Source organism: Bradyrhizobium aeschynomenes (genome assembly GCF_013178945.1).
GTDB lineage: Bacteria > Pseudomonadota > Alphaproteobacteria > Rhizobiales > Xanthobacteraceae > Bradyrhizobium > Bradyrhizobium aeschynomenes.
In genome coordinates, this window is sequence record NZ_JABFDM010000002.1 from 402,165 (window position 1) to 457,262 (window position 55,098).

61 protein-coding genes (2 of these 61 running past the window's edge) are annotated in these 55,098 nt (G+C 65.8%); 30 read left to right on the plus strand and 31 right to left on the minus strand.

The window, feature by feature from the left end; translation table 11 throughout:
• The 3 genes in view from purB to HL666_RS06510 are tightly spaced (at most 31 nt apart) and all read left to right on the plus strand, a layout consistent with a single transcriptional unit that may run on beyond the window.
• Window positions 1-1,052: the 3' portion of an adenylosuccinate lyase gene (gene purB / locus HL666_RS06500; protein WP_172180485.1), read on the plus strand. 256 nt of this gene lie to the left of the window's left edge; only the last 1,052 of its 1,308 coding nucleotides appear in the window; its start codon lies off the left edge, out of view; its stop codon occupies window positions 1,050-1,052.
• Between the two features lie 31 nt (window positions 1,053-1,083).
• Window positions 1,084-1,353 carry a hypothetical protein gene (locus HL666_RS06505; RefSeq protein ID WP_172180487.1) on the plus strand — a complete coding sequence of 90 codons (270 nt, stop codon included), beginning with the start codon at window positions 1,084-1,086 and terminating at the stop codon, window positions 1,351-1,353.
• Between the two features lie 6 nt (window positions 1,354-1,359).
• Window positions 1,360-1,614 carry a YcxB family protein gene (locus HL666_RS06510; RefSeq protein ID WP_172180489.1) on the plus strand — a complete coding sequence of 85 codons (255 nt, stop codon included), beginning with the start codon at window positions 1,360-1,362 and terminating at the stop codon, window positions 1,612-1,614.
• Between the two features lie 60 nt (window positions 1,615-1,674).
• On the opposite strand, the gene HL666_RS06515 is transcribed toward HL666_RS06510, so the two are convergent.
• A complete protein-coding gene (locus HL666_RS06515; RefSeq protein WP_172180491.1) occupies window positions 1,675-2,439 on the minus strand; it encodes a hypothetical protein in 765 nt (254 codons plus the stop codon).
• 295 nt (window positions 2,440-2,734) lie between these two features.
• On the opposite strand from HL666_RS06515, the gene HL666_RS06520 reads away from it, so the two are divergent.
• Window positions 2,735-3,277 (plus strand): cytochrome b, encoded by a 543-nt coding sequence (locus HL666_RS06520; protein WP_172180955.1) that lies wholly within the window; start codon window positions 2,735-2,737, stop codon window positions 3,275-3,277.
• 241 nt (window positions 3,278-3,518) lie between these two features.
• Here HL666_RS06520 and ftsH read toward each other — a convergent pair whose 3' ends face one another.
• Window positions 3,519-5,366: an ATP-dependent zinc metalloprotease FtsH gene (gene ftsH / locus HL666_RS06525; RefSeq protein ID WP_172180492.1), complete on the minus strand. Its 1,848-nt coding sequence runs from the start codon at window positions 5,364-5,366 to the stop codon at window positions 3,519-3,521.
• Between the two features lie 55 nt (window positions 5,367-5,421).
• Window positions 5,422-6,375, minus strand: a complete 954-nt coding sequence (locus HL666_RS06530) for a lipid kinase (protein WP_172180494.1) — start codon at window positions 6,373-6,375, stop codon at window positions 5,422-5,424.
• A 588-nt stretch (window positions 6,376-6,963) separates the two neighbouring features.
• Here HL666_RS06530 and HL666_RS06535 point away from each other — a divergent pair.
• From HL666_RS06535 to HL666_RS06560, 6 genes are all read left to right on the plus strand, one after another.
• Entirely contained in the window at window positions 6,964-7,941 is a 978-nt protein-coding gene (locus HL666_RS06535; protein WP_172180496.1) for a TerC family protein, read from the plus strand.
• 17 nt (window positions 7,942-7,958) lie between these two features.
• Entirely contained in the window at window positions 7,959-8,912 is a 954-nt protein-coding gene (locus tag HL666_RS06540; RefSeq protein ID WP_172130994.1) for an exopolysaccharide biosynthesis protein, read from the plus strand.
• Window positions 8,913-9,141: 229 nt separating this feature from the next.
• Entirely contained in the window at window positions 9,142-10,872 is a 1,731-nt protein-coding gene (locus HL666_RS06545; RefSeq protein ID WP_172180497.1) for a CYTH and CHAD domain-containing protein, read from the plus strand.
• A gap of 74 nt (window positions 10,873-10,946) precedes the next feature.
• Window positions 10,947-11,159 (plus strand): zinc ribbon domain-containing protein, encoded by a 213-nt coding sequence (locus tag HL666_RS06550; RefSeq protein ID WP_172113772.1) that lies wholly within the window; start codon window positions 10,947-10,949, stop codon window positions 11,157-11,159.
• A 195-nt stretch (window positions 11,160-11,354) separates the two neighbouring features.
• Entirely contained in the window at window positions 11,355-12,527 is a 1,173-nt protein-coding gene (locus tag HL666_RS06555; RefSeq protein ID WP_172113771.1) for a M20 aminoacylase family protein, read from the plus strand.
• A 264-nt stretch (window positions 12,528-12,791) separates the two neighbouring features.
• Entirely contained in the window at window positions 12,792-13,697 is a 906-nt protein-coding gene (locus tag HL666_RS06560; RefSeq protein ID WP_172180499.1) for a DMT family transporter, read from the plus strand.
• 273 nt (window positions 13,698-13,970) lie between these two features.
• Here the strand turns inward: HL666_RS06560 and HL666_RS06565 are convergent, their stop codons facing one another.
• The 3 genes from HL666_RS06565 to HL666_RS06570 form a co-directional block, all read right to left on the minus strand.
• On the minus strand, window positions 13,971-14,981 hold the full coding sequence (locus HL666_RS06565; RefSeq protein WP_172180501.1) for a zinc-dependent alcohol dehydrogenase family protein: 1,011 nt from the start codon (window positions 14,979-14,981) through the stop codon (window positions 13,971-13,973).
• A 136-nt stretch (window positions 14,982-15,117) separates the two neighbouring features.
• Window positions 15,118-15,252: a hypothetical protein gene (locus tag HL666_RS34395; protein ID WP_283812636.1), complete on the minus strand. Its 135-nt coding sequence runs from the start codon at window positions 15,250-15,252 to the stop codon at window positions 15,118-15,120.
• Window positions 15,253-15,461: 209 nt separating this feature from the next.
• Window positions 15,462-16,409, minus strand: a complete 948-nt coding sequence (locus HL666_RS06570) for a sensor histidine kinase (RefSeq protein WP_172180503.1) — start codon at window positions 16,407-16,409, stop codon at window positions 15,462-15,464.
• Window positions 16,410-16,838: 429 nt separating this feature from the next.
• Between HL666_RS06570 and HL666_RS06575 the strand changes: the two genes are divergently transcribed.
• The 6 genes from HL666_RS06575 (at window position 16,839) to HL666_RS06600 (ending at window position 20,541) form a co-directional block, all read left to right on the plus strand.
• Window positions 16,839-17,252, plus strand: coding sequence for a hypothetical protein (locus HL666_RS06575; protein ID WP_172113873.1), 414 nt, complete (start codon window positions 16,839-16,841; stop codon window positions 17,250-17,252).
• 144 nt (window positions 17,253-17,396) lie between these two features.
• Entirely contained in the window at window positions 17,397-17,570 is a 174-nt protein-coding gene (locus HL666_RS06580; RefSeq protein ID WP_172113767.1) for a hypothetical protein, read from the plus strand.
• A gap of 175 nt (window positions 17,571-17,745) precedes the next feature.
• Window positions 17,746-18,282 (plus strand): thermonuclease family protein, encoded by a 537-nt coding sequence (locus HL666_RS06585; protein WP_172131110.1) that lies wholly within the window; start codon window positions 17,746-17,748, stop codon window positions 18,280-18,282.
• Window positions 18,283-18,369: 87 nt separating this feature from the next.
• Entirely contained in the window at window positions 18,370-19,473 is a 1,104-nt protein-coding gene (locus HL666_RS06590) for a D-alanine--D-alanine ligase family protein (RefSeq protein ID WP_172113765.1), read from the plus strand.
• A gap of 23 nt (window positions 19,474-19,496) precedes the next feature.
• Entirely contained in the window at window positions 19,497-20,132 is a 636-nt protein-coding gene (locus HL666_RS06595; protein WP_172180957.1) for a hypothetical protein, read from the plus strand.
• A gap of 202 nt (window positions 20,133-20,334) precedes the next feature.
• Entirely contained in the window at window positions 20,335-20,541 is a 207-nt protein-coding gene (locus HL666_RS06600) for a hypothetical protein (RefSeq protein ID WP_172180507.1), read from the plus strand.
• Window positions 20,542-20,723: 182 nt separating this feature from the next.
• Here HL666_RS06600 and HL666_RS06605 read toward each other — a convergent pair whose 3' ends face one another.
• The 7 genes from HL666_RS06605 to HL666_RS06635 all read right to left on the minus strand — a co-directional run bounded on the left by HL666_RS06605 (window position 20,724) and on the right by HL666_RS06635 (window position 24,838).
• Window positions 20,724-22,007, minus strand: coding sequence for an extracellular catalytic domain type 1 short-chain-length polyhydroxyalkanoate depolymerase (locus tag HL666_RS06605; RefSeq protein ID WP_172180509.1), 1,284 nt, complete (start codon window positions 22,005-22,007; stop codon window positions 20,724-20,726).
• A 4-nt stretch (window positions 22,008-22,011) separates the two neighbouring features.
• Window positions 22,012-22,431, minus strand: coding sequence for a ribbon-helix-helix domain-containing protein (locus HL666_RS06610; protein ID WP_172180511.1), 420 nt, complete (start codon window positions 22,429-22,431; stop codon window positions 22,012-22,014).
• A gap of 98 nt (window positions 22,432-22,529) precedes the next feature.
• Window positions 22,530-22,802 (minus strand): hypothetical protein, encoded by a 273-nt coding sequence (locus HL666_RS06615; RefSeq protein WP_172180513.1) that lies wholly within the window; start codon window positions 22,800-22,802, stop codon window positions 22,530-22,532.
• Between the two features lie 55 nt (window positions 22,803-22,857).
• Window positions 22,858-23,271 carry a thiol-disulfide oxidoreductase DCC family protein gene (locus tag HL666_RS06620; RefSeq protein ID WP_172180515.1) on the minus strand — a complete coding sequence of 138 codons (414 nt, stop codon included), beginning with the start codon at window positions 23,269-23,271 and terminating at the stop codon, window positions 22,858-22,860.
• A gap of 330 nt (window positions 23,272-23,601) precedes the next feature.
• Window positions 23,602-24,015, minus strand: a complete 414-nt coding sequence (locus tag HL666_RS06625; protein WP_172180517.1) for a GFA family protein — start codon at window positions 24,013-24,015, stop codon at window positions 23,602-23,604.
• A gap of 17 nt (window positions 24,016-24,032) precedes the next feature.
• Entirely contained in the window at window positions 24,033-24,512 is a 480-nt protein-coding gene (locus HL666_RS06630) for an SRPBCC family protein (protein WP_172180519.1), read from the minus strand.
• Window positions 24,509-24,838 carry an ArsR/SmtB family transcription factor gene (locus HL666_RS06635; protein WP_172113756.1) on the minus strand — a complete coding sequence of 110 codons (330 nt, stop codon included), beginning with the start codon at window positions 24,836-24,838 and terminating at the stop codon, window positions 24,509-24,511. The genes HL666_RS06630 and HL666_RS06635 overlap by 4 nt, the downstream gene beginning before the upstream one ends.
• A 1,109-nt stretch (window positions 24,839-25,947) precedes the next feature.
• Here HL666_RS06635 and murI point away from each other — a divergent pair.
• From murI to HL666_RS06670, 7 genes are all read left to right on the plus strand, one after another.
• Window positions 25,948-26,745 carry a glutamate racemase gene (murI, locus tag HL666_RS06640; RefSeq protein ID WP_172180521.1) on the plus strand — a complete coding sequence of 266 codons (798 nt, stop codon included), beginning with the start codon at window positions 25,948-25,950 and terminating at the stop codon, window positions 26,743-26,745.
• A 13-nt stretch (window positions 26,746-26,758) separates the two neighbouring features.
• Window positions 26,759-27,532, plus strand: coding sequence for an HpcH/HpaI aldolase family protein (locus HL666_RS06645; protein ID WP_172180523.1), 774 nt, complete (start codon window positions 26,759-26,761; stop codon window positions 27,530-27,532).
• 61 nt (window positions 27,533-27,593) lie between these two features.
• Window positions 27,594-27,980: a cupin domain-containing protein gene (locus HL666_RS06650; RefSeq protein WP_172113753.1), complete on the plus strand. Its 387-nt coding sequence runs from the start codon at window positions 27,594-27,596 to the stop codon at window positions 27,978-27,980.
• 197 nt (window positions 27,981-28,177) lie between these two features.
• Window positions 28,178-29,002, plus strand: a complete 825-nt coding sequence (locus tag HL666_RS06655) for an acyltransferase (RefSeq protein WP_172180525.1) — start codon at window positions 28,178-28,180, stop codon at window positions 29,000-29,002.
• Between the two features lie 216 nt (window positions 29,003-29,218).
• A complete protein-coding gene (gene rpsD / locus HL666_RS06660) occupies window positions 29,219-29,836 on the plus strand; it encodes a 30S ribosomal protein S4 (RefSeq protein WP_172113751.1) in 618 nt (205 codons plus the stop codon).
• Between the two features lie 213 nt (window positions 29,837-30,049).
• Entirely contained in the window at window positions 30,050-30,604 is a 555-nt protein-coding gene (locus HL666_RS06665; protein ID WP_172113750.1) for a hypothetical protein, read from the plus strand.
• 73 nt (window positions 30,605-30,677) lie between these two features.
• The gene (locus tag HL666_RS06670) at window positions 30,678-31,745 is read left to right on the plus strand and encodes a threonine aldolase family protein (RefSeq protein WP_172180526.1); all 1,068 of its coding nucleotides are present in this window, start codon (window positions 30,678-30,680) and stop codon (window positions 31,743-31,745) included.
• Between the two features lie 146 nt (window positions 31,746-31,891).
• On the opposite strand, the gene grxD is transcribed toward HL666_RS06670, so the two are convergent.
• Window positions 31,892-32,230, minus strand: a complete 339-nt coding sequence (grxD, locus tag HL666_RS06675; RefSeq protein WP_006609190.1) for a Grx4 family monothiol glutaredoxin — start codon at window positions 32,228-32,230, stop codon at window positions 31,892-31,894.
• Between the two features lie 304 nt (window positions 32,231-32,534).
• Between grxD and egtB the strand changes: the two genes are divergently transcribed.
• On the plus strand, window positions 32,535-33,788 hold the full coding sequence (gene egtB, locus HL666_RS06680) for an ergothioneine biosynthesis protein EgtB (RefSeq protein WP_172180528.1): 1,254 nt from the start codon (window positions 32,535-32,537) through the stop codon (window positions 33,786-33,788).
• Between the two features lie 53 nt (window positions 33,789-33,841).
• Window positions 33,842-34,813: an L-histidine N(alpha)-methyltransferase gene (gene egtD, locus HL666_RS06685; protein WP_172131008.1), complete on the plus strand. Its 972-nt coding sequence runs from the start codon at window positions 33,842-33,844 to the stop codon at window positions 34,811-34,813.
• Here egtD and HL666_RS06690 read toward each other — a convergent pair.
• Both HL666_RS06690 and HL666_RS06695 read right to left on the minus strand, forming a co-directional pair.
• Entirely contained in the window at window positions 34,789-35,991 is a 1,203-nt protein-coding gene (locus HL666_RS06690) for a low temperature requirement protein A (protein ID WP_172113746.1), read from the minus strand. The two genes, egtD and HL666_RS06690, sit on opposite strands and share 25 nt — an antisense overlap.
• A gap of 35 nt (window positions 35,992-36,026) precedes the next feature.
• Window positions 36,027-36,266, minus strand: a complete 240-nt coding sequence (locus HL666_RS06695) for a BolA/IbaG family iron-sulfur metabolism protein (RefSeq protein ID WP_006609193.1) — start codon at window positions 36,264-36,266, stop codon at window positions 36,027-36,029.
• Window positions 36,267-36,499: 233 nt separating this feature from the next.
• Between HL666_RS06695 and HL666_RS06700 the strand changes: the two genes are divergently transcribed.
• Window positions 36,500-36,862, plus strand: a complete 363-nt coding sequence (locus tag HL666_RS06700) for a DUF427 domain-containing protein (RefSeq protein WP_172131009.1) — start codon at window positions 36,500-36,502, stop codon at window positions 36,860-36,862.
• 66 nt (window positions 36,863-36,928) lie between these two features.
• Here HL666_RS06700 and HL666_RS06705 read toward each other — a convergent pair whose 3' ends face one another.
• A complete protein-coding gene (locus HL666_RS06705) occupies window positions 36,929-37,102 on the minus strand; it encodes a DUF1328 domain-containing protein (protein ID WP_172113744.1) in 174 nt (57 codons plus the stop codon).
• A 432-nt stretch (window positions 37,103-37,534) separates the two neighbouring features.
• Here HL666_RS06705 and HL666_RS06710 point away from each other — a divergent pair, with 432 nt between their 5' ends.
• A complete protein-coding gene (locus tag HL666_RS06710) occupies window positions 37,535-38,731 on the plus strand; it encodes an acyltransferase family protein (protein ID WP_172113743.1) in 1,197 nt (398 codons plus the stop codon).
• Window positions 38,732-38,937: 206 nt separating this feature from the next.
• On the opposite strand, the gene purL is transcribed toward HL666_RS06710, so the two are convergent.
• Window positions 38,938-41,148 carry a phosphoribosylformylglycinamidine synthase subunit PurL gene (purL, locus tag HL666_RS06715; protein WP_172131010.1) on the minus strand — a complete coding sequence of 737 codons (2,211 nt, stop codon included), beginning with the start codon at window positions 41,146-41,148 and terminating at the stop codon, window positions 38,938-38,940.
• Between the two features lie 197 nt (window positions 41,149-41,345).
• Between purL and HL666_RS06720 the strand changes: the two genes are divergently transcribed.
• Complete coding sequence (locus tag HL666_RS06720; RefSeq protein WP_172180529.1) at window positions 41,346-41,828, plus strand: PaaI family thioesterase; 483 nt, start codon at window positions 41,346-41,348, stop codon at window positions 41,826-41,828.
• A 232-nt stretch (window positions 41,829-42,060) separates the two neighbouring features.
• Here HL666_RS06720 and HL666_RS06725 read toward each other — a convergent pair whose 3' ends face one another.
• From HL666_RS06725 to purC, 6 genes are all read right to left on the minus strand, one after another.
• Window positions 42,061-42,798, minus strand: coding sequence for a tetratricopeptide repeat protein (locus HL666_RS06725; RefSeq protein WP_172180531.1), 738 nt, complete (start codon window positions 42,796-42,798; stop codon window positions 42,061-42,063).
• Window positions 42,799-43,045: 247 nt separating this feature from the next.
• Complete coding sequence (locus tag HL666_RS06730; RefSeq protein WP_246741499.1) at window positions 43,046-44,326, minus strand: DUF1236 domain-containing protein; 1,281 nt, start codon at window positions 44,324-44,326, stop codon at window positions 43,046-43,048.
• Window positions 44,327-44,593: 267 nt separating this feature from the next.
• Window positions 44,594-45,166 (minus strand): hypothetical protein, encoded by a 573-nt coding sequence (locus tag HL666_RS06735; RefSeq protein WP_246741478.1) that lies wholly within the window; start codon window positions 45,164-45,166, stop codon window positions 44,594-44,596.
• A gap of 145 nt (window positions 45,167-45,311) precedes the next feature.
• Window positions 45,312-46,013 carry a phosphoribosylformylglycinamidine synthase subunit PurQ gene (gene purQ / locus HL666_RS06740; protein WP_172180534.1) on the minus strand — a complete coding sequence of 234 codons (702 nt, stop codon included), beginning with the start codon at window positions 46,011-46,013 and terminating at the stop codon, window positions 45,312-45,314.
• 189 nt (window positions 46,014-46,202) lie between these two features.
• Window positions 46,203-46,445, minus strand: a complete 243-nt coding sequence (gene purS / locus HL666_RS06745; RefSeq protein WP_172113737.1) for a phosphoribosylformylglycinamidine synthase subunit PurS — start codon at window positions 46,443-46,445, stop codon at window positions 46,203-46,205.
• 13 nt (window positions 46,446-46,458) lie between these two features.
• On the minus strand, window positions 46,459-47,226 hold the full coding sequence (gene purC, locus HL666_RS06750; protein ID WP_016843454.1) for a phosphoribosylaminoimidazolesuccinocarboxamide synthase: 768 nt from the start codon (window positions 47,224-47,226) through the stop codon (window positions 46,459-46,461).
• Window positions 47,227-47,538: 312 nt separating this feature from the next.
• Between purC and HL666_RS06755 the strand changes: the two genes are divergently transcribed.
• Window positions 47,539-47,859 carry a DUF1476 domain-containing protein gene (locus HL666_RS06755; protein WP_172113736.1) on the plus strand — a complete coding sequence of 107 codons (321 nt, stop codon included), beginning with the start codon at window positions 47,539-47,541 and terminating at the stop codon, window positions 47,857-47,859.
• 70 nt (window positions 47,860-47,929) lie between these two features.
• On the opposite strand, the gene cynS is transcribed toward HL666_RS06755, so the two are convergent.
• The 7 genes from cynS to HL666_RS06790 all read right to left on the minus strand — a co-directional run bounded on the left by cynS (window position 47,930) and on the right by HL666_RS06790 (window position 54,502).
• Complete coding sequence (gene cynS / locus HL666_RS06760; RefSeq protein WP_009030685.1) at window positions 47,930-48,418, minus strand: cyanase; 489 nt, start codon at window positions 48,416-48,418, stop codon at window positions 47,930-47,932.
• Between the two features lie 47 nt (window positions 48,419-48,465).
• The gene (locus HL666_RS06765) at window positions 48,466-49,368 is read right to left on the minus strand and encodes an ABC transporter ATP-binding protein (protein WP_172180536.1); all 903 of its coding nucleotides are present in this window, start codon (window positions 49,366-49,368) and stop codon (window positions 48,466-48,468) included.
• Window positions 49,369-49,376: 8 nt separating this feature from the next.
• Window positions 49,377-50,216 (minus strand): nitrate ABC transporter permease, encoded by an 840-nt coding sequence (gene ntrB, locus HL666_RS06770; protein WP_172113734.1) that lies wholly within the window; start codon window positions 50,214-50,216, stop codon window positions 49,377-49,379.
• A gap of 181 nt (window positions 50,217-50,397) precedes the next feature.
• Window positions 50,398-51,783 (minus strand): ABC transporter substrate-binding protein, encoded by a 1,386-nt coding sequence (locus HL666_RS06775; RefSeq protein ID WP_172113733.1) that lies wholly within the window; start codon window positions 51,781-51,783, stop codon window positions 50,398-50,400.
• Between the two features lie 96 nt (window positions 51,784-51,879).
• Window positions 51,880-52,755: a sulfurtransferase gene (locus HL666_RS06780; RefSeq protein WP_172131019.1), complete on the minus strand. Its 876-nt coding sequence runs from the start codon at window positions 52,753-52,755 to the stop codon at window positions 51,880-51,882.
• A 49-nt stretch (window positions 52,756-52,804) separates the two neighbouring features.
• Window positions 52,805-53,926 carry an acyl-CoA dehydrogenase family protein gene (locus HL666_RS06785; protein ID WP_172113731.1) on the minus strand — a complete coding sequence of 374 codons (1,122 nt, stop codon included), beginning with the start codon at window positions 53,924-53,926 and terminating at the stop codon, window positions 52,805-52,807.
• Between the two features lie 33 nt (window positions 53,927-53,959).
• Window positions 53,960-54,502, minus strand: a complete 543-nt coding sequence (locus HL666_RS06790) for an OsmC family protein (protein WP_172113730.1) — start codon at window positions 54,500-54,502, stop codon at window positions 53,960-53,962.
• Between the two features lie 248 nt (window positions 54,503-54,750).
• On the opposite strand from HL666_RS06790, the gene HL666_RS06795 reads away from it, so the two are divergent.
• On the plus strand, window positions 54,751-55,098 hold the 5' portion of the coding sequence (locus HL666_RS06795) for a TetR/AcrR family transcriptional regulator (protein WP_172113729.1). Its footprint extends 333 nt past the window's final position; the window shows 348 of its 681 coding nt (coding positions 1-348); its start codon is at window positions 54,751-54,753; its stop codon lies beyond the right edge, outside the window.

Here is a 55,098-nt window from a genome sequence, read left to right on the forward strand (position 1 = left end):
CCGAGGCGCGTTTCGTGCACCAGGGCATGACCTCCTCCGACGTGCTCGACACCTGCCTCAACGTCCAGCTGACCCGCGCGGCCGACCTGCTGCTCGCCGATCTCGACAAGGTGCTCGCCGCGCTGAAGAAGCGCGCCTTCGAGCACAAGATGACGCCGACCATCGGCCGCTCGCACGGCATCCATGCCGAGCCGGTCACCTTCGGCCTCAAGCTCGCTTATGCCTATGCGGAATTCACGCGCGCCCGCGAGCGGCTGGTCGCAGCGCGCAAGGAGGTCGCGACCTGCGCCATTTCCGGCGCCGTCGGCACCTTCGCCCAGATCGATCCGCGGGTGGAGGAGCATGTCGCCAAGGCGATGGGCCTGACGCCGGAGCCGGTCTCGACCCAGGTCATTCCGCGCGACCGCCACGCGATGTTCTTTGCAACCCTCGGCGTGATCGCCTCCTCGGTCGAGCGCTTCGCCACCGAGGTCCGCCATCTGCAGCGCACGGAAGTGCTGGAGGCCGAGGAGTTCTTCTCGGAGGGCCAGAAGGGCTCGTCGGCGATGCCGCACAAGCGCAACCCGGTGCTGTCGGAGAATCTCACCGGCCTCGCCCGCATGGTGCGCGCCTATGTGACGCCGGCGATGGAAAACGTCGTGCTCTGGCACGAGCGCGACATCTCGCACTCCTCGGTCGAGCGCATGATCGGCCCCGATGCGACCGTCACGCTCGACTTCGCGCTGGTGCGTCTCGCCGGCCTGATCGAGAAGCTCCTGGTCTACCCGGCCAACATGGAGAAGAACCTCGACAAGCTCGGCGGCCTCGTCCACTCGCAGCGCCTGCTGATTGCGCTCACCCAGAAGGGCGCGAGCCGCGAGGATTCCTACAAGCTCGTGCAGCGCAACGCGATGCCGGTGTGGCGCGGCGAAGGCGACTTCCGCACCTTGCTGAAGGCTGATGCCGACGTGAAGAAGTACCTGAGCGATGCCGAGATCGACGAGCAGTTCGACCTCGGCTACCACCTCAAGCACGTCGACACGATCTTCAAGCGCGTGTTCGGGGCCGCTTGAGAAACATTCCTGCCGGCCGAGTCCGCTAAAGATGCAATTTCGCTACGAACTGAGCAAGGCCGCGCTCGTCCAGGGCGCGCGCCTGCAGAATGGTGACGGCCAGGCGATCGTGTTCGGCGGCGGGCTGTTCACGGTGTTCACCGTCACGAGCCTGCCCGACTTCTTCAACAAGTATGAAGGCCGGACGCTGGCGACGGTCGTGCTGCTGTGGCTGCTGTTCTGCGCCATCGCCGGGCTGACGGTCGCCGCGCTGACGACCTTCGTCCTGATCCCCATGCGCGCTGGATCGCTGTATCGCTAGAACCCCATGCTGTACGGCGCAATGGCGATCGAGGCGGACGACGAGGGGATCACGATCACGGGACCGCGGATGACGTCGCGCCTGGCGTGGTCGGATTTGCGCGGCTTCAAGGAGAACGGCAAGATCTTCCTGCTGTGCCTCAGCAAGTCGGTCGGCCACACGATCCCGAAGCAGGACCTGTCCGACCAGACGATCCGGGAGTTGAGGGCGCTGCTGGAGCAGAAGCTGCGCCGCCTGCCTCGCCTGTCCGGATTGATCTGACGAACACGGCAGCATCGCGCGGCAAGCGTGAGCGCCGCCTTCCAGCAGGCGGACGGCGCGTCAGTCCGCCTCCTCGCACTTGTCCTGCTTGACCTTGAACATCTTCCGGAACTGGGTCTCGAGCACGCTCCGCATCGCCTCCATCTTCTTCTCGCCGGTGTTGCGGAGGTTGTAGTTGATGGCGCAATTGCTCCAGCCGAAATTGACCAGATAGATCCGCATCCGCTCCTGGCCGTCCGCCATCTGCGCTTCGGCCGCGTAGCGGGCGACGCAGGCCTTGGGACTGGCGTTGTTGGCGCAGCCCTTGTCGACGGTCTGGCGAAACATCTGCTGCAGGTCGGTCTTGCCCTCGATCGCGTCGACGAAGCGCGCGCAGGCGGCGGCCGGCTGATAGTCGCGCAGCGCTGCGGGCGTCTTGAAGCCGCGGGTGTGCGCCAGGTCGAAATCGCAGCTGTCCTTCAGCTCCGCCATCTTGGCGCGGCGGTAGTCGTCGACGCCGGGCAGCGCGATGAACTCCAGCCGCGCGGCGGCGTCCAGAGCAGCCTTGCAGGTGCGGTCGATCTTGTCGGCGTCGAGCGCTGCGACCGCCTTCGGATCGAACGCCGGCAACGTGCCCGGCGAGTCGAAATCGGACGGACCGAACAGCAGACGCACGGTGTTGCGCAGCCGTGTCTCGTCGTGCTTGGCAGGATCGTACCGGACCGTAAACCGGCAGCCATTGTCCCAGGACATCGTGCGCTCGGCGGCGTCGGCGCCTGCGGCCCCCAGCGTCACGGCGACAAGCGCCAGGCGTGACGCCCATCCGGTCCAGCTTCGTCGTATCATGGCACTCCTCGCAAGAGATCTGAGCCTGCATCCTAGCGTCTCCCTGCGCCAACGCCAGCCCGTGCCGCGCACCAGCCGCAGCGTGACGTCGTCACGCTTGTTGGATGTCGTCTTTCCAAGCATGACGACGTCCTGCTTGTCCTTGCGAAGGCCTCGCTTGCGCCAACCACGACAAGAATCAGAGCACGACGTTGCCCCGCGCGTCCGCCCGCTCACGTCAGCGAATTGTGAGCCGACAGCGGCGACGAGGTGCCTTATGCAACAGGCGTTTCAACTGTCCTTGGAGAACCTGCACGTGCCGTCGACCGAGACCGCTTATGATCCCCTGCTGCGACGGATCCATTGGGCGACCGCATTGCTGTTCATAGCGGCCATGCTGATCGGACTCTATTGCGGCCTGCAGCCGGCGGGCACCTCACCGCGGCGCGAGCTGCTGGAGATTCACAAATCGCTCGGCATCACGCTGTTCATGTTGGCGATCCTGCGCGTCATGATTCGTGCAACGACGACAGCACCGGCGCCGCCTGCCGCGTTCGGTCCCATCGTCCGCGCGCTGTCCCAGCTCAATCATTGGGCGCTTTATGCCCTGCTGCTGGTCATGCCGGTCACCGGCTACATGTTCTCGTCGGCCGGCGGCTACTCGCTGCGTTATTTCTGGACCTTCAGCTGGCCGCGCCTGTTCGCCGGCGACAAGGCGATCGCCCATGCCGGCGAGATCACGCACGATACCCTGGCCTATGTGGTTTACCTCGTGGTCGGCCTGCACATCGCGGCCACGCTCTGGCACGAGTTCATCAAAAAGGACGAGACGCTGGCCCGGATGTGGCCAAGGCGGTAGCTCTCGTAACCCTGTCTGATACAGCGCCCTCTCCCCTTGTGGGAGAGGGCATGTAGGACAGTCCGACGAACTCGGTCCGGTGAGGGGTCTCTCTCAACGGGCTCAGTACGCAGAGAAAGACCCCTCACCCGACCGCATGCGTAGATGCGCCGGCGATGCCCTCTCCCACAAGGGGAGAGGGCACTGTATCGCACACCGCAAACGTGAGCCCGTCGATCGTGCGCTAATAGGATTAGACCAACTACATCGGCTGCGCCGCTGCGACGAGATCACCGGCGCGCTGGTCCTGCTTCAGGATGGCCGCGAGCTCGCTCTCATCCAGCGTCTCTTTCACCAGCAGCCGGCGCGCGGCGCGCTCCAGGACGTCGCGCTTGTCCTGCAGCAGCTTGCGGGTGCGGTCCAGCGCCGACGTCACGATGGCACGGACCTCGGCGTCGATCGCATCGCCGGCGGCCTCGCCATAGTCGGCGCTGCGTGAGGCGCCCGGCGCCAGGAACGACTGGTTGTCGCGTTCATAGGCGACCGAGCCGAGGCTCTCCGACATGCCGTAGCGCGTCACCATCGAGCGGGCGATGTCGGTGACGCGGCGCAGGTCGTCGGCGGCGCCGGTCGACAGATGGCCATAGACCACGAGCTCCGCGGCGCGGCCGCCGAGCAGCACGGCCATTTTGTTCTCCAGCTCCTCGCGCGTCATCAGGAAGCGGTCCTCGGTCGGGCGCTGGATGGTGTAGCCGAGCGCGCCGACGCCGCGCGGGATGATCGAGACCTTGTGCACGGGATCGGTGCCGGGCAGGCTCATCGCGACGATGGCATGGCCCATCTCGTGATAGGCCACGATCTCGCGCTCCTTCGGATTGAGCAGCCGGTTGCGCTTCTCCAGGCCCGCCACGATGCGCTCGATCGCGTTGTTGAAATCGTCGAGCGTGACCTCGTCGGCGCCGCGCCGCGTCGCCAGCAAGGTCGCCTCGTTGACGAGGTTGGCGAGATCGGCGCCGGTGAAGCCCGGCGTCAGCGCCGCGACCTTTTCGGGATCGACGTCGGCGGCGAGCTTGGCCTTCTTCAGATGCACATTGAGGATCTGGATGCGGCCCGGCTTGTCCGGACGGTCGACCAGCACCTGGCGGTCGAAGCGGCCGGCGCGCAACAGCGCGGGGTCGAGAATCTCCGGACGGTTGGTCGCCGCGAGCAGCACGAGGCCAACCGAGGAATCGAAGCCGTCCAGCTCGACCAGCAGCTGGTTGAGCGTCTGCTCCTTCTCGTCATGGCCGCCGGCGAACGGGCCCATTCCGCGGGCGCGTCCGAGCGCGTCGAGTTCGTCGATGAAGATGATCGCGGGTGCCTTGGCACGCGCCTGCTCGAACAGGTCGCGCACGCGCGCCGCGCCGACGCCGACGAACATCTCGACGAACTCCGAGCCCGAGATCGAGAAGAACGGCACGCCCGCCTCGCCCGCCACGGCCTTGGCGAGTAGGGTCTTGCCGGTGCCGGGCGGGCCGACCAGCAGCACGCCCTTGGGCATGCGGCCGCCGAGGCGGCCATAGGATTTCGGATCCTTCAGGAAGGCGACGATCTCGCGCAATTCGTCCTTGGCCTCGTCGACGCCGGCGACGTCCTCGAAGCGGACGCCGGTGTTGGCCTCGACATAGACCTTGGCCTTGCTCTTGCCGATCTGCATCAGGCCGCCGCCGAGCCCGCCGGCGCCGCCCATCATCCGCCGCGACAGCCAATACCAGACGCCGAAGAACAGCGCGATCGGCATCACCAGCGAGAGGATGTCGCCGAGAATGTTGCTCTCGACCCGGCCGGTGAAGGTCACGTTGGCCTTGGACAGCTCTTTGGCGAACTCCTGATCGACGCGTGTGGTCGCAAACCGCGTCTGGCCGCCGGGCAGCGGCTCCTTCAGCGTGCCTTCGAGATAGTTCTCGGACACGCCGACCTCCTTCACCTTGCCGGCCGAGAGCAGGTCTTGGAATTGGCTGTAGGGAATGACGGCGACCTGGCGATAGCTCGTCCACGCATTGTGGATCATCATCGCGACGAAGATCGCGACAACAGCGTACCAGAGATTGAAGCGGGTCTGCTTGGTCATGGGTCTCTCGAGATGTGATCGATGAAAACGATGTGCCGTGCCTGGCGGCACCGCGTCAGGTCCGGCCCTGCCCCGTGCCGTCGGGGACGAACACCGTGACGGCGCGCGGCAGCACGTTGAAGCGCGCCGGCGTGAAGGTAACGAGCTCGCCATCGGCATTGATCGGGCGCGGACGGCGCGTGCGGATCTCGAACGATGTGTCGCGCGAGGCGCGCACCTCCTCCCACAGGCCGTGCCGGCCCTTGCGGAAATCGTAGGCCATCGCCAGCAGCTTCCAGACGCGGCCGATCTCCAGCGAGTAGAGATCGAGATGGGAATCGTCGATCTCCGCGCGGTGATCGACGGCCATTCCGCCGCCATAGTAGCGACCGTTACCGACCGCGATCTGCAGCGTCTTCACGCGCACCGCCCCATCCGACGACACGATCATGGCGCGGAACGGCCGCGCATTGGCAAGCACCTTGAGTGCCGTGATCGCATAGCCGAGCCGGCCGAACCGCCGCTTGGTCTCCTTCGTCAACTGGCGGGCGAGATCGGCGCTGAGCCCCAGGCTTGCGACGTTGAAGAAGGGATGCCCATTGACCTCGCCGAGATCGATCTTGCGACGACAGCCAGCCGCGATCACGTCGACGGCCGCCTCCATGTCGTCCGGCAGCCCCAGCGTACGGGCGAGATCGTTGGCGGTGCCGGCTGGAATGATGCCGAGCGGAAGGCCCGTCTTGACCAGCGCAGGCGCGGCGGCGTTCAGGCTGCCGTCGCCGCCGGCGACGACGACGGCTTCCGCGTCGTCGGCATGGGCTTCGATCCACGGCGAGACCTCGCGCGGACTATGCGGGGCCGAGATCACGAGGTCGTAGCCGGCCGCGCTCAGCCGCGACACGGCGACGCCAGCGGCCTCTCCGCCGGAGCGGCTGCCGCGATTGATGATCATCAGGAGCCGGCGCGTTGCGACTCCCGGTCGCGATGGCGCCGCCTTCGCGATCAATACTTGGTCACCCCCCGTGGTCACGACATGCTCCCGTACACAATATACCAGCGCGCACTGGCCATCAGACGCGGGTTCCATACAAAGGTCCGAGCAGGCGTCCGAGTTCCATCACGATCGCCGTTGCCGCCTCGTTGATCCGCCGGCAGCTGCGAGGCGTTCCGCGCGATGTCTCGATGAAAGGGTCGAGCGCATGGGCCGCAAGGACTGATCGCCGCAAGCGACGCGTGTGGCTGCATCTCATCAAACTCCCAAGACAGGCTGCCAGCTTCGCTCGGCAGAGCGAAATACCGCCAGCGCCGTCTGTCACGAAAGAGAGTCCGACATCATAGTCCTGCACGCGAGCCTTGCAGACTATCAGAGGGGCCCGGATCTCCGGCCCTCTGGAATTAGTTCGCGGCCGCACGGCTGCAAGACAGCAGACACTCTGTCGCACCGGATCGTTCATCTTGCTGAACGCTGCTCGACGACGACAGGCTCTTGAAACCCGATCCGACGCCACCTATCTGCGCATGAGACCCCTGGTCCGGGCCCCTCTGGTGAAGCTGCCGGTGCTTTCACGATGTCGGACCTGACGACATCAGTCACACCGGCGAGATAAGAGGACCCGTCGTGGACTTCCTGTTCATCGCGTTTGCCGGCAAGCCTGTCTGGATGTGGCTTGCCTTTCTCGCAATCGTGCTAGCCCTTCTCGTTTTCGATCTCGGCATCCTCCATCGCAAGACGCGCGAAATCTCGGTGCGCGAGAGCCTCGCGATGAGCGCGATCTACATCATGCTCGCGCTGGCCTTTGGCGCCTGGGTGTGGTGGCAGCTCGGCTCCGAGGCCGGCACGGCCTATCTCACAGCCTTCACCATCGAGAAGGCGCTGGCGATGGACAACGTCTTCGTCATCGCGATGATCTTCAGCTATTTCGCGATCCCGCGCGCCTATCAGCATCGCGTGCTGTTCTGGGGCATCGTCGGCGTCATCGTGCTGCGCGCGATCATGATCGGCCTCGGCGCCGCCATCGTCGCCCAGGCGAGCTGGATCCTCTATGTGTTCGCGCTGTTCCTGGTCGCGACCGGCATCAAGATGCTGGTGTTCAAGGACAAGCCGCACGACATCGGCTCCAACCCCGCTCTGGCCTGGGTGCGCCGTCGCTTCGACGTTACCGAGCAGCTGCAGGAGGAACGCTTCTTCGTGCGTCAGAAGAATGCAGAGGGCAAGCTGACCTGGTTCATGACGCCGCTGTTCCTGGCGTTGATCCTGATCGAGTTCGCCGACGTCATCTTCGCCGTCGACTCGGTGCCCGCGATCTTCGCGATCTCGACCGACCCGTTCGTGGTCTACACCTCGAACATCTTCGCGATCCTGGGCCTGCGTGCACTGTACTTCGCGCTTGCCGCGATGGTCGACCGCTTCCAGTATCTGAAGCTGGCGCTGGCGGCGGTGCTGATCTTCATTGGCTCGAAGATCTTCCTGGCGGACCTGCTCGGGCTGGAGAAGTTTCCGCCGGCGATCTCGCTCGGCATCACCTTCGGCCTGCTCGGCGCGGGCATTGCCTACTCGCTGTGGAAGACCCGTCCTGCGGTCGAGCAGGCGAAATGAGGATGAGAGGTGACGGCGTGTCCATGAACGATGTCGCATCCAACGATGAGGCTGCGTCGGGGCCGCGCCGTCACAACGGGCCGATCAGCCGGCGGCTGCTCGCCATCGCCCGCACGGTGCGATCGGAGGAGCCGTCGGTCGGCGAATTGTTCGACCGGCTGGAGTCGGAGGGGCTCGGGCTGACACTGCTGCTCCTGACCTTGCCGGCGCTGATCCCGCTGCCCGGCCCGTTCGGCATGGTGTTCGGCACCTTCGTCGCGCTGGTCGCGCTGCAGATCCTGTTCGGCGCCGAGCGGCTGTGGCTGCCGCAGACCATACGACAGCGGCCGGTGCCGCAGCGGCTGCTGCGCAAGGTGATCCGAGCCGGGCTCGACTGGGCCGGCTACGCGGAGCGCGGCCTGCGCGAGGATCGGCTGGCCTGGCTGACCGGCCGCACCGCGCGGATGCTGCTGGCGCTGCCGCTGCTGCTGATGGCCGTCACCATCATCCTTCCCATTCCCATGGGCAATGTGATGCCCGCGCTGGCGCTGATCGCCGCTTCGATCGGCTTCATGGCTGCCGACGGCCTCGCCGTGCTGGTGTCGATGCTGATTGCGATGGCCGCCGTCGTCTGGACCGCGGTGCTGCTCTACACCGGCGCGGCGGCGGCGGATTATGCCGCCATGCTGCTGGCACGCCTTGCCGTGCATCTGCGCGCGATGCTGGAGAGCGTCGGCGTCGATCTCGGCTTTGCCGCCGGCGTGTCGACCGTGTTCGCCGTCGCCGCCGGCCTCGCGGCACTGGCCTTCTGGATCCAGGCGGTTCGCCATCGGCGGAGCCGGCGCACCTCGCTCGATGCGGTGCCGGATGCGCGCGAGCGCTCGCGTGCCGTGGCGCGGCGCAATCGAGGGCTTCTGACGGCGGCGAGCCTAGCCACGGCAGCCGCAGCGATCTTCCTCGCCACGCGCTTCATGCTCACCGGCTGGATCTGAAGTTCCAGCTGTGACCCGCTCGCATGTGACATGACGCACGGGACCGATCTTCACGCGCGCGATCGGTCGCAGCCGCCGCACTTGTCATTGAAGCGGCAACAAAAAATGCGACCGATGGGTCGGGGGATGCCGGGCGGCATCAGTGTCCTGCGAGAAATGCCACTGTCGCTTGTGGTCGGCTGCGGATATACGAGAGATGACTGTCATCAAACGGTTACAGAATCGACAAATGCCCGATTCGAACGCAACCGCGTCGTTGCACGCAAGCGACCGGGCGCTTGGCGCGCCGGCTCCAGGTGAGTCCGCGAGCGGCGACCAAGGCCATGACGACGCGGCGGCGCAGCCAAGCCAGCAGAGCACCGCGCCTATCGACGAACGAGGCGCCGATGCCGCCGCACCCGCCCTTCCTGATCCGGAGGCCGGCGCCGGCCACGAGATCGAGCTGAAGCTGCTCGTCGCGCCCGAGCAGCTCGCCGGGTTCAACGATGCCCCGATCGTCACCGCGCATGCGCGCAACAAGGGCTCACGCAGGCATCTGACCTCGGTCTACTACGACACGCCGCGGCACACGCTCTGGAAGAACGGTTTCACCCTGCGGGTCCGCCAGAGCGGATCGCGCTTCGTGCAGACCGTGAAGGCGCAGCACAGCGACGATCCGCTCAAGCGCGGCGAATGGGAAGCGAGCGTCGCTTCGCTGGAGCCGGATCTGGCGCTGGCTGCGGCGCTGCTGCCCGAGGACCTGCGCGACGCTCTGACCGATGCGAAGCTGCAGGCGGTGTTCACCGCGGACGTGCATCGCCACGCGCGCCTGCTCGACGTGCCGGGCGCGACGATCGAGATCGCGTTCGACAGCGGCGTCATCAAGGCCGGCGATCACAACGAAATCGTGAGCGAGATCGAGCTGGAGCTCAAGAGCGGCAACGCGGCGGCGATCTACGACACCGCGCTACGGCTCGCCGAGCATGGCGATATCAGGCCGTCGATCCGCAGCAAATCGGCGCGCGGCTTCGACCTGGCCACTGGCCGTCCGCCCGGCGCCGACAAGCCGCAACGGCCGAACCTCGATCCCGCCCTCTCGCTCGATGAAGCCTTCGCCATCGTCCTGCGCGGCAGCCTGCATCATCTGTTGCAGGCCATGCCGGCGGCCGAGGACGGCCGCGATGCGGAAGGCGTGCACCAGCTGCGCGTGGCGCTGCGCCGGCTGCGCGCCGCGCTTCACATCATGCGGCCGCTCGGCAGCTCGGCGACACTCGATGGCCTCGAGGCGGATGCGCGCTGGCTGGCGCAGAGCCTCTCCGCCGCCCGCGACCTCGACGTCTTCCTGACCCAGACGCTGCCCGAGATCGCGGATTCCTGCGCGACGGTCGCCGGCTTCGGCACGCTGCGGGAGCTGGCGGAGCGGCAGCGCGACCTCGCTTATCGCAAGCTGCGCATCGCGCTCGCCGACCGCCGCTGCGCCGTATTCGTGCTCGGGCTCGGCGCCTGGATTGCCACCCGCGGCTGGCGCAACGACGTGTCTCCGGATGAGCTCGCGCGGCTCGCCGGACCCGCGGTCGATTTCGCCGGCCACATCCTATCGGAGCGGCATCAGAAGGTGCTCAAGCGCGGCCGCCGTTTCAAGAAGCTGCCGGCCGAGCGCCGCCACCGGCTACGGCTCGCGCTGAAGAAGCTGCGCTACAGCATCGACTTCCTGCTGCCGCTCTACGGCCGGAGCAAGCCGGCGCGGAAATATGCGAGGTCGCTTGCCGGCCTCCAAGAGCAGCTCGGCCACTACAACGACATGGCGGTCACCGCCGGCGTGATCGATACGCTCGGCACGACCTCCACGGACGCGGCCATGGCTGCCGCCGCGATCACCGGTTGGCATGCGCATGCGATGGCCGGCCTCGAGGAGCCGCTGCGTAGAACGTGGCGCGAATTCACGAAGACGCCGACCCCCTGGCAGCCCGATGAAGCGTAACGGGTGAGGCCGATCATGCACCGCATTGATCTGGTTCAAAGCATCTCCCCAGCGATCTTTGGCAGAGTAAACTCATGAAAATATCCAGCTTGACCTGCCCCCATTGCCAGGCTGCGTACGAGGTTGCGGAGTCGACCTCCCTGGTCGGCGCTCCCGGCCGGACGGATTGCGGCATCTGCGGCACGCCGTTGGCCGTCTGGAACGAGCCGAAGCTGCTGGCCTTCCGTCTGGTGGTGCCGCACGAGCACAAATACCCACGCGTGCCGGTGCCCGCTCCACTCGCCTGACGTGACGTTCCGAAATCGGGAACGTGTCGTGACGATGCGCCGGCGATGATCGCGCATCACTGCATGGCGCCATGGCGGCGCGTGCCTTGCCTCGCTTTTTGGACCGGGCCATAGTTGCCCGATCGCGCCGTCGCGGCGCGGCCTCGCCGCGCCTGCAGCAGCGTCACCCATCCAACAGCGAGCAGTTCCTTTCTCATGCCCATCCTCAACAGCATCGCCGCACTGTCAGACGAAATGGCCGCCTGGCGCCACGACTTCCACGAGCATCCCGAGCTGCTCTACGAAGTGCATCGCACCGCCGGCATCGTCGCCGACAAACTCCGCGAGTTCGGCTGCGACGAGGTGGTGACGGGGATCGGCCGCACCGGCGTGGTCGGCGTGATCCGCGGCCGCAAGTCGGCCTCCGGCAAGACCATCGGCCTGCGCGCCGACATGGACGCGCTGCCGATCGAGGAGACCTCGGGCGTGCCCTACGCCTCCAAGACGCCCGGCCTGATGCATGCCTGCGGCCATGACGGCCACACCGCGATGCTGCTGGGCGCGGCGAAATATCTCGCCGAGACGCGCAATTTCGACGGCACCGTGATCGTCATCTTCCAACCCGCCGAAGAAGGCGGCGCCGGCGGCAAGGCGATGGTCGACGACGGCCTGATGACGCGCTGGGGCATCCAGGAGGTCTATGGCATGCACAACATGCCGGGCGTCCCCGAGGGCCATTTCGAGGTCTCGCCCGGCGCAATGCTGGCCTCGGCCGATGCGATCCACATCAAGGTCACCGGCAAGGGCGGCCATGGCGGCGCCGGCCCGCACCGCGCGATCGACAGCATCCTGATCGCCTCGCAGATCGTCAACGCGCTGCAATCGATCGTCGCGCGCAACGTCGATCCATTGAAGTCGGCGGTGATCTCGATCTGCTCGATCCATGGCGGCACCACCTTCAACGTGATCCCCGAGACGGTGGAAATGCTCGGCACCGTGCGCACGCTCGATCCCGAGATCCGCGATCTCGTCGAGAAGCGCATCGTTGAAGTCGCTGAAGCCACCGCCCGCGCCTATGGCGGCTCGGCGGAGGCGATCTACGAGCGCAAATATCCTGTCACGATGAACCACCCGGCGCAGGCCGCTTTCGCCGCCGACGTCGCCCGCGAGGTCGCCGGCAACGAACGCGTCAACGATCGTGCGATTCCGCTGATGGGCGGCGAAGATTTCGCCTTCATGCTCGAAGCCCGCCCCGGCGCCTTCGTGTTCCTCGGCATGGGCCCTGGCAACGAGTGCCATCATCCGGCCTACCGCTTCAACGACAACATCCTCAGCGCCGGCGCCTCCTACTGGGTGAAGCTGGTAGAGAAGAGCATGCCGGCGAACTGATCGAGCAGAACAACGCTTCTCGCGATGAGGTCGTCGCGAGGAGCGCCGCAGCACCGCAATCCAGGATCGTTGTCGAGCCGCGATTCTGGATTGCTCCGCTCGCAATGGCGGCCGTGGCGGGCACCGAACGCTCCAAAAGCTCCGGCTCCGCGCGTCGGCCGCAACGGTTCGCGCTTCACGCACCAACGGAACAGTTCGTTTCGCATCGAAGCGTCGAGCGCGCCGTCCCGGCTAGGAGAAACCATCTCCTGCCCGCGAGGCCACATGCAGCGCCGCTCCGACCTCACCCGAGAACTCGCCCTCCTGCTTCTGCTTTCCACTCTGTGGGGCGCCTCCTACACGTTCATCAAGATTGGCGTCGAGACCATCCCGCCGTTGACCCTGATCGCGGCGCGCACCCTGGTCGCGGGGCTGCTGCTCGCGACGATCATCCGCAGCCGCCGCCTCGCATGGCCGCGCGCCCCCGCGATCTGGCGCCGCTTCATGATCCAGGCCGGCTTCAACAGCGTCGTTCCGTTTACGCTGATCGCCTGGGCCGAACGCACCGTCGAAGCTGGTCTTGCCACGATCCTGAACGCGACCTCGCCGATCTTCACCTTCCTGCTGACCGCGCTGGTCACCCGCCACGAACCGGTCACCTCGCGCAAGCTCGCCGGCGTCGCGGCCGGTCTGGTCGGCACCTGCCTCATCGTCGGCGTCGAGGCGCTGCACGGTCTCGGCCGCGAGCTGTGGACTCAACTCGCGATTGTCGCAGCCACCCTCTGCTATGCCGGCGCCGCGATCATGGGAAAGAGCTTCAAGGGACTCGACCCGATGCTGCCGGCTGCCGGATCGCTGCTGTCGGGCGCCGTGGTCCTGATCCCCCTCGCCCTCGTCGTCGACCGTCCCTGGACGTTGGCGCCCTCGCCGCGCTCGCTGCTGGCGCTGGCCGCGCTCGCGACGGTCTCGACCGCAGCCGCCATGGTGATCTATTTCCGTCTCCTGCAGACGCTCGGCTCGGTCGGCGCAACCGCGCAATCCTATCTGCGGGTGCCGATCGGTGTTGCGATCGCCGTGGCCGGCCTCGGTGAGACCCTGTCGCCGACGGCCTGGGTGGGCCTCGCCTGCATCGTCCTCGGCGTGGTCGCCATGACGCTGCCGGCGCGTGAGCCGCAGCAGCCGCGCCGCTAGTCGGATGACGGCGGCCCCACCCTCTCCGCCGTCATTCCGGGGCGGCGCGCAGCGACGAGCCCGGAATCCATAACCACGAGCCGTTGTGTGGCGAAGACAAGCGCCGCGGCGATCTCGCGTCACATGGCCTTCCGTGGCTATGGATTCCGGGCTCGCGCTGACGCGCGCCCCGGAATGACGGTGGACACAGTTCCAGCCCGCATAGCGCGGCGACATGCGGAGGCGGTCTCCCGGGGCTCGCAGATCGACTGCGCAAGTCGACCGGGGCGCGCCTCACCCGATCGCGATCGCCACCTTGCCGAGATGTGCGCCGCTGGCCATGTAGTGGAACGCATCACGCGCCTCCGCAAACGGGAACACGCGATCGACCACCGGTTTCACTTGATGCAGCGCGAGCGCGTTCGCCAGCGCCTGGAGATCGTCGACCGAGCCGACCGTGACGCCCTGCAGCCGCTGCTGCTGCATCACCATCAGCGGCAGCCGTAGCTCCGAAGCCGGTGCGCCGGCGAGCACACCGATGAAGGCGATGGTGCCGCCGATCTTCGTCGCGCGGATCGACTCGTTGAGCGTGCCGACGCCGCCGACCTCGACGACGAGATCGACGCCCTGCCCGGTGATCTCGCGCGCCTTCTTGCCCCAGTCCGGCGTCGTCTTGTAGTTCAGTGTGACGTCGGCACCGAGCGAGATCAGCCGCGCGATCTTGGTCTCGCTCGACGACGTCGCGATCACGCACGCGCCGGCCATCCTGGCGATCTGCAGCGCAAAGATCGAGACGCCGCCGGTGCCCTGCGTCAGCACGGTCTGACCGGGCCTGATGCCGCCGAGCTTGATCACCGCGCTCCAGGCGGTGACGCCGGCGCAAGGCAGGGTCGCGGCCTCGATGTCGGTGAGATGCGCCGGCGTTCTCACCAACGCCTGCGCGGGAAAGATCCGATACTCGCTCAAGGTGCCGTCGACGGCGCCGCCGAGCGCCGCGCGCATCTTCGCCTCGCTCGGCTCGCCGCCGGTCCAGCTCTCGAAGAAGCTGCCGATGACGCGATCGCCAGGCACAAACGCCACGCCCTCGCCCACCGCCTCGACCACTCCGGCGCCGTCCGACGAGGGCACCAGCGGAAATTTCTGCCGCGAGCCGTAGCCGCCCCTGACGGTTAGGAGGTCACGATAGTTGAGACTCGCCGCCGTCAACCGCACCAGCACCTCGCCCGCCCCGGGTCTCGGCACGGGCTTGTCGACCAGCGCCAGCGCATCGATGCCGCCCGGGCCCTGCAGCTCATAGCACTTCATCCGATGTCTCCTGCCCGACACGCGCCGCGTTTTTCGTTGGCCGATCGTGGAGCGTTTCGCGCCCACGATCAAGCGGCGCAGCGTTCCGCCGCGCGGGTAACCAACGCAGGGCGTCGCGCGCATCGCTCGCACCTGGTCAGGGCGTCGGCAGCTCGGGGCGGCCCAGACGGTCATCGTCGATCAGGGGGATCACGACGTGGTTCAGCACATACTCCGTGCCGACCCAGGTGACGACCATCGAGATCAGCAGTAGTCCGCCCAGCAGCATCATGTCGCGTCGATCCATTGACGACATACGCAGCGGCGGTCCGACCGTTTCGCATGTGAGCCATGTCCGGCGTGACGCTGCCTCGCAGCGTCGATGCGGACCTGCGAGCGCGCTGGGCCGCCTTGTCATTGCCTGCTCGCGCTCGGGTTCCGCGAGATCAGGTCGAGCTGATCGCGCGATCGACAGGCACGCTCCGTGGCGGCGGGCAATCCTCACATGCCGGGCTCGAACCTGATCCGGCAGAGCAGCCCCTCATCACGAAAATCCTGCTCGATGCTGCCGCCGATCGCGGCGAGACTCGCGCGGATCATGCGCGTGCCGAAGCCTTCGCTCTGCGGCGGCGCGACCGGACGCGGATTGAGCTCGCGCCAGCTCACGAGGTTGCGGCCGCCGTCCTGTGCGAGCTGAACCTCGAGCCGTCCGCCATCGCCGCGTAGCGCGCCATATTTGACGGCGTTGGTCGCAAGCTCATGAAACACCAGCGCGAGATTGCGCCCGGCCTCCGGCCCCAATGGCACGTCCGTCCCTTCCAAGCTCACCGCACCGGAGGCGCGGTAGGGCTGCAACTCGGCCTCGAGCAGCATGCGCAAGGTCATGACGCGCTGGCTCGACCAGGCCAGCGTGTTGGCCCGCGCAACCGCGTCGAGCCGCAGCGCGATCGCCTCGCCCTTGTCACGGTCCTCGCCGGACAGGCTCGACCGGACGATCGATTGAAACAGCGCGAGCTGATTGTTGACGCGATGCCTGAGCTCCGCCATCAGCAATTCGCGCGCATGCTCGTTGCGCTTCAGCTCCAGCAGCGCGTTGCGGCACAGATTGGCCGGCCAGATGACGAGGGCCGACGCTCCCAGGAACGCGACGAGATTGACCGCCTCCGCGTGGTCGGGTCGGTCGGTGAAGCCGATGAGCACGACGGTGGCCGACAGCCAGGCAGCGAAGACGGCGGCCGGCAGCCCGCCGAGCAGCGTCGCAAACAAGACCGATGGAAAGAACGGCGCGTAGGACAGGGTCGCGCCGGCTGAATCGAGCGCCACGCGACTGCCGGCACAGATCGCGACGGCCACAGCCGTGAGCAGGAACGTGGTCAGCGACCACGTTCTGCGTCGAACGATCCAACTCGAAAAACTCTGACCCGCGCGCACGATTGACCCCGAGAGCAACGTCTATCGCCGAGGGACTGCTGGAACAAGCTGAAGGAACTGCCGAGCGGCAGCATTATTTTTGGAACCTTTCCAGCGTCGTTGCGTTTAGCTCCGCTCTTTTTGCGCCTGGTGGAACTCATCGTGCGGCCGCGTGGACGGCGCGGGCCGCCGTCTCCATCGGAGCGCCGCAGCTCAAGGCAAACATCTCGCAATCCATCTGCACACGCCGCATGAGTTGTGTGCGCAAGGACAGGCCACGTCGAGACTGTGAACGCGACGCTGCCACGGACGTCTCGTGCGACGTGCGCGGCACAGCGTCGATTCCCGAACGCGCCCGACGACGGTGGTATCGTGACGCCGCTCGGAAAACACCTTGTATCCGCTGGCGTCGCGCGCGCTAATCCTAGCGGCTTGCCGCTGAGCGCGGCAGCGTCGATCATGGCGATCATGACGACGAAATCGCGCGAGAGACTCTATGGCGCCGGCATCCGCATCGCGCAGGAGCAGGCTGCGCGCGCCCGCAAGCAGGCCGATCGTCTCGCATGCGACGCATGGAATAAGCGCATGCTCGGCTACAAGGGACCGGCGCAGCCTTCACCGCTGCTCGGCGATGCGCTCAACGCCGGCTACTACTATCTCGAAGTGCGCTGCCTCGGCTGCGACACCAATCAGACGGTCGCGCTGGACATCATCAGGCGGCCCAAGACGACGCCGATCCACGAGCTCGAACGCTACATGCGCTGTCAGGATTGCTCGCGGCTGCGCGGCCATCCCTACAAGCGCAGCGCGCTGGTGGCGTTGCGCGAGACCAAGATCTCGGCCACGCATCCGGCGTCGATGTGGTGGCCTGGTGAGCGCTAGACGAACGATCCGGACGCGCAGCGACCGATCGTGGACGCCGAAAGGTATTCGAATCTGACGATGAGCAAATTTTTCAGCAGACGCGGAACAATGCGGAGTCATCGTTGTTTCGAAATCTTGCCGGCACGGCAGGGAAGCGAAACCATGTCAGAGTTGATCACCCAGCCGGACAAGCTGCGGGCGGATGCTGCGGAATGCGCGCTGATCCGGGATCTCGCCACCGATCGTGACAAGCGCGAGCTGTTCGCGCGTCTTGCCGAACATCTGAGCACGCTGGCGGCCGAGGTCGAGCGCGCCGCCGATCTGAGCGAGCGCTGACGTCGCAACTGGGCGCCTTCCGGCAGCACAGATATGACCGCGCATGCGTGGGCCCGCACGTCGTCGCGCTCGCTTCACGCAGCCACACAATCGCACGAATGGGCTCTGCTATGTGAGATCGCGCGCAGCATCCGATTCGCTGCGGCGACACGTCAATCTCTTTTCCGCGGATGCCATCTTGCAATCTTGTCTCCCCCGCCTCGCCTGCGTCGCGCTGTTGCTCGCGACGGCGCCTCCCGCCACCGCGCGCGACCTGATCGGCCGCGTCAGCATCGTCGATGGCGATACGCTGGACATCCGCGGCGAGCGCATCCGGCTGTGGGGCGTCGATGCGCCCGAAAGCGCGCAGCTGTGTCGCGGGCGCGACCGCAAATTCTATCGCTGTGGCGCGCTGGCCGCCAACACGCTGGATGCGTTCACGCGCGGCAAGACCGCGCGCTGCGCACCTGTCGACGCCGATCGCTACGGCCGCATCGTCGCGCGCTGCGCGGCCGGGGGCGCCGATCTCGGCCAGTTCCTGGTGTCGCGCGGGCTCGCGATCGAAGAGCCGCAATATTCCCATGGCGCCTATGCGCCCGACCAGCTCGCCGCGCGCCGCGGCAGCCGCGGCATCTGGTCCGGCCGCTTCATCGCGCCGCCGCTCTATCGCAGCTGCATGCATGCCGGCGGGACCACTTCGACGTGCTCGGACGATCCAGCGCCCCGGCGCTGACGGCTTTCGCGTGAGGCGCGGTTGGAATTGCCACGCGCGGGCCCGGCGCGCTACGGTCGCGTACCGCAAGGCCAGGACCTGATGACGATGACAGAGACGAAAACGCGCGTGGCGATCCTGTTCGGAGGGCGCTCGGCCGAGCATGACGTCTCCCGGGCATCGGCCGCCAACATCTTCCGCTCGCTCGATGCGGGCCGCTACGCTGTCACCCTGATCGGCATCACGCCCGGCGGCCGCTGGGTGCTCGCCGACGCGGCCAATGACGCCACCTCGGCCGCATTGGCCGTGCCGGCGGACGGCCCTGACATCGTGCTGCTGCCTGCCGGCCAGGGCCGCGCGCTGGTCATCGACACCGGCGGCGCCGCGCCGCGCGAACTCGCCTTCGACGTGATCTTTCCGGTGCTGCATGGCCCGAATGGCGAGGACGGCACCGTTCAGGGCGCGCTCGAACTCGCCGATGTCGCCTATGTCGGCGGGCGCGTGCTCGGCTCGGCTGTTGCGATGGACAAGGACGCCGCCAAGCGGCTGCTGCGCGATGCCGGGCTGCCGATCGTGCCGTTCGTCACCATGACGGCGGCCGTGCCGGTGAGCTACGACGACGCCGCCCGCGCGGTGGGCGCGTCCGAGCTGTTCGTCAAGCCGGCCAATCTCGGCTCCTCCGTCGGCATCTCCAAGGCGCGCAACGCCGACGAATTCGATGCCGCCTGCAAGCTCGCGCTGCGCTTCGACCGCAAGATCCTGATCGAGCGCTGCATCGCACCGGTGCGCGAGATCGAATGCGCCGTGCTGGAACGGCCCGATGGCGAGGTCAAGGCCTCCGAGCTCGGCGAGATCGTGCCCGCGGGCAGCCACGGCTTCTACTCCTACGAGGCGAAATACACCGACGCCAACGGCGCCTCGCTGCACGTCCCGGCGCAGGTCGAGCCGGCGCTCGCCGCGCGCATCCGCAAGATGGCGATCGAGACGTTCGGCGTGCTCTGCTGCGAGAGCCTCGCGCGTGTGGATTTCTTCGTCCGCGGCGATGAGGTCTACGTCAACGAGGTGAACACCCTGCCCGGCTTCACCAACATCAGCATGTACCCGAAGATGTGGGAGGCAACCGGCCTGCCGCAGCCCGCGCTGATGGACGAGCTGATCACCCACGCGCTGGCGCGGCATGCGCGGCTGCGGGAGTTGGCGTCGCAACGGTGATGAGCTCGACCGGCATTGCGATCATGCGCCGCTTACTCGTCGCGCGGTTTATGATCACCGCGCTCTGCCTGATCACCGCGGCGGCGGTTGCGCCTGCCCACGGCGATGACGAGGCCTCGCACATCGTGAAGCTCGAGAACCGCGATTTCGACGGCATCAATTTCAAGGGGCAAACCGAGTTCGAAATTCACGACCCGGACCTCTTGCCGAAGCAGCTCGTGAGAGCCATCGAGCAGACCGGCTGCCGCTACAAGAGCGAACTCAAATCGCGGCCGGTCCGCTTCCTTGCCATCCAACGGCGAAGGTTCGCGATTGTCCCATGCTTCGCCATGGTCGGGCGCACACAGATGTTCGATCTCGCGGATCTCAGGCGGCCGCAGCTTCAGCTGTTCGCGATTGCTGCGCTGGATCGCGGCTTTATTACAGCCCCGGAGCCGGGCGTGATCGGCTGGAACAGCGAGAAGAACGTGTTCGAAGTTGAAATCCGTTCGGATTTGTGCGGCGATCCGGCCAGCCGCTACATTTATCGTCTCAGCCAATATGATTCAGGCCCGTCGCTGGTTCGCATCGACGTCCGGAAGGATGGCTGCCGGCAAGACGATGGCTGGGCCACGATCTGGGAGGCTCCCGCATGGCCGAAGCGGGAGGATCTGCGTTAGCCTGCAGGGTCGGCCAAGGCGCAGCCGTGCCATCTCGTCGCGATTGGCTCGTCATGGCGCCGGGCCCGCCATCTCGCGGCGCAGGCCGCCCTGCCCCATAGCGCGAAACACGACAGCCGTCATGCCGCGGCACACCCATCCGACATATGCCTGCCATACGGCACGGATAGCAGTCGCACGAACAGCCTTGACGGGGAGCACCATGGCCGACAACGACCTCGACGTTTACCTGACCGCGCGCAACGTGCTGGTCGAACTGCGCCTGAATTTGGCCAAGGCCGTTGCGGCCGGCTACAAGCAGGGCGAAACGGAAACTGCGGTGAAGAGTCTCATCGAGGTTCAGCAGGCGATCGACGTGATCGACCACGCGAGCGAGGAACTCGACGAGGCCGAGCACGACGAGGACTGAAGCGCGGCGGCGCGGCGCGGCCGTGCCTCGCTTCCTCGTCCTTCCTCAGGGCGGACACGATCCATGAAATCTCATGCGTGGAGATCTAGCCCGTCGGGTGGGCAAACGCGCAGCCGTGTCCTCGCATCCCGCGAGGCTCGCCATGGCGCCGTGCCCACCATCTCGCCGCCGGACGCGCCGCCCTAGACCGCGCGCATCTGCGCGAGGAAGAACCGCAACATCTCGCGCGTCGCATCCGGGCCCTTCGGATCGGTGTAGGACCCGGCCGGACTGCCGCCCGACCAGGCGTGAGCAGCGCCGTGAATGGTCCAGTGCTCCGCCGTCACCCGCCCATCGGCCCCGGTCAGAATCGTCCGCGTATAGCCATGGCCGCCGGGCACCTGCCCGCGCGCCACCGATTGCGTCCCGTCCGTGGCGGCAGCTGACTGCGCAACGATGCGGTCGCCATTGGCGGGATGCACGGTTGTGTCGCGATCGCCATGGAAGACGATGATCGGCACGGCCGATTTGCGATCATCACGATGGCTCGCGCCTGTCCCCTGCCGCATGGCCATCATCGCCGAGGGGAGATCGCGCGCGGCCCCGCAGGCCAGCCCGGAATGGACGCCTGCCGCGGCGTAGAGATCGGGATGGGTCGCCGCCATGATGGCGGCGGCGGCGCCTCCGGCCGACAGGCCGGCGACATAGACCCGCCCGGGATCGATCGCATGATCGCGCATCACCTGGCGCGTGATGCCCGCGATCAGCGACGGCTCGCCACCGTCGCGCTGCTGGTCGCCGCTGCGAAACCAGTTCCAGCATTTCGACTGATTGGCGCCGCTCGGCTGCTCGGGATAGACCACGAAGCAGCTTTGCTCCTCGGCGAGGAAGTTCATCCGCGTGCCCGCCGCGAAATCGTCCGGCGATTGCGTGCAGCCATGCAGCATGACGACGAGCGGACGCAGGCCTCCTTCGGCACGGCTCGGGATCAGCAGCTTGTAGTCGCGGCGTCCCGCGGCATTGCTGTAGCTGCCGCGCACGAAGCTGGCCGCGTCCGGGGTGGTGTCCTTCGGCGACGGCGCGCGCAGGTGCGGACCGCGCAAGCCGAACCCCGGCCATTCGCCGAGAGCGTCACGCCGAGAGGATCGCTGACCTGCCCAGGCGGGCTTGCCATCGACGAAGTTCGCCTGAACACGCCCCGCTTGAGCAGTCTTCGCTGGAGCAGCCTTGGCTCGAGTGGTTTTCGGATGGGAAGGCCTCGCCTGCGTCGCGGCGGACGCCGCGGACGGCCGCTCGCGGATGCGCGTCGCTTTGCCCTCGATGGTCGGCGGCGACAGCCGCGCGGGCGCGGACTGCGCTGGACCGGCGGAGGCCTCAGCCGGCGCGCTGTCGCCGCGCAACATGCGTTGTAGCAGCGCCGTGGCCTCGACCAGCTGGCCGGCCCGCGTCAGGCGCGTCGCTTCGCGCATGATCTCCTGGTTCAACATCTTGCTACCTCATTCTGTCGGCGAGAGCGGCCTTGACCGCGGCGGTGGCGTGGAGGGCACCCAGCACGGAGACCGAGGCGATGGTGGCCCGGGCAAGTTCGGGCGTGACATCCGAGGCGATGGTGGCGAGCCCCAGCACGTTGATCTGCAGCATCTGCCGGGCGCGCTGCGCCGCTTCGAGATCGGCGCGGCTGTAACTCCGCAGGCCGAGGTCCAGGCTGTGGCGCACGGTCGACTGCTTGACCACGTCAGCGTGCCGGTCGAGCTGGTTGCGGATCGCGGTGCGGATGAAATCGGCGCGGTTGGAATAGAACCCCTCCTGCACCATCAGGTCGATCTGGCCGAGATCGACAAAGCCGAGATTGACCGTGATCTTTTCGCTGTCGGGGCCTTTGGCGCGGAGCTGGTGGACGTTGTCGGGCATCGGCGGATCCATGATGACCATCCAATGGGATGGCCTATGGATGGGATATGGATGCCGCTAGACTGTATTCAAGTGCTGGCCGCAGGTTCCGCCACACCTCAAACCAGGGTTGCGACCTCATAGATCAGCACGGCCGCGCCGAGACAGCGGCGCCACGGGTTCACGCCGCGCGCCATCTCGTCGACCGCCCAGATGACGAGACCGGCCTTGACCAGACTGTCGAGATTGGCGCCTGTCCGCCCCGGAGGATGCCAGACCCAGCTCAGCACGGCGGCCGCCAGCACGACCCACAACGCCGGGTTCGGCATCTGCGCGATCGTGATCTCGCCGGTGACGCGATTGCGGAAGAACCAGTTCACAAATCGCGACATCCCAGCACCGGCATTCGTTGTCGAAGGGCTCACAGGGTCGACGCCCCGCCGCGCCTCATGTTCCGGGCCGCTGTGGTCTTGCGGCCGCCTCGCGCGGCGCGAGCCGTCCGAGGCCGCGGGAGAGAAACGGTCGAATGGGGAGAAACAGCCGGTAGCCCAGCTCCAGCACGGTCAGCGCGCCCGGCAGCGACGCCACCCGCGCCGCCCAGCGCCAGCGCGGCAGGCGGCGCCAGACCTCGACAAACGCCGCGGCGCCTGACAGCAGGCGCCCGTCAGCGGCGCGCACGTGGAACCTTGCCATTGCCTGCTGCCGGGTCAGTCCCTCCGGAGCTTCGGCGTCCGTCTTCGAGACGTCGACGAAGCACAGTGCACCCGCCTGATCCGTGCGGCCGTAGTAACCGATCTCCGCCCGGCACAGCGGGCAGGAGCCGTCGAAATAGACGGTCGATTGTGCAGGCTCTGACGCCATGCGGATCTCCAAGACACCGACTCCGGTCCCGGAGGCTAAACGCCTACGCGAGCGTTTTGGGTCTGTGGCACTTTGAATTTCAGTGGGAGGACGCCAACTGACACGACAATTGCATTCGTAGAATGCGTCCACAACAACCACGGCGAATTTGTTACTCCGTCATGGCCGGGCCTGTCCCGGCCATCCACGTCGTCCGGTGCACTCCGACGGACGTGGATGCCCGGGACAAGCCCGGGCATGACGACGTGGAAACAATCTGGCCCGACACATAGACCACCGCACGCGACAGGACTCTCGTGACAATCGAGACCTATCACGGCAGCCATCACCTCACCGCGGCGGCATCTTGTCGAACCTCGGCAGCGCCGGATCGAGATGATCCCAGGCGTATCCAGCCGCGGTCCAGGACACCAGTTGCGGCCGGTAGCGGCTGGGATCGTCCAGGCTCGCCGGTGTCACGATGAACACATCAGGCATCGCCGGAAACGTCAGGTGCATCGACGAGCCGCAGGTCGGACAGAAGGCGCGCCGCTTCACGGTGCCGCCGTCGCCTGTCGTCTCCCAGTGCGACACTTCGCCGTCGACCTTCACCTCCGCCGCGACGAAGGTGAGGTGCGACTGATGACCGGTGCCGCTGTCGCGCTGGCATTGCCGGCACTGGCAGTCCAGCATCACCGCCGGCTCGCCCGTAATCACATAGCGCACCGCGCCGCAGGCGCAGCCGCCCGCATAGACGTTTGTCATGTGAGTTCTCCGTTGCTTCAATGCGGCCGCTGCCGCGATATCTCGTCGGTGACGAGCTGATCGAGCTTCTTGACCACCGTCTTCCAGCCCTCGCCCATCTTGCGATACGCGGTCTCGTTGGCCGGCAGCACGAAGCCGGAATGGACGAGGCGCAGGCGCGTGCCCTGGTCCGCTCTTGCAAGGCTGAAGGTGACCACGGTCTCCAGCGGCGCGCCGTAGCCGACATTGCCGGCATGGCCGCCGTTCCAGGCGTAGGACAGCCGCTCGTTCGGCACGACCTCCAGCACCTCGCAATGAATGGTGCCGTCCCATTCGCCGGCCGGCGTGGTCTGGAAGGTGAAGCGCGTGCCTACCACAGCTTCAAATCCCTTCGGCGCCATCAGCCAGCGGCCGATCAGTTCGCCATTGGTCAGTACCTTCCAGATGACCTCAGGCGCATGCGGGAAGATCTCCTCCACCACGATGGCCTGCATGTCCGGCTTCACGGTTTGATTCATGGGTCGATGTCCTTCAGCAGTTGTCTCAGATCGGCGAAGCGGTCGCGCCAGAACGCGCCGTAATGGCTCATCCAGTCGGCCAGCGGCTCCAGGCCGCGCGGCTCGGCGCGGTAGTAGACCTTGCGCCCCTCCGGGCGCTCGCAGACCAGGCCGGCCTGCTTCAGGGCTTTCAGATGCTGCGAGATGGCGCCCTGCGTGACGCTGCTGCCGCGGGTCAGCTCGACCACGGTGATCTCGTCGGATTGAACGATGCGCTCGAACACGGCGCGCCGGGTGGGATCGGCCAAGGCGCGCATGACGGACGTGACGGTATCGGGCTGGATCATGCAAAAACAATAGTATTCACTAATGAATTAGTCAACACTAATCATTCTGGGGCCTCGCGACCATGTTTGCGTCCGGCTCTCCTCGGCGGCCTACACCGCCCGAAAATCCGAATCTTTTCGCTTCCGTTTTTCAGAAGGAAATGCTATGTTGCGCCATCCCGCCTCACTTGAGGGGCGCATCGCGATCGTCACGAGCGTGGAGTGCGGGATGCGGTGGGCGTGTCGGGTTGCAGCGTGAGCGATCATGCCGACGAACGATCCGATGCGCACGGCGAAATCGTGTGGTCCTGGTCTCCCGGTGCTGAGACCAAGTCTGCGTCGCAAAGTCTGGACGAGCGCGCTAGGCGACGGGGTCAAAAGCCGGTCCCCGGGGAGATCACGTATAAGCCGTAGAGCCATCGCGCGGGGAAGGCCGGATGATCCGGCCCGTACCTGTGGTGACTGCCGCCTGCTTTTTTGTTGCAGGCGGGCCATGGGTGCGACCGGCACCCGGCCTTCCCCGCGCCCTCATTGTTCCGGGGGCGATGAGACGAGCAACACTCGGACGCGACAGCGGGTGCGAGGATGAGATGCCGTGGCTACGAACTCCCTCGTCGTCCAGGGCAAGCGACGACGCGACAGCGGCGGCGCGGCGCCCACCCGGGACCCAGACTCCGCGGCGGTCGTGTGAGGCACGATGGAGCTGCCAGCCTTTGCGCAACAAATTCCGCCGGTGGTTATGGATCCCGGCGTGCGCGGGATGACACCGCGTGTGTGGCGAACAGCTTACGTTTTTCCGAGAGAAATCAGCTCGCGCCTCACCCACCGTCGTCGTCCCGGGCAAGCCGCGCCGACGCGGCAGCGGCGGCGCGGCGCCGACCCGGGACCCAGACTCCGCGACAGTGGTGTGGGGCACGATGGAGCAGCCAATCGTCGCGCCAATATCCGACGGTGGCTATGGATCCCGGCGTGCGCCGGGATGACACTGATCGTGTGGCGGCCAGCGCGGCTCACGGATACATGTTTGAACCTTCGCTCCCGCCACCGGAACACACCGAGACGCCCTACTCCCGCCAAATCCCGCAGAAAAACCGACTGAACCGCCCTCCCCGATCCGGTACACTCGCGACGTGACCCACCGCCCGACGATTCTCGTGTTCGACTCCGGCCTCGGCGGCCTGTCCGTGCTGCGCGAGGTGGTGCGCGCGCGACCGGATGCGCATTATGTCTATGTCGCCGATGACGCCTTCTTTCCCTACGGCCATCACAGCGAGCCGGCGCTGATCGCACGAGTGGTGCCGCTGATGGGCGAACTGATCACGGCACACCAGCCCGACCTGATCGTGATCGCCTGCAACACCGCCTCGGTGCAGACGCTGGCGCCGCTGCGGGCGGCCTACGCCACGCCGTTCGTCGGCACCGTGCCGGCGATCAAGCCGGCCTGCGCCCAATCGCAGACCAAGCGTGTCTCCGTGCTCGGCACCAAGGCCACCGTGCAGCGTGAATACACCCATGCGCTCATTCGCGACTTCGCGCAGGGCTGTCAGGTCACGCTCGTCGGCTCGCCGGATCTGGCATCGCTCGCCGAAGCCGCACTCAGCGGAACCGGTGTCAGCGACGAAGCCATTTCAGCCGAGGTGGGCCCCTGCTTTACCGGCGATCGAGATGACGCGAGCGCCCGCACCGACACCGTCGTGCTCGCCTGCACGCATTATCCGCTGCTGCTCGACCGGCTGCAGAGGCTGGCACCCTGGCCGGTCGCATGGATCGATCCGGCGCCGGCGATCGCGCGCCGCGTCGTCGATCTGCTCGGCCCGCAGTCGGGCCGCGTCGATCACGGCGGCGCCACGATGATCTTCACCTCGAACAAGCCGCATCAGCTCAGCCAGGCGCTCACGCCTTTTTTCGGCGGCCGCGTGCCGGCCTGACGGAGATCCCACGATGTCCGCGACACCCAGACCGCTCAACCGCCTCAAGCAGGCCTGGCGCGACAAGCGGCCGACCTTCGGCGCCATCGCGACCATCCCGAGCATTCAGACCGTGCGCATCATGGCGCAGCAGCTCGACTGGATCATCATCGACCTCGAGCACGGGCCGATCGATCTCTCGACCGCGCACGCGATGATCACGGCCACCGCAGGCACGCCCTGCGTGCCCCTGGTGCGCATCGCCGCCAACGAGCCGCATCTGGCCAAGGCGCCGATGGACTTGGGCGCGCTCGGCATCAACTTCCCGATGATCTCCAGCCGCGCGGAGGCCGAGAAGGCGGTGCGCAGCGTGCGCTATCCGCCCCGCGGCGACCGCCTGTGGGGCCCGTTCCACGCACCGTTCCATTGGAACGTGTCGATGGCCGAGTACATGGCGACCGCCGACGACGACATGGTCTGCATGGTGACGATCGAGCATGTCGAGGCGGTCGAGCGCATCGACGAGATCATGGCGACGCCCGGCATCGACATCGCCGTGATCGGCCCGGGCGATCTCGCCACCTCCATCAACAAGCGCGGGCAACTCGATGATCCCCAGGTGAAATCCCTCATCGCCCGCGCCGAGGCCGGCATCCTCAGATCCGGCGTGCCGATCGGCGGCGCGGCGCGCTCGGCCGAACAGGCCAATGCGATGATCGAGCGCGGCTACGTCGCGCTGGCGCTCGGCTTCGACTGGTCCTTGTTCCAGCGCGGCATTGCCGCAAGCTTCGAAGGGATCAAACGCTGATCAGGCCGCAGATATCGGCGCTTCACGTTCCGAACGAAAAGCAATATTGGGGGAGAAGCTCATGATGAAGAAGATGATTTTCGGCCTGTCGCTGGCCGTCCTGGGACTCGGCGCGGCGCTGGCTCAGCAGCCGGCGATCAAGCGAACGTTGCTGAACAAGACCGATTTTCCGGACGGCTATACCATCGTCCAGGCGATGGCCGAGGTGGCGGCGGGCGGCGCCGCGGGGCGGCATACCCACCCGGGTGTGGAGACCGCCTACATTTTGGAGGGCGAGGCCGATCTCATCGTCGAGGGCCAGCCCGACCGCCGCCTGAAACCTGGAGACTCGTTCCAGATCCCGGCCGGGGTCGTTCACGACGCCAAGGTTCACGGCGACAAGGGCCTGAAGGTCCTCGGCGTCTACGTGGTCGACAAGACCAAGCCGCTCGCCTCGCCCGCGCCGTAGAGCATGATCCGGAAAAGTGCGCAGCGGTTTTCCGAAAAGATCATGCGCAAACAACAACCTAAAGCGCGATGACGATCCATCCTGATCTCATCGCGCTTGAGAGGGGCTTTCGCCGGACCGGCGCTCGGTGCTAACAGCAGCCGCCGCCGGGCCACCGGCTAGGCCACCAATGATCGATCGGGAGTGACGGGTTCAGGATGCGCGGACAGATCAGGCCGATTTCGCTGCACCGCCGTCTGATCATCGATCTGATGCACGCCTCGCGCGACGTGCCGTTCGTGTCGCTGGAGCGCACGCTCCAGCTCGGTCCGTTGCTCGACGCCCGCGCCGCCGCCGATCGCCCGCCCGGCTTCGCCGCGCTGTTCGTGAAGGCGTTTGCGCTGATCGCCCGCGACGAGCCGGTGCTGCGCACGCTCTACGTCAAATGGCCGTGGCCCTGCTTCTACGAGCTGCCGCGGAGCGTCGCGACCGTGACCATCGCCCGGGTCGAACATGGCGAGGATTGCGTGCTGCCGCAGCGCGTGTCCGGGCCGGAGACCATGACCCTGGTGGAGATCGACGCCGTGATCCGGCAGGGCAAAGAGGCGCCGGTCGAGGACGTCCCGATGTTCCGCAAGATCATGCGGGCGACCCGGTTACCGCTCCCGCTGCGCCGCTTCGCCTGGTGGGTGGGGCTCAGCTTCGGGCGGCAGCGGGCGAACTGGTTCGGCAATTTTTCGGTGACCAGCGTTGCCGCCTGCGGCGGCGGCCAGCTGCTGGCGCTTAGCCCGGGGCCTTTCATCGTCAATTACGACGTGGCCCTGCCCGACCAGACCATGCGCCTTCTGATCCGCTGGGATCACCGGGTGACCGACGGGGCAATGATCGCCAGGACCGCGGTACGGCTGCAGGAGGTGCTGAACGGGGAGATCGCGGCCGAACTGAAGGCCACCCCGGCTGTCGGACTGGGATTGGCGCAGGTCGACCGGGCGTGCGAGGGGAAACGGCCGAAAATCACCGCCGTTGGAGGGCCAGAGGGGTGATTTCACGGCAAAATCGGCGGTTAAGGTTTGACAAGTCAGCGGTTTCTCCCTTAAGAACCGCCCTGCTCGCGGGCCGCTTTCGGCCCGCGTTGCGTTTCGCGACCCGTGGCCTCGTCCCCTCACGCTTTGGGGATCGGCCTGTCGGTGGACCGGGCTTCCCGGACACACAGGAGGGCGCGTTTCCTCAAACCCGAATGAAAGACTGAAGAGGACGCGATGACTAAGCGCAGTGAGGCGAAGTACAAGATCGATCGCCGCATGGGCCAGAACATCTGGGGCCGCCCGAAGAGCCCCGTGAACCGCCGCGAATACGGCCCCGGCCAGCACGGCCAGCGCCGCAAGGGCAAGCTCTCCGACTTCGGCGTGCAGCTGCGCGCCAAGCAGAAGCTCAAGGGCTACTACGCCAACATTTCCGAGCGCCAGTTCCACGGCATCTATGTCGAGGCCGGCCGTCTCAAGGGCGACACCGGCGAGAACCTGATCGGCATTCTCGAGCGCCGTCTCGACACCGTGGTGTTCCGCGCCAAGTTCGTCTCGACGATGTTCGCCGCGCGCCAGTTCATCAACCACGGCCACATCAAGGTGAACGGCCGCAAGGTCAACATCGCGAGCTACCAGGTCAAGCCGGGCGACGTGATCGAGGTCAAGGAAGCCTCGAAGCAGCTCGCCGTGGTGCTGGAAGCGAGCCAGCTCGCCGAGCGTGACGTGCCCGACTACATCGAGGTCGACCACGGCAAGATGACCGCGAAGTTCATCCGCATCCCGGCGCTGTCGGACGTGCCGTTCGCGGTGCAGATGGAGCCGCATCTGATCGTCGAGTTCTACTCGCGCTGATCTTGACGGAGCGCCGCTCCGCCCACATCTGATAATCCGAAGGCCCTGGCACGCGCCGGGGCCTTTGTTTTTTGGACTTCCGCTTTGTGTTTTCGGATCAGGCGAACCGATTCCCGAATGCCACACTTGCCACCGAATCGCCTCACCTGGGGCTGACAGCGAATCCGTCCCGTGATTCACTGCTGTCAGTTGTAAAGTAGCGGGGCGTTCGCCATGGAGTTCAACAGGCGCAATATCATCTTCGGTGCGTTGCCGGCCGAAGCGGTCGGCGCTCCACCTCTGCCGCCGTTGCGGTCGCCGCCCCTCAGTGCTTCTCCATTACGCGCTCGCCCCTCGGGAATCCGCTATCGATTCAACGACGGTCTTTTTCCCTCGACAGTCTTCGATCTCCTCGAACGCTCCTGCTGGCACGTCCAGTCCGATGCGACAGCCCATGTGATCCGCCATGTCGGCACCGGGCTCACCTTTGCCGACGCGCAGCTCGGCTACGATCCGTTCGCGTTGGAGCTTCTCCATTGTTTCGACAATTCTCCCGAACCCGCCGACGATTGGCAAACCATGCTGGTCGGCTGGGCCGCGGTGAACATGGGCTGGAACATCAAGCGGAAGCGCCCGGGCGCGGCATTGGTTCTTTCACCCTCGCGGCGCAGCCCGATGGAATCCTGGGTGTTCGACTGCATCGAGGCGCCGGCGCTGGTGGTCGAACCGATCGAAGCCCGGCCGTTGCGGCGGCCGGACATCTGGCTCAATCCGCCGCGCGCGGCCTGACGAGGAGGCACTTTTTGCGGGAGCGATGCGAGTTGGGTAAGGTCCTCACGTGAAAGCCGAACGAGGACTGCCGATGTATTACACCCCGCCCCCGCGCGATCCCAAGGCGCCGCCCGTGCGCGTCAATCTGTTGTCGGATACGCAGACGCGCCCGACTCCCGCGATGCGTGAGGCGATGGCGCGGGCCGAGGTCGGCGACGAGCAGATCGGCGACGACCCGACCGTGCACGAACTCACCGCCCGCGTCGCCGCGCTCATGGGCAAGGAGGCCGCGGTGCTGATGCCGTCGGGCACGATGTGCAACGTCGCGGCCACCCTGGTGCACTGTCGCCCCGGCGACGAGATCCTGGCGCACGAGACCGCGCACATCATCTCGCGCGAGGGTGGCGCACATGCCGCGCTCGGCGGCTTCCAGGTGACGCAGCTGAAGGGCCCCGACGGCCAGTTCACGCCGGAGACGTTCCGCGCCGCGCTGCATCCGCGCTCCCGCTACCAGCCGCCGCAGACCGTCGTCAGCGTCGAGCAGACCGCCAATATCGGCGGCGGCACGATCTGGAAGAAGGCCGATCTCGACGCAATCGTTGCGATCGCCAGGGCGAACGGCATGGCGACGCATATGGACGGCGCGCGGCTGCTCAATGCCACCGTCGCCACCGGCATTTCGGCTGCCGACATGACCGCCGGCTGGGATTCGGCCTGGATCGATTTCTCCAAGGGTCTGGGCGCGCCGATCGGCGGCGTGCTGGCCGGCAGCGCGGCTTTCATCGACGAGGTGTGGCGCTGGAAACAGCGGCTTGGCGGCGCGATGCGTCAGGCCGGCGTGGTCGCTGCGGCCTGCATCTACGCGCTCGATCATCACGTCGACCGTTTGGCCGAGGACCACGCCAATGCGCGCGCCCTGGCCCGCGGGCTGTCACAGATTCAGGGCGTGGAGGTGCAGGAGCCCGAGACCAATCTGGTGTTCTTCAAGCCGGACGGTACGGGCGTCTCCGGCGACAAGATGGTGAGTGAACTCCGCAAGCGCGGCGTGCTGCTCGCGATGATGGACGGCCGCATCCGCGCCTGCACGCATCTCGATGTGAGCGCGGCCATGATCGAGGAGATGGTCGGACATGTCAGGGAGATCGTGCGCGGCGCATGAGGATCAAGGCACGAGCGCCTCTAAATCAACCGGTGCACATCGCTCGCGATGCGCGCCGAGCTCGGCGGCCGTCTGCTGAGCAAAGACCAGTTCACGGCGTTGATGATGGCGTCAACGCCGTGATGTCTGCTGGTGCGGAGGGGAGCTCAGGCCGAGGCCGCCGTGCCGACCGGGATGCCCTTGTCGGTGAACAGCTGCTGCAGCTCGCCGCTCTGGAACATCTCGCGGACGATGTCGCAGCCGCCGACGAACTCGCCCTTCACATAGAGCTGGGGGATCGTCGGCCAGTTCGAGAACGTCTTGATGCCGTTGCGCAGTTCCGCGGATTCCAGGACGTTGAGGCCCTTATAGCCGACGCCGACATGGTCGAGGATCTGCACGACCTGGCCGGAAAATCCGCACTGCGGAAACTGCGGCGTCCCTTTCATGAACAGGACGACGTCGTTCGACTTCACTTCGTTGTCAATGAATTGCTCGATGCTCATCTTCGCTTCCTCTAGGGCGCCTCAAGGAACGCCTGGGGCTCGGTGCCGCTCTGATCGCGCCAGGTCGCAGGTCGTCCCGGCCGACGGGTCACTACCCTATATGTAGCGCAAACCGTTGTTCAGCCAAAGTAAAATGCCGAGGATCCGCCCCCAGCCCGCCATCCTCCCGGACGATAGCCTGACGGCAGCAATATTATAGCCGGAACGAGGGTTTCATCCCGTAACCAAGCCCCTATCTAGGACGAACCGTCCAAAGGAACTTGTTCCGCCGAACGTCGTTTTCTGCAGGCATACGGAGACCCTCGTGACCAGTTCAGCCTCCGCCACGGCCCCGCTTCCCATCACTGACGCGCGACAGACCTCCCGCTCGGCCCCCCAGAGCGGGAGCTTGATTGAGGCTTTTCTGACCGTCCGTGGCGAGACCGAGCGCCGTGCGGCGCTGCTGAGTCCGGAGGACCAGGTCATCCAGTCGATGCCGGATGCGAGTCCGGCGAAATGGCATCGGGCCCATACCACGTGGTTCTTCGAGCAGTTCGTGCTGGGCCAGCACTGCCGAGCATACACCCATTTTCATGCGGATTACGCCTTCCTTTTCAACTCCTACTACGTCAGCGCGGGCCCGCGTCACACGCGCGGCGAGCGCGGGCTGATCACCCGACCGGGGGTGGCCGACATCGCCGCCTATCGGCGGCATGTCGATGCGGCGATGGTGGACTTCCTGGGCAGCGCCGATGCGGCCACATTGGCCGACATCGCGCCGCTCGTCGAAGTCGGTCTCAATCACGAGCAGCAGCATCAAGAGCTGATGCTGACCGACATCCTGCATGCGTTCGCGCAGAATCCGATCGCCCCCGCCTACGATCCGTCCTGGACATTTCCGACCCCGACGGGCGCAGGCGAGGAGTGGGTCAGCCTGCCCGAAGGCATCCACACGGTGGGGCATGCCGGCGACGGCTACCATTTCGACAATGAGCGACCGGTCCATCGGGCCCTCGTCGGCCCGGTCAAGCTGGCGCGCAATCTCGTCACCAACGCCGACTGGCTCGCCTTCATGGCGGACGGCGGCTACGCGACGGCGACGCTCTGGCTCATGGACGGCTTTGCCGCGGCCAGCCGCGAAGGCTGGCAGGCGCCAGGTCACTGGTACAAGGTCGAGGGCGAGTGGCGGATCATGACGCTCGGCGGATTGAAACCCGTCGATCCGAACGCACCAGTCTGCCACGTCAGCTACTACGAGGCCGACGCCTTCGCACGCTGGTCCGGCAGGCACCTGCCGACCGAGATGGAATGGGAGGTCGCCGCGCGCGGCCATCAGCTCAACGACGCCTTCGGCATTGTTTGGCAATGGACGCGTAGCGCCTACAGCCCCTACCCGGGCTATCGCGCCATCGAAGGCGCGCTCGGCGAGTACAACGGCAAATTCATGGTCAATCAGCTGGTGCTGCGCGGATCGTCGCTCGCAACGCCGGCGGGCCACAGCCGCGTCACCTACCGCAACTTCTTCTATCCGCACCACCGCTGGCAGTTCACGGGCCTCCGGCTCGCCGACTACGCCTGAACCGCCGGCAGCAAGGCCCGAGAGTCGCGCCTATGCGCGTCCAGGAGAGTATCATGAACGTGCACGTCAACGCTTTGTCCGACGCCCATCTGCCCGACGACAAGACGTCGGCCTTCGCGCAGGCCGCGGTCGCAGGTCTCACGCAGCAGCCCAAGCAGCTGTCGCCGAAATATTTCTATGACGCCGCCGGGTCCGACCTGTTCGAGCAGATCACACGGCTGCCGGAGTACTACCCGACGAGGACCGAGCTCGGCATTCTCAGGGATCGCGGCGCCGACATCGCCAGGATCATTCCGGGCAATGCGGCTCTGGTCGAGTTCGGCGCCGGCGCCACCACGAAGGTGCGGCTGCTGCTGGAAAGCTGCCGCTTTGCGGCCTATGTGCCGGTCGATATCTCCGGCGACTTCCTGACGGCACAGGCCGACAGCCTGCGCCGCGATTTCCCCGATCTCGCCGTCCATCCGGTGATCGCCGATTTCACGACGGCGTTCAAATTGCCGGAGGCCATCGAAGGCCAGCCGAAGGTCGGCTTCTTTCCGGGATCGACGATCGGCAATTTCGAACCGCACGAGGCCTGCCGCTTTCTGCGCTCGGCGCGTGAGATCCTGGGCGTGGGGGCGCTGATGATCGTCGGCGTCGACCTCGAGAAGGACGAGCGCGTGCTGCATGCCGCCTATAACGACGCGGCCGGCGTGACGGCGCGCTTCAACCTCAATCTGCTGCTGCGGATCAATCGTGAGCTCGGCGGCAATTTCGACCTGTCGGCGTTTGTCCATCGTGCGATCTACAATCGCGAGCAGCACCGCATCGAGATGCATCTGATCGCGCGCAAGCCGCAGACAGTGCGCCTGCTCGGCACCACGATCACCCTCCGCGCCGGCGAGAGCATCCACACCGAGAACAGCTACAAATACAGCATCGCCCGCTTCGGCGCTCTGGCCCGTGGCTCGGGCTGGAAGGTCCAGACGGTCTGGACGGATGCGAGCGAGATGTTCTCGGTTCAGGCGCTCGTCGCCGAAGCGTGAGGCTCGGGCTTGGCGCGAAGCGAGAGCGTTTCCCACACCGCGACGATCGCCAGCAACGCGCTCGTCAGCGCCGAGAGAACCAGGGGCGACAGCTCGGTCGCGAACCAGCCGAGGCCTGCCAGCGCCAGCAGCCCGGCGCCATGTGACAGTTGGAGAAACCCGCGAACCTCGCGCTTGAACAGGATCGTTCCGACCAGAAAGACGAACGGTCCTCCAATCAGCACCGCGGCCGTCTTGACGTCATTGTGTCCGAGCGGATGTTTGAGCACGATCTCATCGGCCACCGCCGACACGATGATGCCGGCGACGATCGGCATGTGCAGGTAAGTGTAGGCCGAGCGCGCGATGAGCCCGGACTGGCTGGAGCGCGAGATCATCTCCGAGCCCGCCTCGGCGCCGCGGTTGAAATACACCGCCCACATCGCGACTGTTCCAACGAAGGCACAGGCAAAGGCTGCGATGTTGGCGCCGGTCCAATCGAGCTCCGCAAAGGTCGCGCCGGTGACGACGATCGATTCGCCGAGCGCGATGATGATGAAAAGCGCACAGCGCTCCGCCATGTGGCCGCCCTCGACCATCCAGTCTTCCGCGGTCGACGCGCCGAGGCCCGGTATCCAGAAGCGCACGGCAGGCGAGATGTATTCGAGCGTGAGCGCGGCGCACCAGAGCGCCATCCGGACCGGCCCCTCGGCAAGTCCGCCGAGCAGCCAGAGCACGGCCGAGGCGCTGAGCCAGGACAGAATGCGAGCGGCGTTGCGGCGGACCGGCGCGCGCTGCGGCGGCGTGACCGTGAACCAGAAGGCGGTCCTGCCGACCTGCATCGCGGCGTAGGCGATCACGAACCACAGGCCGCGGTCCTCGAACGCGCGCGGGATCGACATCGACAGCACGAGGCCCGCCAGCATCAAGGCAAACAACAGGCCTCGCACGAGCGCCTTCTCGGGATCGAGCCAGTTGGTCACCCAGGCCGTGTAGACCCACACCCACCACACCGCGAGAAACAGCACCGCCGTCTGCGCGGCCCCCAGCGGCGTGAAATGGCTGATCAGATAATGCGAGATCTGCGTCACCGCGTAGACGAAGACCAGATCGAAGAACAGCTCGACGAATGTGACCCGGCTGTGCCGATTCGGCTCGAGCACGCGGAACAGCGCACCACGCGGATTGTCCAACGCCATCTCCCCCGGATGCGTGCTGCCGTCTGCTGCCTTGATCAGCGCTGGTCGGGCACCCCTGTCTGAAGCGCAAGCGCATGCAGAACGTCGCCCATCTGGCCGCGCAGCGACTGATAGACGAGCTGGTGCTGCTGCACGCGGGACTTGCCGCGGAAGGCCTCGGAGATCACGGTCGCGGCGTAATGGTCGCCGTCACCGGCGAGATCGCGAATCGTCACCTGGGCGTCGGGAATGGCGGCCTTGATCATCTGCTCGATAACGTGGGCATCCATGGGCATCCCAGTGCATCTCCTTCTGGTGGGCGACGGGCGCGACAGGGCTTGCCGGCCGCAGCTGCAGCTCCCCTTAGTGACCCGTCGACCGGCACGAATCAAGGCGTTCTCGCGCGACCGTGATGGCGGAAACTAGCGCGAACCGGTTTCGAGGTCACGTCCGGAACCACTATATAGCGGGCTCGAACCGAATACGTCGGACCGGGTGACGCACCCGTGCCAAACGCGAGGGAGACGACATGAAGCTTCCAGGGCCGGATCATCCGATCACCATCACCCCCAACCCGAAGCGCGTGCGGGTGCTCGCCGACGGTGTCGTGATCGCCGAGACCACCCGCGCGTTGACGTTGAAGGAAGCGAGCTACCCCGCGGTCCAATACGTGCCGCGCGCCGATGCCAACATGGCGGCCCTGCGGAAGACCGATCGCGTCACTCACTGTCCCTACAAGGGCGATGCCAGCTATTTCAGCATCGCGACCGGCGGCAAGACGCTGGACAACGCGATCTGGAGCTACGAAACGCCATTTCCAGCGATGACCGAGATCGCAGGCCATCTGGCGTTCTATCCCGACAAGGTGCGAATCGAGGAAGTGGCCGACTGATCTTCCGCCGGGCGCGCGCCATGCGGGGCTGCGCGGCGATCGTTTCGGTCATCGCCTCATGGCGGGCTATACCCTGAAGATCGTCAGCCCGAGGATCAGCAGCACCAGGAAAATCACCAGGAAGATGTAGAACAGGATCCGCGCAATGTCAGCGGACGCTGCCGAGATTCCGGTGAAGCCGAGAACACCGGCAACGACCGAGACGAGGAAGAACAGCAGCGCCCATTTGAGAAGAGTCACGGTATGGTCCTCCGGTCCAGCGCCGCCCTGGCGCGTTCGCCTCACTAAACGACGCCGCCGGGACACGGTTCCCTGTGGCGACGGCTACCTGTTGGAGATTTCCGCAACTCTGGACGGCCCTGCCCGTAACTTCGTAGCTGGTGCGTTCGTAAGGACATCGGATGCGAAAATTGGCGAGGCGTGTGAGGAAGCGGCTTGCGAACCAACGCTCTTGCTGATTAGCAGCACCGAAGACAACATCTGGTATTCCGGCGCCGTCATGCGCTCGCTCGGGGGCAGTGCTCCAGCGAATGACGGTGTCCAAGTCACACGAGCTCATTTAAATCTGCTCGCGCAGCCTTGTATTGACGTTCGCACGGCACCTCCGCAGCGAGGAGGACGCAGACGTTCCATCATCTGCACGGGCACGGCAGCAGCGGTGCTGGGGGTCACATGGTCATATCGGTTACACAATCGGCGGCGGCCGCAAAGGTCGAGATGCAAGCCCGCCCGCGCGCGCGGGCCCGTAACGCCGCGCTGGACCACGCCCGGACGTTCCTGACGCTGGTGGTGCTGCTCCACCACGCCGTGATCCCCTACACCTATTTCGGGCACACCGATCCGACCTCCTTCCTCGGCTTCGACGGCATCGTGCTGGCCACCGACAGCTTCTTCATGGCCATGTTCTTCTTCCTGTCGGGGCTGTTCGTCTGGTCCGGCCTTGCCCACAAATCGATGGTGCAGCATCTGCGGGACCGGCTGTTGCGGCTCGGCCTGCCGTTCGCCGTCGCTGCGCTGACCGTGATTCCGCTGGCCTATTATGCGATCGAGCTGCGCGCCAATCCGGAGACCACCTTCTCCACGTTCTGGTGGAAGACCGTGACCGTCGGTCCGTGGCCGAGCGGGCCGATCTGGTTCATCTGGGTGCTGCTGGCCTTCGACATTTCGGCAGCCCTGCTGTACCGGCTATCGCCGCGCCTGCTTGAGCCGATCAACCGGCTGTCGCTGCGTGCCTTCGAGCAGCCGCGCGACTTCTTCTTCGTCTTCCTGCTGATCACGGGTGTGCTGTACATCCCGTCCCGGCTGTATTTCGGGCCGACCCACTGGTTCGAAGCCGGGCCGTTCTCGGTGCAGGCCAGCCGCATCCTGCTTTACGCTGCCTATTTCTATGTCGGTGCGGGCATCGGCTCGGCCAATTTCGAGCGCGGCCTGCTGGCAGCGGAAGGACAGATGTCGCAGCGCGGGCTCGGCGCCTGGATCGTGGTGACGATCGTGCCCTACGCGCTGCTGTGGGTGCTGATCACGATCAAGCGCCAGGTGCTGGGCAACCCGCCGGAGCTGCCGCACTGGTATGAGGCCGCCTACGGCTTCTTCTTCGTGATCTTCAGCGCCGCGATGATGTTCGCGATCCTGTCCTACTTCCTCAACAACCGCCGCTCGGAATTCTCCGTGCTCGACCGCATGCAGGCCGATGCCTACGGCATGTTCCTGGTGCACTACCCCATCGTGCTGTGGATCCAGTATTGGCTGTTCGACCTCGATCTGCCGGCCGTCGCCAAGGCGACGATCGCGTTCGTCGGCAGCGTGCTGCTGAGCTGGGGCGCGACCTGGGTGCTGCGACAGATCCCGGGTGCGAAGAGCGTGTTGTAGGACGACGGACATCCGGGGTCTCACGAACTGCGCGTGTGAACCCGGATGTCGCTCTCGCCGCTGCGCATCCCGCGCACCGGCTGTCGCTCATCCGGGCTACGAGCACCCGGCTTAGCCGATAACTGCGGCTGCGAAGTATGGGTCCCGGATCGGCGTTATGACGGCGCCCCGCGCCGTCATAGCTTGTCCGGAACGACAGCGTTGGCTTATGCGGCGCTACCGCCCATGTAGGCCGGCAGCCAGCTTTCGAAGCGGCTCTTCAGCGCGTCGACCTCGACCGAGGCTTCGCCCGCGATGGCCAGCGCCGTCCCGCCCGTGGTGCCGATCCGCGTGCAAGGCACGTTCGCGCCGCGCATCTTGGCGAGCACGCGGCCGGCTTCGGTCTCCGGCACCGTCACGAGATAGCGCGCCTGATCCTCGCCGAACCAATAGGCATGCGGCACGATCGACGCCGGCGCCGACAGGAGGCGCGCGCCGATGCCGGAGGCCATCGCCATCTCTGCGAGCGCGACCAGCAGGCCGCCATCGGAGAGATCGTGTGCAGCCGTCGCCGTTCCCGCATGGATCATGCCGCGCACGACATCGCCGATCCGCTTCTCGGCGGCGAGGTCGACCGGCGGAGGAGCGCCCTCCTCGCGGCCGCAGACATCGCGTAGATAAACCGACTGGCCGAGCCAGCCGTGGGTCTCGCCGATCAGAAGGATGGCCTCGCCCTCGCCCTTGAAGGCGATGCTCGCCGACTTGGTGAAGTCGTCGAGCAGGCCGACGCCGCCGATCGAGGGCGTCGGCAGGATCGCCCGGCCGTTGGTCTCGTTGTAGAGCGAGACGTTGCCGGACACGACCGGGAAGTCGAGCGCGCGGCAGGCCTCCGAGATGCCCTTCAGGCAGCCGACGAACTGGCCCATGATCTCGGGCCGCTCCGGATTGCCGAAATTGAGATTATCGGTGATGGCGAGCGGCCGGCCGCCGACAGCGGTGATGTTGCGCCAGGCTTCCGCCACGGCCTGCTTGCCGCCCTCGAACGGGTCAGCCTCGCAATAGCGCGGCGTGACGTCGACGGTCAGCGCGAGCCCCTTCGGCCCATCCTGCACGCGCACGACGGCGGCGTCGCCGCCGGGGCGCTGCACGGTGTTGCCGAGAATGACGTGGTCGTACTGCTCCCAGATCCAGCGCTTCGAGCACAGATCCGGCGTCGCGATCAGCTTCTCCAGCGCCGGGACGATGTCCATCGGCGGCTTGACCTCGCGAGCATGGATCACCGGCAGCGCCGGCGAGGCGACATGCGGACGGTCATACAGCGGCGCCTCGTCGCCCAGCTCCTTGATCGGAAGATCCGCCATGACGTCGCCGCCATGCTTGACGACGAAGCGCTTGCTCGGCGTGGTGTAGCCGACGACGGCGAAATCGAGGCCCCATTTGCGGAAGATCGCCTCGGCTTCCTTCTCCTTCTCCGGCTTCAGCACCATGAGCATGCGCTCCTGGCTTTCGGAGAGCATCATCTCGTAGGCGCTCATGCCGGTCTCACGGGTCGGCACGCAATTGAGATCGAGGTCGACGCCGAGGTCGCCCTTGGCGCCCATCTCGACCGCCGAGCAGGTCAGGCCGGCCGCGCCCATGTCCTGGATCGCGATCACGCAGTCGGCGGCCATGATCTCGAGGCACGCCTCCAGCAGCAGCTTCTCGGCGAAGGGATCGCCGACCTGCACCGTCGGGCGCTTTTCCTCGGAGGAATCGTCGAACTCGGCCGAGGCCATCGAGGCGCCGTGGATGCCGTCGCGGCCGGTCTTGGAGCCGAGATAGACGATCGGCATGTTCACGCCGGAGGCAGCCGCATAGAAGATCTTGTCGGCGTCGGCGAGGCCCACCGCCATGGCGTTGACCAGGATGTTGCCGTCGTAGCGGGTGTGGAAGCGAGTCTGGCCGCCCACCGTCGGCACGCCGAACGAATTTCCATAGCCGCCGATGCCGGCGACGACGCCCGAAACGAGATGCTTGGTCTTGGGGTGCTCGGGCGCGCCGAACGACAGCGCGTTGAGGCACGCGATCGGGCGTGCGCCCATCGTGAAGACGTCGCGCAGGATACCGCCGACGCCGGTCGTGGCCCCCTGGTACGGCTCGATGTAGCTCGGGTGGTTGTGGCTCTCCATCTTGAACACGACGGCCTGGCCGTCGCCGATGTCGATCACGCCGGCATTCTCGCCGGGGCCCTGGATCACCCAGGGCGCCTTGGTCGGCAGGCCCCGCAGATGAATACGCGACGACTTGTACGAGCAGTGCTCGTTCCACATCGCCGAGAAGATGCCGAGCTCGGTAAAGGTCGGCTCCCGGCCGATCAGCTTCAGGATGCGCTCATATTCGTCGGGCTTCAGGCCGTGGGCGGCGACGAGCTCGGGGGTGATCTGCGGTTCATTGCGCATGGAGAAATGCCTTTGCCCCGTGGGCCGCTGGTCCCTTGAACCCTGCTTCATAGATACAGAGGCCAAGTGGGAAAAGGCCTTTTACGGCCCTATTCCGCCCTGTCCAGAGCTTTGGCCCGGACCGCCCCGCGGGATATTTGCAGAATGGCGACTGATCGGATTTAAGACGGTAAATCAACAATTAAAGGCCCCCACTCGTGCACGACCTGTCCCGTTCCGCCTTCGAGAACCGCCCCGGTATCCACATCGCCACCGACGGCGAATTCGCCGGCTGGCGCACCTGGATGCGCGACAGCTACGAATCCCACACCGGCCCGTTTTGGCACCGGATGGAGGAGGACGGCTCGATCCGCTGCGCCTTCCGGGTCGAGAAGAAGCACCTCAACGGCGCCGGCAACGTCCATGGCGGCTGCCTGATGACCTTCGCCGACTACTGCCTGTTCGCTTTTGCCGCGCCGATCCTGCAGGGACCGGGCGTCACCGTGTCGTTCTCCTCCGAATTCCTCGACGCTGCGCGGGAGGGCGAATTGATCGAGGCCACCGGCGAGGTCACCCGCGCTGGCGCCTCGCTGATCTTCCTGCGCGGCATGCTGCATTCCGGCACCAAGCCGCTGTTCTCGTTCTCCGGCACGATCAAGCGGGTGAAGCGGCGGACGCCGGAGGCGGCGAGCTCGCCGTAGCGGGAGCCAATAGCTCGCCGTCATTCCGGGGCATTCGCGCGCAAAATGGCGAAGCCATTTTGAAGCAGCGCGAATGAGCCCGGAATCCATAACCCCGAGCGGTGGTTGGGACGGAGATCGGCGCCACGCGCAGCTCGCGACACATGCCCGTTCGTGAGTATGGATTCCGGGCTCGCGCTGCGCGCGCCCCGGAATGACGCGTGGAGGGAGCGTTCGTCGCCAACCGCCCCCGCTACCCCGCGATCTGCTTCTCGGCGATCGCGATCCACTCGGCCTGGGCCTTCCGGACATGGCGCGGGGAGCGCTTCATCTGGATCAGGAGCTCCGTGAAGACCACCTTGGCCTCGTCGACACGCCCGACCGATTTGAGCAACGTGCCATAACGCGCCTTCGTCTCGCTGCTCGGCGCGTAGTCCAGCAGCGCCTGGTATTCCTCGATCGCCTCGTCGGTGCGACCGGCATCCTGCAGAGCTCGTGCGTACAGCAGATGCGCTTCAGCTGAATGGTAGTCCGGCCAGGTCTTCTGTAGGTTGTCGAGCGTCGCCAGCGCATCTGCGGGTCGCCTGCGCGCGAACTGGGCCTTGGCCTTGCCGAGTGCGAACAGCGGCTCATGGCCCATCGGCAGGCTGAGAATGTGGTCGTAGTGCTGCTCGGCCTCGTCATAGCGACCGACGGTCACGCATTCCTCGGCCAGCGCGGCGCGGTTGGCGATCGTGTCGGTGACAGCGACGCGATCCGACAACTCGCGATAGTATTTTTCGGGATCGAGCTTGTTGGCGACGCGCTTGCGCGCCTTCTGCACGTCGTGACTGCCGAGCCATTCGGGGATCAGCTCGACCACAATGTAGGCCAGCGCGCCGATCATCGGCACCATCAGGATGATGAAGGCCCAGGGCTGCATGCGCCCGGTACGCGAGGCATGGTAGATCAGCGAAATGTCGAGCAGCAGTACGACAAGTGCGACAGGCACGGCAGACCCCCCTCACGGCCAGCGTTACACACGCCGACGTTGATAGCGTGGGCGGGCGCGGCCGACAATCCGGCCCGCCGCACCCACCCGATCGACGATGTCGGTTTGACGCGTCCGGGCAACAGAGGGTTCAAACGAAGGACGGAGGCATGTTCGATCGTCGTACGGAACGCCATCCTTCCTATCAAAAAAGGGCGGAAGCGCGTCGCGCTCCCGCCCCTCGAACCGCGAAACTCGCCGCGGGGTGTTACTGCTGCTGGTCGATGACCTGCACCACCTTCTGATCCCGCGGGTCGACCAGAATGACCTGCTCGCCGATCGCAAGATACTGATAGTTCGCGAGCTCCGGATTGGCGCGGGCGAGCTCGTCGGGCACGCGGCGCAAGCTCAGGCAGCTCGATCCGGACGACGTGGAAGACGACGATGTCGTCGAGCCCACGGTACCCGTCTCGGTGGCCGCGCGACGCAGGATCTGGCGCTGATCATCCGACAGCACGATATGGGTCGAGTTAACGCCATAGCCGCCGCGATCATAGCCACGGTCGGCACGCACACCGTTCTGCGGAATCACATCGACGATCTCGCGGCTGCGCGGATCGACGATCGCGATCTCGTCATGCACCACGGTGTATTCGTAGCCGCGATATTCCGGCACGATCGCGATGATGTCGGTCGGAAGCGGACGCGGCCGCACGCGCTCCGGCAGGCGCTCGCCGACATTGATGCGAATGTTGATGTCGGTGCGCGCGCGGTCGAGATCGCGATCACGGCGCAACCGGTCGACGACCTGCGTTCGCTGCTGGTCGTTGACCTGAACCTGGGCGTTGGTGCGGTTGCCGTTCGGCTGGGCCTGATTGTTGGCCTGTCCGGTCTGTTGAGCGGCGCCGGCCGGACCCGTCTGCTGGTTCTGTTGCGCAGTCGAGCTCTTGGTCTCCGCCCCACTGCCACTGGGCTGATTGGCCTGCTTGTTGCGGTCGTTGTCCGGCTTGTCGGAGGCCTTGTCCGCAGCCTTGTCGGACGTGCCGGACTTGCGTTCGTCCTGGCTCTGCCGGGTCTTGTCCTTGTCGGGGCCGTTACGGTCGCTGCGATCCGCCTCGCGGTCGGACTTCCCGCCCGATTTGGATTCTGCGGCACGGTCCTGCTGCGCCTTGGACTCTGCCTTGGATTCGGCCTTGGTCTTGCCGTCTGCTTGCTTGTCGGCCTGCTTGCTGTCGGTCGCCGACTTCGACTCGGCGCTGTCCTTGGCATCGCGGCCGCGCTCGGCGGCTGCACCGCCTTTGCTCTCGGCGCTTTGCTTGGCGTCATGCGCCGAACGCTCGGACGATCGTTCCTGCGCCTGCTCGCGCCCTGAAGTCGACGAAGGCTCGCCGCGACGCTGCTCCTGCGCGCTCTGCTTCGCCTCGGACCCTGCGCGCTCGGCGGCCGCGGCGCCACTCTTCACCTCACCCTTGGCCTCGCCCTTCGCCTCGGCAGCCGGACGCGTCGCCTCGCGCGCCGACGAAGCGGCGGGGCCGCCCTCGCGCTTCATCTCGGATTGGGCCGATGCAGCACCGGATGCCGTGCCGATCGCCAGAATGATTGCGGCCGTTCCCAGCCAATGTTTCGTCGTCATGAGAGAACCTCCTTGGTTCCCTGCCCCATTCGCGGGCGGACAACGCGAACAGCCGCCCGGCGTTGCCGAGCGGCTCAGAAAAATCGCGCGGAACGATTTCGATGAACGGCGCCTTCATCGAAGCCCAGGACCGCGTGCGGGCAAAGATGCGAAGCGTCGCGCTGCGGACCGTTGCGCTTACAGTCACTGCCGCGGCGGCAGCCCGAGCAGAACCAGGACCGGAACGGCAAACTGCGCAAAGTTGGTGGTGCTGCCTTTCTCGCTATCCGCCGAGCTAATCAGGCTCGCACTGCCCTTCACCCCGAACAGCACGCCGCTGACCTGATATTCCCGGGTCCCGTCGGGTGCCACCTTCAGGCGCCTGACACGAAACACCCGCGGCACACCGGTGCCCTTGTCGCCATCGACGCCGAGAATCGTGGTGGTCTGGCCTGGCACGCGCCGGTCCAGCAGCTTGATAGTCTGCTCCTGAGAGGCGCGGAATTGCTCGATCGTCATGGTCGTGTTGGGCGGGTAGAGCCGATAGCTCACCTTCGAACCGGGGCCGCATTTGGCGTCCTCGCACAGGAAGAAGGTCACGTCGGTGCCGTTCGGCCGCTGCGGTTTCCAGCCGCTCACCGCGAACGGCGCAGCGGCGGCCGCGGGCGCTGCCGCCGGTGTCTCAGCCCGAGCCGCGCCAATGCCGGGGACAACCGAGAGCAACGCGGACAAGAGCAGCCAGCGCAGGGCGCGCCCAGTGAGAGGCAGCGTCGACATCAAGGCACCGTCGGGATCGAGGCAGGGGCGGACGTCATGGACATCCGGGAGATGGAGGAACGTCCCGCAACCTCGATCACCAATCGGTCGTTTGTAGGTCCGGCCGGCGAGCGGCCGAACGACACGTGACGGCGTTGCGAGGTGATCAGGCGGCGCGGTCGAGATGCGCGACGAGGCCGGCGAACAGCCCGCGGCCGTCGGTGCAGCCCATGATGTCCTCGACGTGATTCTCGGGATGCGGCATCATGCCGAGCACATTCCCGTTCTCGTTGACGATTCCGGCGATGGAATGCGCCGCACCGTTGATGTTGCTGAGGTCGCCGACCTCACCATCGGCCGAGCAATAGCGGTAGAGCACGCGCCCATCGCCATTGAGCCGCTTCAAGGTCTCCTCGTCCGCCGCGTAGTTGCCCTCGCCATGGGCGACCGGCACGCGGATGACCTGCCCTGCATTGTAGCCGCGGGTGAACGGCGAATCCGAGCGCTCGACGCGCAGATGCACGTCCTTGCAGATGAACTTCAGCCTGTCGTTGCGCATCAGCACGCCCGGCAGCAGGCCGGATTCGCACAGGATCTGGAAGCCGTTGCAGACGCCGAGCACCAATCCGCCCTTGGCGGCGTGATCGCGCACCGCGTCCATCACCGGCGCCCGCGCCGCGATCGCGCCACAGCGCAGATAATCGCCATAGGAGAAGCCACCGGGGACCACCACGAGATCGGTGCCCTTGGGCAGCGACGTCTCGGCGTGCCAGACCATCGCCGGCTCATGGCCGGAGATCATGCGCAGCGCCCGCGCCATGTCGCGTTCGCGGTTGATGCCGGGGAAGACGAGGACGGCGGATTTCATGATCTCTAATTGCTTGCTCGAGGATCGCTCCCTCGCAATGTTGCGAGGGTCTGTGAGTTTGACGAAAACTCCTCGTTCAACGCTCGTGCGTTGCCAAGAAGCTCATCGACTGAGTTTTCGACACGGACCAAATCACGCGAGATCTCCAGCAACAGCTCGTAGACCTCGCGGTGGGTCACGGCCATTGCCCTACCCCAACAGCTCCACCCGGTAATTCTCGATCACCGTGTTGGCTAGCAGCTTGTCGGCGGCGGCCTTCAACGCCGCCTCCGCCTTGGCCTTGTCGGCGCCGGCGAGCTCGATGTCGAACACCTTGCCCTGGCGCACGCTGGCGACGCCGTCGACGCCGAGCGATTTGAGGGCGCCCTCGATCGCCTTGCCCTGGGGATCGAGGATGCCGGTTTTCAGTGTCACCGTGACACGCGCTTTCACGTCTTTGCTTCCCTTAGCTCTTGACCAGGACCGGGCCGGAGCCCGCCGGACGCTCGTTCTCGATGAGGATGCCGAGCCGCTTGGCGACCTCGGTATAGGCTTCCAGAAGGCCGCCAAGATCACGACGGAAGCGGTCCTTGTCGAGCTTCTCGTTCGACTTGATGTCCCACAGCCGGCACGAATCGGGGGAAATCTCGTCGGCGACGATGATCCGCATCATCTCGTTCTCGAACAGCCGACCGCACTCCATCTTGAAATCGACCAGGCGGATGCCGATGCCGAGGAAGAGGCCGGTCAGGAAGTCGTTGACGCGGATGGCGAGCGCCATGATGTCGTCGATCTCCTGGGGCGTCGCCCAGCCGAACGCGGTGATGTGCTCCTCCGACACCATGGGGTCGTTGAGCTGGTCGTTCTTGTAATAAAATTCGATGATCGAACGCGGCAGCTGGGTGCCTTCCTCGATGCCCAGGCGCTGCGACAGCGAGCCCGCGGCCACGTTGCGCACCACGACCTCGAGCGGGACGATCTCGACCTCGCGAATCAGCTGCTCGCGCATGTTGAGCCGACGGATGAAGTGGGTCGGCACCCCGATGTCGTTGAGGTGCTGAAACAGGTACTCCGAGATCCGGTTGTTGAGGACGCCCTTGCCTTCGATCACCTGGTGCTTCTTGGCATTGAAGGCGGTGGCGTCGTCCTTGAAGTGCTGGATCAGGGTGCCCGGCTCCGGACCTTCGTACAGGACCTTGGCCTTGCCTTCATAAATGCGACGCCGACGGCTCATTGGGATGTACCGTGTTTTGTTGAAATCCATGAAATTGGTGGGCTCCGGATGACTTTGGACAGGACCACGACGGAGCTGCCGCGAGGGCCTGGATCCATAGGAAACAGAACAAGAACCGGGCCTGTGGGAAACCTATCCCATTGGTGTCCCGAGCACAATCGATCCAGACCCCGGAGGAGGAGTTTTACCGCCCTTCCCTGCGGCCTCGTGCCCGTTGTATTGACAAGGTGTTCCAATTATTTAGGCGTGCGGCCATCGCCCCGCAACCGCCTCCGCGGTTAACCCTTTTCGGCAACACTGGAAGTTCCGACCATGACCACGTTCGACAAGCGCGAGGACGCGTTCGAGAAGCAATTCGCCCATGACGAGGAATTGAAGTTCAAGGCGGAAGCCCGCCGCAACAAGCTCCTCGGCCTGTGGGCCGCCGAAAAGCTCGGCAAGTCCGGCGCCGACGCCGACGCCTACGCCAAGGAGGTCGTCGCGTCCGATTTCGAGGAGGCCGGCGATGCCGACGTGCTGCGCAAGGTGCTGGGTGACCTCACCGCCAAGGGCGTTGCAGTCAGCGAAGCGGACGTGCGCGCCAAGATGAGCGAGCTGCTGGCCACCGCGGTGGCGCAGGTCAAGGCGGGATAGTGAAAGCAGGCGCATAGCGAATGGGCGAGTAGCGAATAGTGGAGATCGCTACTCGCCATTCGCAACTCGCCTACTCTTCCTTGAAGCCATACTCCGGCACATTGCCGCTGGCGCCGTAGTATTTGTACGGCAGGAACTTGCCCGACATCGTGATCTTGACGCGGTCGCCCTTGGCGTTCGGCAGGCGCTCCATCACCATGTCGAAATCGATCGCCGACATGATGCCGTCGCCGAACTCCTCCTGGATCAGCTCCTTCCACGCCGGACCGTTGATCATCACGAGCTCGTAGAAGCGATAGATCAGCGGATCGGTCGGCGGCATCTGCACGCCCTCGCCGCGCATCGGCGTCTCGTTCAGCATCGCGATCTCGCTCTTCGAGAGACCGAACAGCTCGCCGGCATTGGCCGCCTGCGGCTTGGTCAGCTTCATCTGGCCGAGCACGGCGCCGACGATCAGCACCTCGGAATAGCCGCCGATCTTCTCGCAGATGTATTTCCAGCTCCAGCCCTTCTCGCGCTTGATGTCGAGCAGCTTCTCGGTGAGGTCGGATCGCTTCATGCTTGGTCTCCCTTGATGGGCCTTCGTTGATGGGTTTCCTCTGAGCCTCAGCGCGCCACCGCCTGCGGTGCATCGCTGTCGGCCGCCTTGGACGCCACGATCGTCGGTTCGGTCCGGCCGATCTTCACCACCGGCACCTTGCGCGGATCGTGGTCCGGCGTCTCCGCGGTGAAGGTCTTGCTGCGGCTGACCAGGAAATCGATGATGTGGTTGCGCAACGAATAGTACAGCGGGTGGCGATGCAGGTCGCCGCGCAGCCGGTCCTTCGGCAGCGGGTTCTCGACGATCTCGGCCAGCACCGCGCCGGGTCCGTTGGTCATCAGCACGATCTTGTCGGCGAGATAGATGGCCTCGTCCACGTCATGCGTGATCATGAACACGGTCTGCCCGGTCTCGACGCAGATGCGCCGGACCTCGTCCTGCAGGGTGCCGCGCGTCAGCGCGTCGAGCGCGGAGAACGGCTCGTCCATCAGCATGATCTTCGGCGTGATCGACAATGCGCGGGCGATACCGACGCGCTGCTTCATGCCGCCGGAGAGCTCCGAGGGCCGCTTGTGCTCGGAGCCGGCGAGGCCGACCAACTCGATATATTTGAGTGCATGCGCCTTGACCTTGGCGCGATCCCATCTGCGCCATTTCGAGGAGACCGCATAGGCGACGTTGCCGAGCACCGTCCGCCACGGCAGCAGCGCATGGCTCTGGAAGATGACCGCGCGGTCGAGGCTGGGGCCTTCGATGGCCTGGCCGTCGACGATGACCGCGCCCTCGCTCGGCGCATCGAGCCCGGCGAGAATATTCAGCACCGTGGTCTTGCCGCAGCCGGAATGCCCGATCACGCAGACGAACTCGCCGCGGGCCATGCCGAGCCAGAGGTTCTCGAAGATCGTCGTGCTCCGCGCGCCGTCGTAGCGCTTGGCGATCCCCTCGATGGAGATGAACTTGTCGGTCATGGCACGCCCTACTCCGGAAACGTCACGAGCCGCGACACGCGGGCGAGCATCTGGTCCAGCACCATGCCGACGACACCGATCAACAGGATCGCAATGATCACGTTGGTGATCGAGAGGTTGTTCCACTCGTTCCAGACGAAGTAGCCGATCCCGGTCCCGCCAACGAGCATCTCGGCAGCGACGATGACCAGCCAAGCGATCCCGATCGAGATCCGCATGCCGGTGAGGATCGTCGGCGCCGCCGCCGGCAGGATGACGGTGAAGGCGCGGCGGATATTCCCGACCTCCAGCGTCCGCGCGACGTTGATCCACTCCTTGCGCACGCTGGCGACCCCGAAGGCGGTGTTGATCAGCATCGGCCACACCGAGCAGATGAATATCACGAAGATCGCCGACAGGCTGGAATCCTTGATGGTGTAGAGTGCCAGCGGCATCCAGGCGAGCGGCGAGATCGGTTTGAGGATCTGGATGAACGGATCGAGCGCCTTGCTCATCAAGGGCGACATGCCGATCAGGAAACCCAGCGGAATCGCGATCGCGACCGCGATCAGATAGCCCAGCATGACCCGCCCGAGCGAATAGGCGAGCTGGATGCCGAGCCCCTTGTCGTTCGGGCCATTGTCGTAGAACGGCCGCCGCAGATGCTCCCACAGCTTGGCGCCGATATCGAGCGGGCCAGGCATCGCCGACTTGCCCTGGGTCGCCGTCATGCCCATCAGCTTGGCGTATTCCGGGCTCATGTTGGCGGCCGTCCCGGTGCTGCGCGTGGCAATGTGCCAAGCGCCGAGGAAGACGGCGAGCAAAACGATGGAGACGACCGCGGCGCGGAGGCGGAGTGAGGCGGTCATCAGCAGGCCCACCCACCGCCGTCATCCCGGCGAACGCCGGGATCCATAACCACCGAACTCAGTCGATGGATAAGATTGTCGCTACCGCCCCTGCCACACGACAGGCCGCGGCGCATGGGTCCCGGCGTTCGCCGGGACGACACCATTGACCGGGTCAGCATCGTCGCGCCCATCGCTCCCATCACGATGCCTTCTTGATCTTGAAGCTGGCGACATAGTCGTCCGGCTTGGTCGGATCGAACGGCTTGCCCATCACCGAGAACGACTTGTAGGAGTCCTTCGGCGGGGTGAGGCCCATGTCGGTCATGACCTTGCGGGTGTCGGTTGCGAGATAGATCTGCTCGGCGACGCTCTTGTAGTCGACGTCGCCCTTGATCTGCCCCCAGCGCTTCATCTGCGTGAGCATCCATACCGCGAAGGACTGCCACGGGAAGGGATCGAAATCGACGCGCTTGGGATCCGTTTTCACGCCGCCGAGGCCGTCGGCATAGGTGCCGGTCAGAACCTGCTCCAGCACGGTCACCGGCGCGTTGATGTAGTTGGCCGGAGCGATGGCCTCGGCGATCTGCTTGCGGTTTTCGGCCTTGGACGCGTAGGCAGTGGCATCGACGATGGCGCGGGTCAGCGCGGCGAAGCTGTTGGGCGCCGTCGTAATGAATTCACGGCTGGCGGAAAAGCTGCAGCAGGGATGGCCGTCCCAGATCTCCTTGGACAGGACGTGCAGGAAACCGACGCCGTCATAGATGGCGCGCTGGCAGATGTTGTCGGGCGCGAGGAAACCGTCGATGTTGTCAGCCCTGAGATTGGCGACCATCTCCGGCGGCGGGACCGAGCGCAGCTGCACGTCGGTGTCCGGATCGATGCCGTGCTCGGCCAGGTAATAGCGCAGCAGGTAATTGTGCATCGAATAGTCGAACGGAATGGCGAACTTCATGCCCTTCCAGTCCTTCGGGTTGCGCTTGTCCTTGTGCTTCATCGCAAGCGTAATGCCCTGCCCGTTGATGTTCTCGATTGCGGGCACGGTGAACGGGATCGGCTGCGCCCCGAGGCCGAGCGAGATCGCGATCGGCATCGGCGCCAGCATGTGCGAGGCGTCGTATTCCTTGTTGATGGTCTTGTCGCGGATCACGGCCCAACCGGCGGTCTTGACGACCTCGACGTTCAGGCCGGCCTTTGAATAGAAGCCGAGCGGCGCGGCCATGATGATGGGCGTCGCGCAGGTGATCGGAATGAAGCCGACCTTGAGATCCTTCTTCTCCGGCGTGCCGGCCTCGGCGAAGGCTTCGGTCGCGGTCTTCAGCGGGAAGAACTGCGACACCGCCGCAAGCGCCGTTGCGGCGCCGACCGTCTTCAGGAACGCGCGCCGCGTGGTGACTTCGGGAAACACCGCGCGCAGCACCGCTGACGCGACGACGTTCTCGTAGCGCTTCTCGTGGGAGTCCGCGACCGGCTCACAGCGCAGCGCCAGCATGGCGTGCTCGTGTTCGGCCGGGCTCTGATGCTGGCCGCAGATACAACCGGCATTCACGCGTGAATCGGCATCGAACGGATCATCGAAAATCGACATGTGCTGCGCCCCTTTGTCACACCTGCGCTGTCAGCGCCTTCGAACTGCTCATCCGGCCGCATTTTTCAGCGGCCGGATGTGCATCTCATGCAGCTTCTATGCCGCTTTGCTGGTCATCGCCGGCATCGGCAGACCTTCCTCGATCGGCAGCGACGGATCGCGCGACCACTCGTTCCACGAGCCGAAGTACATGCGCACATCCTTGACGCCGGCATTCTTGAGCGCGAGGAACGTGTTCGAGGCGCGCGCGCCCTTGAAGCAATAGAGATAGACCGGCGTATCCACGGTGATGCCGACAGTGGCGCATTCGGCGAGGATTTCGTCCTTCGACTTGAAGCGCGGACCTTCGCCGGTCGGCTTCATCATACGGTACCATTCGAGCCAGACGGCACCGGGGATGCGGCCCTTGCGCGGGCAGAAATCCTTCCCGTAGGGCGAGGAGGAATCGCCGATCCACTCGTCGACGTCGCGGACGTCGAGGATCGCGATCGCCGGATTGCCGACGGCAGCCAGCATTGCCTTGGCGTCGATCAGGATGCTGCCCGCCTCCGGCACGATGGCGAACGAGGCCTTGGTCGGCGACGGCACATCGGTCGTCACCGGCTTGCCAGCCGCAACCCAGGCGTCGAAGCCGCCATGCAGCACCTTGACCTTGGGATAGCCGAGCATCGTGAGCAGGAAATAGCCGCGGCACGACTGCCCGAAACCGGAGTTCATCGACTGCTCGTAGACGACCGCCGTCTCGGCGCCCGACAGTCCAGCAGCGCCGAAGGCGTCGGCAAATTTCGTCTTCAGCTCCGCGATGCCCTCCGGCGTCGACGTCGCCAGATAGGTGAAGATCTCATGGACGTTCACGGCGCCGGGAAGATGTCCCGCAGCGTAGGCATCGGGATTGCGGGTGTCGATCACGACACACGGCTCGGTCTTGATGAACTCGGCGAGTTCGCCGGCAGTAATCAGAACGTCCGTCATGGCAGGCCTCTCCTGGTTGGGATTTGTTGGTTTGCCGTTCTCGCCGGCGTCAGCCGTCGGCGAGCATCTTGCGGAGCTGCTTGGTCGCGGGAGTCACGATCGCGACGAAGTAGGCCTCGCGCAGGCGGCGTTCGGCGCGATTGCCCTTGAGATAGCCGCGGGCTCCGCAATGGAGCATCGCGGCATGCGCCGCAGCGACGCTGGCCTCGCCGGCACGCAGGCGCAGCGCGACGACCTTGCGCCAATAGGTCTCGTCGGTGTTGAACGGATCGCTGGCGAGCTCAGAAGTTTCCTTTGCGAGCTCGTCGGCGAGCGCATGGAAGTCGACCGGCTGCTGTGGCAGATAGCGGTTGACGTGGCCGAGCGGCGCCTCGACCTCCTGCATGATCTTGATGCAGTCCTTGATCAGCCCGAGCGCCATGCCGGCCTGCAGCAGGATGAAGCCGGCGCGGATCTTCTTGACGAAGGGCCCCGCGGGATCGGCCAGGATCAATTCGTCCGGCACGAACAGGTCGCGAAACTGGATGCCGTAGGTGCCGGTGCCGTCCATCGCCAGGAACGGCTGGCACGGTTGCAGGGTCACCGCCGGGTCGGCGCAGTCGGCGACGAACATCACGATCTCGCCCGGCGCATCCTCGCGCTCGAAGATCGTGCCGAACATGTGGTCAGGCCCGAGATTGGAGACCCAAGGCAGCACGCCGCGCACGACGTAGCCGCCCTCGACCTTGCGCCCCTTCAGCTTGAGCTTCTCGATGCCGAAGAAGCTCTTCATCGGGTTGGACAGACCGGTGCCGCCGAGCAGCCGGCCGCTCGCGGCGTCGTCGAGCAGGCGGTCGACGAGCGCCTGGTTGGTCGAGTTGGCGATGTACCAGACCAGCGTGTTCTGGCACCACGCCATGAAGGCAGAGGCGCCGCAGACCTCACCGATCGCGCCGATGGCGTCGATCGCGCAATTGAGATCCGCCGCACCATTCTCCGGCAGATGGCTGCTCCACGCGCCGACCTCGCCGAAGCGGCGAAGCACGTCGGCCGGATACACCGTCCCGGCGTCGATGCCAGAGGCCAGCGGCGCGAGCTCCTTGCGCGCGATCGCCGTGACCTGCTCCACGGTCGACGGCACGGGCATGACGCCCGCACCATCAACCGCCAGATGCTGTCCGAGTGAACCCATAACGTCCTCCGCTGCCCTGGCCTTGAGGCCGCCTCAGATCCCGACCTCGAGATTGACCGGACGGGTGAAGGTGTTGGCGACCGGCGACCACTTCTTGACGTGATCGATCAGCGCCTTGACCTCCTCCTGCGGAATGCCCTCGCATTCCATGTCGACCTTGACGCGGACGTCGGTGAAGCCGACCGGCTTCTCGCTGACGTCGCCGGTGCCCCAGACCGCGGTGATGTTGAGATCGCCCTCGAGCTCCAGCTCGAGCTTGTTGACGATCCAGCCGCGATGCACGGCATTGGCGTGCAGGCCCACCGCCAGGCAGGAGCCGAGCGCGGCGAGCGAGGCCTCCGACGGATTCGGCGCGGTGTCGTCCCCGAGCAGCCCCGGCGGCTCGTCGACGATGTAGGGCGCGAGGTTGCGGATGTAGTTGGCGTGGCGGAACTTGCCCTCCGCCACGGTCTTGCACTTCAGGGTCTTGATGACCTTGGGGTTAGCCTTGCCGTTGACGATGAGCTGTTCGAGCCCGTTCTTGTCGATGGGTGCGAGGCAGCCCGTCAGGGCCGTCTTCTGAACCACAGCGGTCATCTCATTTCTCTCCCTGGGATCGAGGATACCGAACGGTCTGTTTCCTGCACGAAGCGTGCCAGCGCCCCAGGAATTCAAAAGGCGGAATGATCCTCGCGGTTTAGGCGATCGTGGCGAAAAGCGCCCACCCCGCGCCTGCCCAAGTGCGATGCAGAATGCTGCCGGCCGCGATCAAATTACGCGCAACGCTGCCTCGGCGGCATCGGCAGTCTTGCTGACTCACGCGCACAGCGACTAAGCTCGTGCGCATGGGCAAGTCAGCTGCGGGCAAACAAATCGGCAAGAAGCAGGCGATCGCGCGGACGATCTCCGCCGGCGATGACGAATCCGCGCGGGGCCGGCTGCTCGGTGCAGCGACGCGGCTGTTCTGCAAGAACGGCATCAACGCCACCGGCATCGATGCCATCATCAGCGAGGCGGGCACGGCGAAGACCACGCTCTACAAGCTGTTCGGATCGAAGACCGCGCTCGTCACCGCCGTGCTCGAAAGCGAGGGCAAGCAGTGGCGCGAGTGGTTCATTGCCGAGATGGAGAGCGGCGGCGGCGATGCCGAGACCAAGCTGGCGCGCATCTTCCCGGCGCTGAAGAGCTGGTTC

What these genes read in the sequence shown, in the direction of transcription:
- HL666_RS06605 (WP_172180509.1), bottom strand. Translation starts at nt 22,007, where the DNA reads ATGTTGAACCAGGAGATCATGCGCGAAGCGACGCGCCTGACGCGGGCC.
- ntrB (WP_172113734.1), bottom strand. Translation starts at nt 50,216, where the DNA reads ATGACCGCCTCACTCCGCCTCCGCGCCGCGGTCGTCTCCATCGTTTTG.
- HL666_RS06775 (WP_172113733.1), bottom strand. Translation starts at nt 51,783, where the DNA reads ATGTCGATTTTCGATGATCCGTTCGATGCCGATTCACGCGTGAATGCC.
- HL666_RS06595 (WP_172180957.1), top strand. Translation starts at nt 19,497, where the DNA reads ATGCGCCGCTTACTCGTCGCGCGGTTTATGATCACCGCGCTCTGCCTG.
- HL666_RS06545 (WP_172180497.1), top strand. Translation starts at nt 9,142, where the DNA reads ATGCCCGATTCGAACGCAACCGCGTCGTTGCACGCAAGCGACCGGGCG.
- purQ (WP_172180534.1), bottom strand. Translation starts at nt 46,013, where the DNA reads ATGAAATCCGCCGTCCTCGTCTTCCCCGGCATCAACCGCGAACGCGAC.
- HL666_RS06650 (WP_172113753.1), top strand. Translation starts at nt 27,594, where the DNA reads ATGATGAAGAAGATGATTTTCGGCCTGTCGCTGGCCGTCCTGGGACTC.
- HL666_RS06765 (WP_172180536.1), bottom strand. Translation starts at nt 49,368, where the DNA reads ATGACCGACAAGTTCATCTCCATCGAGGGGATCGCCAAGCGCTACGAC.
- HL666_RS06575 (WP_172113873.1), top strand. Translation starts at nt 16,839, where the DNA reads ATGACGACGAAATCGCGCGAGAGACTCTATGGCGCCGGCATCCGCATC.
- HL666_RS06580 (WP_172113767.1), top strand. Translation starts at nt 17,397, where the DNA reads ATGTCAGAGTTGATCACCCAGCCGGACAAGCTGCGGGCGGATGCTGCG.
- cynS (WP_009030685.1), bottom strand. Translation starts at nt 48,418, where the DNA reads ATGAAGCGATCCGACCTCACCGAGAAGCTGCTCGACATCAAGCGCGAG.
- HL666_RS06755 (WP_172113736.1), top strand. Translation starts at nt 47,539, where the DNA reads ATGACCACGTTCGACAAGCGCGAGGACGCGTTCGAGAAGCAATTCGCC.
- HL666_RS34395 (WP_283812636.1), bottom strand. Translation starts at nt 15,252, where the DNA reads ATGATGCTGCTGGGCGGACTACTGCTGATCTCGATGGTCGTCACCTGG.
- rpsD (WP_172113751.1), top strand. Translation starts at nt 29,219, where the DNA reads ATGACTAAGCGCAGTGAGGCGAAGTACAAGATCGATCGCCGCATGGGC.
- HL666_RS06600 (WP_172180507.1), top strand. Translation starts at nt 20,335, where the DNA reads ATGGCCGACAACGACCTCGACGTTTACCTGACCGCGCGCAACGTGCTG.
- HL666_RS06780 (WP_172131019.1), bottom strand. Translation starts at nt 52,755, where the DNA reads ATGACGGACGTTCTGATTACTGCCGGCGAACTCGCCGAGTTCATCAAG.
- HL666_RS06555 (WP_172113771.1), top strand. Translation starts at nt 11,355, where the DNA reads ATGCCCATCCTCAACAGCATCGCCGCACTGTCAGACGAAATGGCCGCC.
- ftsH (WP_172180492.1), bottom strand. Translation starts at nt 5,366, where the DNA reads ATGACCAAGCAGACCCGCTTCAATCTCTGGTACGCTGTTGTCGCGATC.
- HL666_RS06615 (WP_172180513.1), bottom strand. Translation starts at nt 22,802, where the DNA reads ATGTCGCGATTTGTGAACTGGTTCTTCCGCAATCGCGTCACCGGCGAG.
- HL666_RS06790 (WP_172113730.1), bottom strand. Translation starts at nt 54,502, where the DNA reads ATGACCGCTGTGGTTCAGAAGACGGCCCTGACGGGCTGCCTCGCACCC.
- HL666_RS06550 (WP_172113772.1), top strand. Translation starts at nt 10,947, where the DNA reads ATGAAAATATCCAGCTTGACCTGCCCCCATTGCCAGGCTGCGTACGAG.
- HL666_RS06655 (WP_172180525.1), top strand. Translation starts at nt 28,178, where the DNA reads ATGCGCGGACAGATCAGGCCGATTTCGCTGCACCGCCGTCTGATCATC.
- HL666_RS06710 (WP_172113743.1), top strand. Translation starts at nt 37,535, where the DNA reads ATGGTCATATCGGTTACACAATCGGCGGCGGCCGCAAAGGTCGAGATG.
- purC (WP_016843454.1), bottom strand. Translation starts at nt 47,226, where the DNA reads ATGAGCCGTCGGCGTCGCATTTATGAAGGCAAGGCCAAGGTCCTGTAC.
- HL666_RS06700 (WP_172131009.1), top strand. Translation starts at nt 36,500, where the DNA reads ATGAAGCTTCCAGGGCCGGATCATCCGATCACCATCACCCCCAACCCG.
- HL666_RS06620 (WP_172180515.1), bottom strand. Translation starts at nt 23,271, where the DNA reads ATGGCGTCAGAGCCTGCACAATCGACCGTCTATTTCGACGGCTCCTGC.
- HL666_RS06560 (WP_172180499.1), top strand. Translation starts at nt 12,792, where the DNA reads ATGCAGCGCCGCTCCGACCTCACCCGAGAACTCGCCCTCCTGCTTCTG.
- HL666_RS06610 (WP_172180511.1), bottom strand. Translation starts at nt 22,431, where the DNA reads ATGCCCGACAACGTCCACCAGCTCCGCGCCAAAGGCCCCGACAGCGAA.
- purL (WP_172131010.1), bottom strand. Translation starts at nt 41,148, where the DNA reads ATGCGCAATGAACCGCAGATCACCCCCGAGCTCGTCGCCGCCCACGGC.
- HL666_RS06515 (WP_172180491.1), bottom strand. Translation starts at nt 2,439, where the DNA reads ATGATACGACGAAGCTGGACCGGATGGGCGTCACGCCTGGCGCTTGTC.
- HL666_RS06690 (WP_172113746.1), bottom strand. Translation starts at nt 35,991, where the DNA reads ATGGCGTTGGACAATCCGCGTGGTGCGCTGTTCCGCGTGCTCGAGCCG.
- HL666_RS06635 (WP_172113756.1), bottom strand. Translation starts at nt 24,838, where the DNA reads ATGATCCAGCCCGATACCGTCACGTCCGTCATGCGCGCCTTGGCCGAT.
- HL666_RS06630 (WP_172180519.1), bottom strand. Translation starts at nt 24,512, where the DNA reads ATGAATCAAACCGTGAAGCCGGACATGCAGGCCATCGTGGTGGAGGAG.
- HL666_RS06670 (WP_172180526.1), top strand. Translation starts at nt 30,678, where the DNA reads ATGTATTACACCCCGCCCCCGCGCGATCCCAAGGCGCCGCCCGTGCGC.
- HL666_RS06785 (WP_172113731.1), bottom strand. Translation starts at nt 53,926, where the DNA reads ATGGGTTCACTCGGACAGCATCTGGCGGTTGATGGTGCGGGCGTCATG.
- HL666_RS06510 (WP_172180489.1), top strand. Translation starts at nt 1,360, where the DNA reads ATGCTGTACGGCGCAATGGCGATCGAGGCGGACGACGAGGGGATCACG.
- HL666_RS06590 (WP_172113765.1), top strand. Translation starts at nt 18,370, where the DNA reads ATGACAGAGACGAAAACGCGCGTGGCGATCCTGTTCGGAGGGCGCTCG.
- HL666_RS06665 (WP_172113750.1), top strand. Translation starts at nt 30,050, where the DNA reads ATGGAGTTCAACAGGCGCAATATCATCTTCGGTGCGTTGCCGGCCGAA.
- egtD (WP_172131008.1), top strand. Translation starts at nt 33,842, where the DNA reads ATGAACGTGCACGTCAACGCTTTGTCCGACGCCCATCTGCCCGACGAC.
- grxD (WP_006609190.1), bottom strand. Translation starts at nt 32,230, where the DNA reads ATGAGCATCGAGCAATTCATTGACAACGAAGTGAAGTCGAACGACGTC.
- HL666_RS06735 (WP_246741478.1), bottom strand. Translation starts at nt 45,166, where the DNA reads ATGTCGACGCTGCCTCTCACTGGGCGCGCCCTGCGCTGGCTGCTCTTG.
- HL666_RS06695 (WP_006609193.1), bottom strand. Translation starts at nt 36,266, where the DNA reads ATGCCCATGGATGCCCACGTTATCGAGCAGATGATCAAGGCCGCCATT.
- HL666_RS06625 (WP_172180517.1), bottom strand. Translation starts at nt 24,015, where the DNA reads ATGACAAACGTCTATGCGGGCGGCTGCGCCTGCGGCGCGGTGCGCTAT.
- HL666_RS06565 (WP_172180501.1), bottom strand. Translation starts at nt 14,981, where the DNA reads ATGAAGTGCTATGAGCTGCAGGGCCCGGGCGGCATCGATGCGCTGGCG.
- HL666_RS06505 (WP_172180487.1), top strand. Translation starts at nt 1,084, where the DNA reads ATGCAATTTCGCTACGAACTGAGCAAGGCCGCGCTCGTCCAGGGCGCG.
- HL666_RS06730 (WP_246741499.1), bottom strand. Translation starts at nt 44,326, where the DNA reads ATGAAGCGCGAGGGCGGCCCCGCCGCTTCGTCGGCGCGCGAGGCGACG.
- HL666_RS06645 (WP_172180523.1), top strand. Translation starts at nt 26,759, where the DNA reads ATGTCCGCGACACCCAGACCGCTCAACCGCCTCAAGCAGGCCTGGCGC.